This window comes from Enhygromyxa salina, assembly GCF_002994615.1.
GTDB classification, from domain to species: domain Bacteria; phylum Myxococcota_A; class Polyangia; order Nannocystales; family Nannocystaceae; genus Plesiocystis; species Plesiocystis salina_A.
In genome coordinates this window covers 1-56,849 of record NZ_PVNK01000257.1, presented here as the reverse complement: position 1 = coordinate 56,849, position 56,849 = coordinate 1, and the positions used below count along the sequence as shown (strand labels likewise).

General features: G+C 68.3%; 52 protein-coding genes and 1 pseudogene (1 of these 53 running past the window's edge). 32 read left to right on the top strand and 21 right to left on the bottom strand.

All coding sequences use genetic code 11. The annotated features are described in order from the left end of the window. The 4 genes from ENSA5_RS29580 to ENSA5_RS29565 form a co-directional block, all read left to right on the top strand. Positions 1-1,289, top strand: the 3' portion of a protein-coding gene (locus ENSA5_RS29580) for a DUF2330 domain-containing protein (RefSeq protein WP_106395067.1). 466 nt of this gene lie to the left of the window's left edge; 1,289 of the gene's 1,755 nt are visible here — the last part of the coding sequence; its start codon lies beyond the left edge, outside the window; the stop codon is at positions 1,287-1,289. A 7-nt stretch (positions 1,290-1,296) separates the two neighbouring features. Further along, complete coding sequence (locus tag ENSA5_RS29575; protein ID WP_106395066.1) at positions 1,297-2,940, top strand: DUF2330 domain-containing protein; 1,644 nt, start codon at positions 1,297-1,299, stop codon at positions 2,938-2,940. Between the two features lie 8 nt (positions 2,941-2,948). Continuing rightward, positions 2,949-5,165: a multiheme c-type cytochrome gene (locus tag ENSA5_RS29570; protein ID WP_181198283.1), complete on the top strand. Its 2,217-nt coding sequence runs from the start codon at positions 2,949-2,951 to the stop codon at positions 5,163-5,165. Positions 5,166-5,316: 151 nt separating this feature from the next. Next, positions 5,317-5,766 carry a hypothetical protein gene (locus ENSA5_RS29565; RefSeq protein WP_106395064.1) on the top strand — a complete coding sequence of 150 codons (450 nt, stop codon included), beginning with the start codon at positions 5,317-5,319 and terminating at the stop codon, positions 5,764-5,766. Positions 5,767-6,079: 313 nt separating this feature from the next. Here ENSA5_RS29565 and ENSA5_RS29560 read toward each other — a convergent pair whose 3' ends face one another. Together ENSA5_RS29560 and ENSA5_RS29555 are read right to left on the bottom strand one after the other, a co-directional pair. Continuing rightward, complete coding sequence (locus ENSA5_RS29560; RefSeq protein WP_106395063.1) at positions 6,080-6,328, bottom strand: hypothetical protein; 249 nt, start codon at positions 6,326-6,328, stop codon at positions 6,080-6,082. Continuing rightward, entirely contained in the window at positions 6,318-6,632 is a 315-nt protein-coding gene (locus tag ENSA5_RS29555; protein ID WP_106395062.1) for a hypothetical protein, read from the bottom strand. The genes ENSA5_RS29560 and ENSA5_RS29555 overlap by 11 nt, the downstream gene beginning before the upstream one ends. A gap of 75 nt (positions 6,633-6,707) precedes the next feature. Between ENSA5_RS29555 and ENSA5_RS39425 the strand changes: the two genes are divergently transcribed. The 3 genes from ENSA5_RS39425 (at position 6,708) to ENSA5_RS38490 (ending at position 8,728) form a co-directional block, all read left to right on the top strand. Next, positions 6,708-6,839: a hypothetical protein gene (locus ENSA5_RS39425; protein ID WP_258183050.1), complete on the top strand. Its 132-nt coding sequence runs from the start codon at positions 6,708-6,710 to the stop codon at positions 6,837-6,839. A 283-nt stretch (positions 6,840-7,122) separates the two neighbouring features. Beyond that, the gene (locus ENSA5_RS36495) at positions 7,123-7,299 is read left to right on the top strand and encodes a hypothetical protein (protein ID WP_181198282.1); all 177 of its coding nucleotides are present in this window, start codon (positions 7,123-7,125) and stop codon (positions 7,297-7,299) included. A 994-nt stretch (positions 7,300-8,293) separates the two neighbouring features. Continuing rightward, positions 8,294-8,728, top strand: a complete 435-nt coding sequence (locus tag ENSA5_RS38490; protein ID WP_181198281.1) for an AgmX/PglI C-terminal domain-containing protein — start codon at positions 8,294-8,296, stop codon at positions 8,726-8,728. Positions 8,729-9,166: 438 nt separating this feature from the next. On the opposite strand, the gene ENSA5_RS39420 is transcribed toward ENSA5_RS38490, so the two are convergent. From ENSA5_RS39420 to ENSA5_RS29525, 6 genes are all read right to left on the bottom strand, one after another. Continuing rightward, a complete protein-coding gene (locus tag ENSA5_RS39420) occupies positions 9,167-9,292 on the bottom strand; it encodes a hypothetical protein (protein ID WP_258183049.1) in 126 nt (41 codons plus the stop codon). Positions 9,293-9,323: 31 nt separating this feature from the next. Continuing rightward, the gene (locus ENSA5_RS29545; RefSeq protein WP_106395060.1) at positions 9,324-9,584 is read right to left on the bottom strand and encodes a transposase; all 261 of its coding nucleotides are present in this window, start codon (positions 9,582-9,584) and stop codon (positions 9,324-9,326) included. A gap of 123 nt (positions 9,585-9,707) precedes the next feature. Further along, complete coding sequence (locus ENSA5_RS29540) at positions 9,708-11,030, bottom strand: serpin family protein (protein ID WP_106395059.1); 1,323 nt, start codon at positions 11,028-11,030, stop codon at positions 9,708-9,710. Between the two features lie 218 nt (positions 11,031-11,248). After that, positions 11,249-11,806 carry a hypothetical protein gene (locus ENSA5_RS29535; protein ID WP_106395058.1) on the bottom strand — a complete coding sequence of 186 codons (558 nt, stop codon included), beginning with the start codon at positions 11,804-11,806 and terminating at the stop codon, positions 11,249-11,251. Positions 11,807-13,188: 1,382 nt separating this feature from the next. Continuing rightward, positions 13,189-15,024: a sulfatase-like hydrolase/transferase gene (locus ENSA5_RS29530; RefSeq protein WP_106395057.1), complete on the bottom strand. Its 1,836-nt coding sequence runs from the start codon at positions 15,022-15,024 to the stop codon at positions 13,189-13,191. Then, positions 15,021-16,649, bottom strand: coding sequence for a hypothetical protein (locus ENSA5_RS29525; protein ID WP_146156239.1), 1,629 nt, complete (start codon positions 16,647-16,649; stop codon positions 15,021-15,023). Before ENSA5_RS29525 ends, ENSA5_RS29530 begins: the two co-directional genes overlap by 4 nt. Positions 16,650-16,774: 125 nt before the next feature. On the opposite strand from ENSA5_RS29525, the gene ENSA5_RS38485 reads away from it, so the two are divergent. Next, positions 16,775-16,978: a hypothetical protein gene (locus tag ENSA5_RS38485; RefSeq protein WP_106395055.1), complete on the top strand. Its 204-nt coding sequence runs from the start codon at positions 16,775-16,777 to the stop codon at positions 16,976-16,978. 68 nt (positions 16,979-17,046) lie between these two features. Further along, positions 17,047-17,307: a hypothetical protein gene (locus ENSA5_RS29515; RefSeq protein WP_106395054.1), complete on the top strand. Its 261-nt coding sequence runs from the start codon at positions 17,047-17,049 to the stop codon at positions 17,305-17,307. Between the two features lie 24 nt (positions 17,308-17,331). Here ENSA5_RS29515 and ENSA5_RS29510 read toward each other — a convergent pair whose 3' ends face one another. Continuing rightward, on the bottom strand, positions 17,332-18,246 hold the full coding sequence (locus tag ENSA5_RS29510; protein WP_106395053.1) for an SPM autocatalytic domain-containing protein: 915 nt from the start codon (positions 18,244-18,246) through the stop codon (positions 17,332-17,334). A 520-nt stretch (positions 18,247-18,766) separates the two neighbouring features. Between ENSA5_RS29510 and ENSA5_RS29505 the strand changes: the two genes are divergently transcribed. Genes ENSA5_RS29505 through ENSA5_RS29485 form a run of 5 tightly spaced genes read left to right on the top strand, consistent with a single transcriptional unit; the run spans position 18,767 to position 23,516 of the window. Further along, positions 18,767-19,363 carry a translocation/assembly module TamB domain-containing protein gene (locus tag ENSA5_RS29505; RefSeq protein WP_106395052.1) on the top strand — a complete coding sequence of 199 codons (597 nt, stop codon included), beginning with the start codon at positions 18,767-18,769 and terminating at the stop codon, positions 19,361-19,363. A gap of 15 nt (positions 19,364-19,378) precedes the next feature. Beyond that, positions 19,379-20,269, top strand: coding sequence for a protein kinase domain-containing protein (locus ENSA5_RS29500; protein WP_106395051.1), 891 nt, complete (start codon positions 19,379-19,381; stop codon positions 20,267-20,269). 15 nt (positions 20,270-20,284) lie between these two features. After that, the gene (locus ENSA5_RS29495) at positions 20,285-21,376 is read left to right on the top strand and encodes a DUF2169 domain-containing protein (RefSeq protein WP_146156238.1); all 1,092 of its coding nucleotides are present in this window, start codon (positions 20,285-20,287) and stop codon (positions 21,374-21,376) included. Then, on the top strand, positions 21,373-22,305 hold the full coding sequence (locus ENSA5_RS29490) for a hypothetical protein (protein WP_146156237.1): 933 nt from the start codon (positions 21,373-21,375) through the stop codon (positions 22,303-22,305). The genes ENSA5_RS29495 and ENSA5_RS29490 overlap by 4 nt, the downstream gene beginning before the upstream one ends. Continuing rightward, a complete protein-coding gene (locus ENSA5_RS29485; protein ID WP_181198280.1) occupies positions 22,302-23,516 on the top strand; it encodes a DUF2169 domain-containing protein in 1,215 nt (404 codons plus the stop codon). Before ENSA5_RS29490 ends, ENSA5_RS29485 begins: the two co-directional genes overlap by 4 nt. 40 nt (positions 23,517-23,556) lie before the next feature. Here ENSA5_RS29485 and ENSA5_RS29480 read toward each other — a convergent pair whose 3' ends face one another. Further along, a complete protein-coding gene (locus tag ENSA5_RS29480) occupies positions 23,557-24,000 on the bottom strand; it encodes a hypothetical protein (protein ID WP_106395047.1) in 444 nt (147 codons plus the stop codon). Between the two features lie 1,020 nt (positions 24,001-25,020). Between ENSA5_RS29480 and ENSA5_RS38480 the strand changes: the two genes are divergently transcribed. Next, complete coding sequence (locus ENSA5_RS38480; protein WP_181198279.1) at positions 25,021-25,191, top strand: hypothetical protein; 171 nt, start codon at positions 25,021-25,023, stop codon at positions 25,189-25,191. A 9-nt stretch (positions 25,192-25,200) separates the two neighbouring features. Beyond that, positions 25,201-25,821 (top strand): transposase, encoded by a 621-nt coding sequence (locus tag ENSA5_RS29470; protein WP_181198278.1) that lies wholly within the window; start codon positions 25,201-25,203, stop codon positions 25,819-25,821. Between the two features lie 320 nt (positions 25,822-26,141). Here the strand turns inward: ENSA5_RS29470 and ENSA5_RS29465 are convergent, their stop codons facing one another. After that, a complete protein-coding gene (locus ENSA5_RS29465) occupies positions 26,142-27,155 on the bottom strand; it encodes a hypothetical protein (protein WP_146156235.1) in 1,014 nt (337 codons plus the stop codon). A gap of 548 nt (positions 27,156-27,703) precedes the next feature. On the opposite strand from ENSA5_RS29465, the gene ENSA5_RS29460 reads away from it, so the two are divergent. The 3 genes from ENSA5_RS29460 to ENSA5_RS29450 are packed head-to-tail and all read left to right on the top strand — an operon-like array spanning position 27,704 to position 32,377. Beyond that, positions 27,704-28,144 carry an AgmX/PglI C-terminal domain-containing protein gene (locus tag ENSA5_RS29460; RefSeq protein ID WP_106395043.1) on the top strand — a complete coding sequence of 147 codons (441 nt, stop codon included), beginning with the start codon at positions 27,704-27,706 and terminating at the stop codon, positions 28,142-28,144. A gap of 52 nt (positions 28,145-28,196) precedes the next feature. After that, positions 28,197-28,754 (top strand): ECF-type sigma factor, encoded by a 558-nt coding sequence (locus tag ENSA5_RS29455; RefSeq protein ID WP_219906887.1) that lies wholly within the window; start codon positions 28,197-28,199, stop codon positions 28,752-28,754. Next, positions 28,751-32,377: a WD40 repeat domain-containing serine/threonine protein kinase gene (locus ENSA5_RS29450; protein ID WP_106395041.1), complete on the top strand. Its 3,627-nt coding sequence runs from the start codon at positions 28,751-28,753 to the stop codon at positions 32,375-32,377. The genes ENSA5_RS29455 and ENSA5_RS29450 overlap by 4 nt, the downstream gene beginning before the upstream one ends. Before the next feature lie 170 nt (positions 32,378-32,547). Here the strand turns inward: ENSA5_RS29450 and ENSA5_RS29445 are convergent, their stop codons facing one another. The 3 genes from ENSA5_RS29445 to ENSA5_RS29435 all read right to left on the bottom strand — a co-directional run bounded on the left by ENSA5_RS29445 (position 32,548) and on the right by ENSA5_RS29435 (position 34,653). Further along, positions 32,548-33,528: a hypothetical protein gene (locus ENSA5_RS29445; protein ID WP_106395040.1), complete on the bottom strand. Its 981-nt coding sequence runs from the start codon at positions 33,526-33,528 to the stop codon at positions 32,548-32,550. After that, positions 33,525-33,764 (bottom strand): hypothetical protein, encoded by a 240-nt coding sequence (locus tag ENSA5_RS29440; RefSeq protein ID WP_106395039.1) that lies wholly within the window; start codon positions 33,762-33,764, stop codon positions 33,525-33,527. The genes ENSA5_RS29445 and ENSA5_RS29440 overlap by 4 nt, the downstream gene beginning before the upstream one ends. 487 nt (positions 33,765-34,251) lie before the next feature. Further along, a complete protein-coding gene (locus ENSA5_RS29435; RefSeq protein WP_146156234.1) occupies positions 34,252-34,653 on the bottom strand; it encodes a hypothetical protein in 402 nt (133 codons plus the stop codon). Between the two features lie 76 nt (positions 34,654-34,729). On the opposite strand from ENSA5_RS29435, the gene ENSA5_RS29430 reads away from it, so the two are divergent. The 9 genes from ENSA5_RS29430 (at position 34,730) to ENSA5_RS29390 (ending at position 47,108) form a co-directional block, all read left to right on the top strand. Beyond that, on the top strand, positions 34,730-35,161 hold the full coding sequence (locus ENSA5_RS29430) for a hypothetical protein (RefSeq protein ID WP_146156233.1): 432 nt from the start codon (positions 34,730-34,732) through the stop codon (positions 35,159-35,161). A 129-nt stretch (positions 35,162-35,290) separates the two neighbouring features. Then, complete coding sequence (locus ENSA5_RS29425) at positions 35,291-37,522, top strand: nitric-oxide reductase large subunit (RefSeq protein WP_106395036.1); 2,232 nt, start codon at positions 35,291-35,293, stop codon at positions 37,520-37,522. Between the two features lie 438 nt (positions 37,523-37,960). Next, the gene (locus ENSA5_RS29420; RefSeq protein ID WP_106395035.1) at positions 37,961-39,538 is read left to right on the top strand and encodes a right-handed parallel beta-helix repeat-containing protein; all 1,578 of its coding nucleotides are present in this window, start codon (positions 37,961-37,963) and stop codon (positions 39,536-39,538) included. Between the two features lie 5 nt (positions 39,539-39,543). Beyond that, on the top strand, positions 39,544-40,425 hold the full coding sequence (locus tag ENSA5_RS29415) for a formylglycine-generating enzyme family protein (protein ID WP_181198277.1): 882 nt from the start codon (positions 39,544-39,546) through the stop codon (positions 40,423-40,425). Positions 40,426-40,878: 453 nt separating this feature from the next. Continuing rightward, positions 40,879-42,021 carry an imelysin family protein gene (locus ENSA5_RS29410; protein ID WP_106395033.1) on the top strand — a complete coding sequence of 381 codons (1,143 nt, stop codon included), beginning with the start codon at positions 40,879-40,881 and terminating at the stop codon, positions 42,019-42,021. 9 nt (positions 42,022-42,030) lie between these two features. Continuing rightward, entirely contained in the window at positions 42,031-43,443 is a 1,413-nt protein-coding gene (locus tag ENSA5_RS29405; RefSeq protein ID WP_258183048.1) for a di-heme oxidoreductase family protein, read from the top strand. Further along, complete coding sequence (locus ENSA5_RS29400; RefSeq protein ID WP_106395032.1) at positions 43,440-44,552, top strand: imelysin family protein; 1,113 nt, start codon at positions 43,440-43,442, stop codon at positions 44,550-44,552. The genes ENSA5_RS29405 and ENSA5_RS29400 overlap by 4 nt, the downstream gene beginning before the upstream one ends. Further along, entirely contained in the window at positions 44,545-45,837 is a 1,293-nt protein-coding gene (locus tag ENSA5_RS29395; protein WP_106395031.1) for an HTTM domain-containing protein, read from the top strand. Before ENSA5_RS29400 ends, ENSA5_RS29395 begins: the two co-directional genes overlap by 8 nt. Continuing rightward, complete coding sequence (locus ENSA5_RS29390) at positions 45,834-47,108, top strand: hypothetical protein (protein WP_106395030.1); 1,275 nt, start codon at positions 45,834-45,836, stop codon at positions 47,106-47,108. The genes ENSA5_RS29395 and ENSA5_RS29390 overlap by 4 nt, the downstream gene beginning before the upstream one ends. Positions 47,109-47,146: 38 nt before the next feature. Here ENSA5_RS29390 and ENSA5_RS38475 read toward each other — a convergent pair whose 3' ends face one another. Further along, a complete protein-coding gene (locus ENSA5_RS38475) occupies positions 47,147-48,058 on the bottom strand; it encodes a hypothetical protein (RefSeq protein ID WP_181198276.1) in 912 nt (303 codons plus the stop codon). Positions 48,059-48,263: 205 nt separating this feature from the next. Between ENSA5_RS38475 and ENSA5_RS29380 the strand changes: the two genes are divergently transcribed. Then, complete coding sequence (locus ENSA5_RS29380) at positions 48,264-48,737, top strand: hypothetical protein (RefSeq protein ID WP_106395029.1); 474 nt, start codon at positions 48,264-48,266, stop codon at positions 48,735-48,737. A gap of 528 nt (positions 48,738-49,265) precedes the next feature. On the opposite strand, the gene ENSA5_RS29375 is transcribed toward ENSA5_RS29380, so the two are convergent. After that, positions 49,266-50,567 (bottom strand): protoporphyrinogen/coproporphyrinogen oxidase, encoded by a 1,302-nt coding sequence (locus tag ENSA5_RS29375; protein ID WP_106395028.1) that lies wholly within the window; start codon positions 50,565-50,567, stop codon positions 49,266-49,268. A 96-nt stretch (positions 50,568-50,663) separates the two neighbouring features. On the opposite strand from ENSA5_RS29375, the gene ENSA5_RS29370 reads away from it, so the two are divergent. Further along, a complete protein-coding gene (locus tag ENSA5_RS29370; protein WP_146156231.1) occupies positions 50,664-51,257 on the top strand; it encodes a hypothetical protein in 594 nt (197 codons plus the stop codon). A 45-nt stretch (positions 51,258-51,302) separates the two neighbouring features. On the opposite strand, the gene ENSA5_RS38470 is transcribed toward ENSA5_RS29370, so the two are convergent. The 3 genes from ENSA5_RS38470 to ENSA5_RS29360 form a co-directional block, all read right to left on the bottom strand. Next, positions 51,303-51,686, bottom strand: coding sequence for a helix-turn-helix domain-containing protein (locus ENSA5_RS38470; RefSeq protein WP_181198275.1), 384 nt, complete (start codon positions 51,684-51,686; stop codon positions 51,303-51,305). Then, positions 51,686-51,856 (bottom strand): hypothetical protein, encoded by a 171-nt coding sequence (locus tag ENSA5_RS38465; protein ID WP_181198274.1) that lies wholly within the window; start codon positions 51,854-51,856, stop codon positions 51,686-51,688. Before ENSA5_RS38465 ends, ENSA5_RS38470 begins: the two co-directional genes overlap by 1 nt. Positions 51,857-51,953: 97 nt before the next feature. Next, positions 51,954-52,634, bottom strand: a complete 681-nt coding sequence (locus ENSA5_RS29360; RefSeq protein ID WP_106395025.1) for an RNA polymerase sigma factor — start codon at positions 52,632-52,634, stop codon at positions 51,954-51,956. Between the two features lie 45 nt (positions 52,635-52,679). Between ENSA5_RS29360 and ENSA5_RS29355 the strand changes: the two genes are divergently transcribed. Together ENSA5_RS29355 and ENSA5_RS29350 are read left to right on the top strand one after the other, a co-directional pair. Next, positions 52,680-54,434: a serine/threonine protein kinase gene (locus ENSA5_RS29355; RefSeq protein ID WP_106395024.1), complete on the top strand. Its 1,755-nt coding sequence runs from the start codon at positions 52,680-52,682 to the stop codon at positions 54,432-54,434. Positions 54,435-54,483: 49 nt separating this feature from the next. Beyond that, positions 54,484-54,999 (top strand): hypothetical protein, encoded by a 516-nt coding sequence (locus ENSA5_RS29350; protein ID WP_106395023.1) that lies wholly within the window; start codon positions 54,484-54,486, stop codon positions 54,997-54,999. A gap of 263 nt (positions 55,000-55,262) precedes the next feature. On the opposite strand, the gene ENSA5_RS29345 is transcribed toward ENSA5_RS29350, so the two are convergent. Then, entirely contained in the window at positions 55,263-56,336 is a 1,074-nt protein-coding gene (locus ENSA5_RS29345) for an amidohydrolase family protein (protein ID WP_106395022.1), read from the bottom strand. After that, positions 56,311-56,849, bottom strand: a pseudogene (locus ENSA5_RS38460) (hypothetical protein); the annotation flags it as partial. The pseudogene ENSA5_RS38460 and the gene ENSA5_RS29345, both read right to left, overlap by 26 nt.

Here is a 56,849-nt window from a genome sequence, read left to right as displayed (position 1 = left end):
TCACCGTCGCCGAGTACGAGATCGTGATCTTGTCGGCCTCGGACTCGACCGGCCTCGACGCGTGGCTGCGCGAGAGCGGCTACCAGATCCCCGCGGGCGCCGAGCCGCTGCTGCGGCCCTACGTCGAGGGCGGCATGAAATTCTTCGTCGCCAAGGTCGACGTCGAGAAGGTCACATTCGAGCGCCAGCCCGACGGCTCCAAGCGCGCGACCTTGTCGCCGCTGCGCTTTCACTACGACAGCGATCAGTTCGCGCTGCCGATCCGCCTCGGCCTGATCAACGCCCCCAGCAAAGGGAAGGGCGAGGGCGACGGCGCCGAGGCTGGAGCCCAGGACTTGCTCGTCCACGTGCTCGCCCGGGGCAAGCGCTACCAGGTCTCGAACTACCCCAACGTCCCGATCCCGACCAACCTCGAGGTCAAGGACGCGGTCCGGGATCGCTTCGGGTCCTTTTACGTCTCGCTCTTCGATCACACCCTCGCGCAGCACCCCAAGGCCGTGGTCACCGAGTACGCGTGGTCGGCCAGCACCTGCGACCCCTGCCCCGAGCCCGCGCTGACCCTCGCCGAGCTCGTGACCCTCGGCGCCGACGTGCTCCCGGCCTACGCCGGCCAGCTCGACGGCGAGCAGATCGACCCGAGCCTGGAGGCTCGCGTGCCCAGCGAGTTCGTGCTCACGCGCCTCCACGCGCGCTACGACCAGCGCTCGCTCGGTGAGGATCTCGTGTTCGAGGAGGCCCCGGGCATCGCGGGCGGGCGCGAATTCATGCAAGAGAATGGTCAGCTCGAGCGCGGGACCCAGCCCTCGTCGCAAAACCAGTTCCAGGCCCGCTACATCATTCGCCACCCGTGGACCGGCGCGATCGAGTGCGAGAAGCCCGAGCGCGGGGTCTGGGGCGGGCCGCCGAAGAACCCCAATCAAAAGCCGCAGCCGAGCGTCGCGCGCAAGCTCGCGACGGTCGACCGCACGGCCTCGCTCGGGAGCTTCGTGACCGCGGAGTCCGGCGCGATCCTGGGCGTCGCCGCGAGCGCGACCCCAGCTTCACCGAGCGCCGACTCCGGCGAGGGCGCAACCAGCCCCGAGGCGCCCGCAGACCCCCAGACCAAGCAGCCAGACCCCCAAGCTGCCGCGCCCGCCAAGGCCGACGAGGCCGACCCCGCGGCCAAGGAGAAAGCTGACGGCGGGAGCTGTCGTTGCGACGTCGACCACGACACGCCGCTCGGCGGCCTCGGCTTCGGCCTCCTCGCGCTCACGATCTTCGCCGGCGTCCGCCGCCGCAACCACGACTGAACACGCCATGACCAAGCTTCACTCGCTCACCGGCTCCCTCGTCGGCCTCGGCCTCGCCGGGCTCGCGCTGCTCGCCGCGCCACCTTCGGCCGAGGCCTTTTGCGGCTTCTACGTCGCGGGCGCCGACGCGGCGCTCTACAACAACGCGACCATGGTCGTGATGATGCGCGACGGCAAGCGCACCGTCTTGGCCATGCAGAACAACTACCAGGGCCCGCCCGAGAATTTTGCGATGGTCGTGCCCGTGCCCGTCGTCCTCGCCGAGGACGACGTCAAGACCCTCGAGCGCGACGTCTTCGAGCGCGTCGATCAGCTCGCGGCCCCGCGCCTGGTCGAGTACTGGGAGCAAGACCCTTGCTACGAGCCGCCGCTCGACAAGGAGAGCAAGCTCAGGTTTCGGCGCAAGACGATGGCGATGGCGCCGAGCGCCGCGGCCGAGGCTGCGACGGACTACGGCGTGACGATCGAGGCCGAGTTCACCGTCGGCGAGTACGAGATCGTCGTGCTCGGGGCCCAGGACTCGACCGGCCTCGACGCGTGGCTGCGCGACAACGGCTACAAGATCCCCGAGGGCGCCGGCCCGGTGCTCGAGCCCTATGTCCAGTCGGGCATGAAATTCTTCGTCGCCAAGGTCGACGTGTCCAAGGTCGCGTTCAACGAGCAGGGCCAGGCCCAGCTCTCGCCGCTGCGCTTTCACTACGACAGCGACGAGTTCAGCCTCCCGGTCCGGCTCGGGCTGATCAACAGCAACGGCGATCAGGACCTGCTCGTCCACATCCTCGGTCAGCACAAGCGCTACGAGGTCGCCAACTACGACAACGTCACGATCCCGACCAACCTCGAGGTCAAGGACGAGACCCGCGAGCGCTTCGGGCCCTTCTACGCCTCGCTCTTCGATCACACCCTCGCCCAGAACCCCCAGGCCGTCGTCACCGAGTACGCCTGGGCCGCGTCGACCTGTGATCCCTGCCCGGTCCCGGCCTTGAGCGGCCAGGAGCTCCGGGTCCTCGGGGCCGACGTGCTCCCGAGCCTGGCCCGCTACTTTGACGATCAAGGCAAGCTGACGGACGAGTGGGGCGTGACCTCGGAGTTCACCCTCACGCGCCTCCACGCGCGCTACGACAAGGCCTCGCTCGGCGAAGATCTGGTCTTCCGCGAGGCCCCGCCGATCGTCGGCGGGCGCGAGTTCATCCGAGAAGACGGGGTCCTCGAGCGCAGCTCACGGCCGGCCGAATACGGCGAGGACAACTTCCAGGCCCGCTACATCATCCGCCACTATTGGGACGGGCCCGTGACCTGCCAAAACCCGCAGTTTGGCCGCTGGGGCGGGCCGCCGGCCAACCACCAAAGCGAGGACGGCGGCGGCATGAAGGTCGCGCGGGACCTCGCCTTCGTCGAGCGCGACGCCAAGCTCGACACCTTCGTGACCGCGGCCACGCACCGAGAGCTCGGGCTCGGCGGCGCCGCCCCTGCCACCGAGATCCCCCACGCTCGAGAGCGCGAGCGAGCGGCCCAGGGCAACGACGGCGGCAACACCAACGAGGGCGGCTGCGCGCACTGCTCGACGGCCGACGACAACCCCTGGGGCGCAGGTGCGCTCGCGGCCTTCGGGCTGCTCGGGCTGGCCGGCCTGATCCGTCGGCGGCGATGAGCATGGCGATGGCGATCGAGCGCCAGCGTTCGGGCCTGGTCCTGGCCCTCGGCCTCGTGACCACGCTCGGGTGTCGGCAGGGCGAGAGCGAGGCGCCGCGCTCGGTGCCCGCGGACGCGGACGCGAGCGCGCTCGCGATCGCGGAGGTCAGCGAAGCCCCGAGCGAGGCTGGCCCCCTCGCCGCGCCCTTCATCCACGCGGCCGCGACCAGCTTCGCCCCGGCCTCGACCGACATCGCCCCGGGCGATCACCCGCCGACCGGGGCTCAGGTCGCCGACTACGACAACTGCGCCAGCTGCCACGAGGAGATCGCCGCGCAGTGGCGGATCAGCGCCCACTCCTTCGCGAGCTTCAACAACCCGATCTACCGCCGCTCGATCGAGCGCTTCCGGGACCAAGATGACGGCCCCGCGCGCAGCCGCTTTTGCGCGGGCTGCCACGACCCCGCGCTGCTCGTCGACCGGGCCATGGACGCCGAGATCCCCGCCGCCGAGCCCCGCGCTCACGTCGGCGTCGGCTGTGTCAGCTGCCACGGCGTGGCCGAGTCGACGCCCGACGGCAACGGCAGCTACACCCTCGCGGCGTCGCCGATCCCGATCCCCGAGCTCGACGACGAGGCCAGCATCGAGCGCCACCGCGACGCCATGGGCCCCGCCCGCGAGCAGTGCGGCTCGTGCCACCGGGCCTTCCTCGGGGTCGAGACCGGCCACCCGCACCACCTCGGCGGGACCGACGAGCTCGGGCCCTGGCGCGACTCGAGCTACGCGGGCAGCAAGCTGCGCCTCGACACGCCCGTGCGAGAGCGCCACTGCGCCGACTGTCACATGCCGCGCGAGGCCGCGCCGGGCGCGACGGACCCCGCGATCGGAGCCGACGGCAAGCTCCGCTCGCACCGCTTCATCGGCGGGCACACCTGGCTCGCGGCCATGCGCGGCGACGGCGAGACCCTCGCGCGGGTCCAGGAGTTCCTGCGCGGGGTAGCGAGCGTCGACGTCGCCGCGGTCGAGCTCGACGGCGCCCGGCACCTGCTCGGGGCCGGGCTCGACCCCGCCGCCCGCGGGCGCATGGTCGTGGATCTGGTCGTCCGCAACCTCGCCGTCGGCCACCGCTTCCCCGGGGGCACCCGCGACGCCCAGGACACCTGGATCGCCCTGCGGGTGCTCGATGATCAGGGCCGCGTCGTCGCCAGCCTCGAACAAGACAGCGGCGAGGTCCATCGCCTCCGCGCGGGCGTCGTCGATGAGCACGGCCAGCTGCGCAGCGCTCGCGAGATCGAGCGCTTCCGCGCCGTGGCCTTCGATCATACGGTCGGCCCGCGCGACGCCGTGGTCGTGCGCTACGCCGTCGAGCTCCCGAGCGACGCCGTCGGTCCCCTGCACGTCGAGGCCCGGCTCCTGCACCGCAGCCGCGCCCTCGAGCTTGCCGACGAGACCTGCCGTCAGTCCAAGACCAAGCAGGGCCGCGCGTTCCTGGCCGCGACCTCGAGCCTGATCGGCCAAGACCTCGACCCTTGCGTCGAGCTGCCGGTCACCGAGATCTCTCGGGCCGCGCTGAGCTTGACCGGCGGGGGTCGAGGTCAGCCGGGCCGCCTCGATCACGAGCGCCTGTGGGAGCTCGGCGTGGCCCTCTCGCACCAGGTTCAAGAGCGGCTGCCCGAGGCCCGCGAGGCCCTCGCCGCCGCCGAGCTCGCCCTCGAGCGAGCGGAGCTCCCCGAGGCCGAGCGCGACGCCGCCAGGGCCCGGATCCTCGCCGCGCTCGGGGCCATCGCCGCGCGCCAGGGTCGAGCCGACGAGGCCCTCGAGATCGCCGATCGGATCGCCAAGCTCGCGCCCGAGCACCCCTACCCCCACCTCCTGCGTGGGCGCGCGCTGGCCAAGGTCTGGCGCTGGGAGCAGGCCGTGCCCCACCTCGAGCGAGCCCTGGCCGCGAGCCCCGGCTCGCCCAAGCTCGCGGCCGAGCTCGCGACCGCGTGCGGCAGCGCGGGCATGCACCGCCGCGCGCTCGAGGTCTCGGCCGCCGCCTTGGCCCTGCGACCGCGCGACCCGGCCTTGCTGCGTACGCAGGCCCTCGCGCTCCAGGCCCTCGAGGATCCCCGCGCAGACGCGGCGCTCGAAGCCTATTTTGTCCATCGCAAACCCGACGACCAGCCTCACCTCGCCTCAGCCTGTGGCGAGCGGGACCCCGCGTGTGCCCGCGAGCGCGTGCCTGTCCACGTCCACGAGTGAGCGTTCGCGTCGCAAGCTCACGTGGTCGTGCCGCCAGGCCGTCACTTGGTGACAGGTGCCGTCCTGCGCTCAATGGACGCGGTGCGCCCCGCCGAATGTATGACCTGAGGATGACTTGGAGTCTGGATCCCCTTTTGCTATCTCGTGCGCGATGAGCACAACCAACTCAGCTCGAGTCTTCCTTCGGTCCACCGCGCTGGGCCTGAGCCTCGCCGCCCTGTCGATGTCGCTGAGCGCGTGCAAGGCCAGCCCGTGCAGCGACAGCAACGCCGAGCTCCCGCCGAACCTCGCCAAGCTCCCCATCCTCGACGAGACGGTGTCGGTCTGCCAGGGGTCGCCGACCGAACCTGGCGTCGAGAAGGCCATGGTCATGCGCTGGGGCGACGACATCTCCTCTGTCCAAACCAAGCTCATCCTCGAGATGGACAACGCGGGCTGGGCCCAAACGAATGGATGTGGGCTCGAGAACCAGCTCTGCTTCGATAAGGGCGAGGAGTCGCTCTCGGCGCTCTTCCAGGCCGGAAAATCGAAGCAGCTCGGGCTGGACAAGCCCGCGATCATCACGAACCTGACCTGGTACGGTCCCAAGACGAACCCCTAGCAGCCCGGGGTGCTAGCAGCCCACCATCGACGCTGCGCGCCCTGGTGGGTCCGAATCGCGCGGACGACGTCGGAGTTCTGCGCGAGCGCGGGCGCCGGCGCCAGCGTGCAGGCGGCGAGGAGCGCCGAGACGAGCCTGAGCTCCCTGCGTCTTCGACTCGCGGTCCCGAGGCAGCGGCTCGTCGTCCTCCGCCTGAGACGAGTCGCTCGACATCGCGCTCGGAGCCGCATCAGGTCGCTCTCCGCAGCGATATGCGAGCGGGTGGTCGGCCGTTCGTCGAGCACCGAGCGTGGTCCTCCACCCACACGTGTGCCTACGTTGGCGTGCCCGAGCGCAGCGAGGTCGGGTCGCTCTTGAAGCGCTGCCTCAACGCCTCGCTGTATCCGTCGGTCGCGCCAGGAGCGAGCTGGGGTAGGTGGGCCAGGGCCTGAGGGGCCTTGTTGGGGTGAGGCAGCGGAAGCTTGTGGAGCTTGCCCGCGTCGGTGCCGAGTCGCTCGTGGGTCCACCTCGCAACGTCGGCGATCTCCTCGTGAGTCGGAGCACCGAACTCGTCATCTCTCACGTACACGCCATCGCCGGATCTCCGCCAGCGGGACGGCGAACACCCCTTCGAGGACCTCGTCGCGGTTCGGGATGATCACCGACTGCGGGTCCGCCTCGTACTCGACGATGCACCAGTCGTCGAGCGCAGCCGCGGCGTCCGCGTCGGTCACGAGCTCCAGCAGCACGTCGTCCTGGAGCAGGCCCGCGACGGTCGCGTGTGCGTAGGCGGCGTCGTCCGGGAGTCGACGGTCGTTGACGTACTTCGCGTCACGGGTTTCGGAGGGCTGTCCATCTTGGCGGGTTCGCGAGAAGTCTCGAGCCATCGAGTATCCTCCAGGGTAGAATGATGAGGTCGACAGTATCGCGAATGCCACTCGGCCAAGCGAGCCTACCGACCCATGCGGACCCCTGCGCCCCACCCCCCGATCACCCTGGTCAAGGGCGGGGGAGCCTTGTTCTTCTCCGCTCATTGCGTGGGCCTGCTCGCGAAGTGCGGCTACGAGCCCGAGGACTTCGGCACCTGCGAGTAGGTCCAGCGCTGCAAGGAGGACAAGAAGCATTAGGGCATCCCACGGCCTGACACCGAGGGTGCTGCGAGCGTGGCTTCGGGATTTCGTCTGGTGACGGCGCCCCTGGACCGTCAGGGTCCAACTCGAAGTTCCCACGCGGAATCCGCCGTGTGACCTGGTACGCTTGGCCCCTCGGTTCGTTCGACGGGGGCATGAAGTACGACTACGCGGTACTGACTCTCGCAAACGAGTCGCGTTCCCCCGGGTGGGTTCGCTCGACGGCAATGGTGAATGCGGCGGCTACATGTACCATATATTCGGCGAGACTCGAGGTGCGTACTCGAACTACGTCGAACATTGGCTCGACACCCAAACCGGTCACAGCGGCGCACCGATGTACATCAGCAACAACGGGGATCGCGTCATCCACCTCGTCCACGTCAAGAGCTGCGATGACCCTCGGGATTGCGGCGCCGCCTAGCAGCCCGGGGTGCAATGCATCGTGTCGCCTCGCGCCGGAATTTTCGCCGAGGGCGCGAAGCCAAAACGCCGCTGTACCGGGCGTACTGCAAGTTTTGGCGACAAAGCCATCGGCGAAAAGGCCAAGCGAGGCGGCGCGAGGCGTTGCACCCCGGGCTGCTAGCGCCTCAAGTCGGGGAGCACGAGCTCGTTTACTCGTCTTCAGGATTTGGAGAGTTACTCGTATCGCCCATGCCCGGACCAAAACGGCATGCTCGCGGCCCACGCCAAGGACGGTGCTCGTGTGGTGCCGGGACCCGTACCCGAGCCCTCCGAGCCTGCGCATCTGGGGTTGGCCTTCGACGGCAAGGTGAAGAAGCTCGTGGTTGATGCAGCGAGTGTTCGCGCATGACTCGCCGAAACGGGAGTCGGGCCAAGGCCATCCCGGGACTGGGGTTTCTTGCGAGCGTCAACACCGCGCTTGCCATGGCGACTGTTGCCCGGTCCGTCGGCGCTTGGCCTGGCCTGGCAGGACCCTCGATCCGAATGCTCCTGGCTGCCGGGTTCGTGCGCGAGGGGTGTGCGCGCGAGTGTGTGCGCAAAAACGAGGGCTACGTGGACGAGCACGTCTTCGGCCTGCTGAGGCGAGAGTGGGAGGCGAACAGGCCCGAGCAAATTTCCTGAGCCCGTTGTGGTTCTCGCCGCGAGTTTACGCTTCACAGGGGTGACGCGCTGCGGCGCCAAATCGGAGACAAAAAATGCGCAACCCATCACGAACCCCCCTCATCCTCGGAACGAGTCTGCTGGCAGTCGGAATTTGCGCGGCGTGGCTGATCGCCCGAAGCAGCGCCACACCGCCGACGGCGAGCGCCAAGTCGGCGGTCGAGCCAAAGCCCTCCTCGAAGGTCGAAGCAACCCGCTCGTTGGCCGATTCCGCGCCGAAAGTCGCCGAGCCGGCGGTCGAGCCGACCCGAGCTGTCAAGAGGCCTGTCCCCGATCGCGAGGCCAGCGCGCGGATGCGTGCCGACATCCAGCGAGCGCTCGCCCAGCGCGAGATCGCTACTTCGAGCCCGTCCAACTCCTCTGCTGCGCGCCGCGAAGGTCCCGTCGACGTCACGGAGCTGTCTGAGCAGAACCGCAAGTACCTGCGCGAGCGGGTTCAGGAGGACCTTCTGCCGCCGATGGTCGACTGCTACAACACGGCCCTCAGCGCCGATCCCCAGCTCAGCGGTACGCTGGCCCTACAATTCGCGGTGATCGGCGACCCCGAGATTGGCGGGCTCGTCGAATACGCCGAGGTCGTCTCTGAGGAGAGCACGCTGATCAGCGAGTTCATGAGCGAGTGCGTGCGCGAGTCAACGTTGGCGATGACCTTCGAAGCGCCGCCCGAAGGCGGACGATTCGAGCTCAACTATCCAATCGTGTTCGAGCCCGACGACGAAAGCGAGTGAGGACGTTATCTTTGCGCGGCCGGCATCCAACCCAGGTCATCCTCAGACCGCGACCTTGCGGACGCCCGGGACGGTTACGAGCGCCATCGGCCCGAGGAGACTCTGCTCCACCAGACCGTCGAGCCGCGACCGTCGATGCGCCACGTGGGGAGCGCGCCGATGCGCTGGCACGGCTCAGCCGTCGCGTGCTCGAGTACCTGCTCGAGCACCCGGCGCCCAAGACACATGAGCGGTGGGTGGTCGGGAGATCGTTCGCACGACTAGCAGCCCGGGGTCGACGCGGCGTCCGGTGTGGTGCCCCGAGGTGCTCAACCCCTCGCCTGGGCCAACAAACCCAACCCTGTGTGGCCGTGAAAGCCGGCCTGGCCGTGAACTCGGGCGCTGTGGTGCCGGCCAACCACGACTGCCCCCACGGCGGACGCGGGGCTCGCGGGTCGGTCAGGCGACGAGCTCGAGCTCGAGCTGGCCAGGCAGCGTCGGTCGTGGGCGCGGTGGAGCCCTCGGCCCGAGCCCGAGCTCCGCGAGGGCGCGCTCGACCTCGTCGGGGCTGTTGGCGATCTTCACGAGTCGCATGTCGCCGCGGCAGCGTTGGAGGTCATGACGTCGACGGCGAACACGCGCTGGAGCAGCCACACCCACGGGTGCTACGGACCTTGGCTCGGGCCGCGAACACGCCGAAGTAGCGCAGCATGTTGAAGTGCGGCGGAGGGATCAGCGCGACGAGGCGCGCGATGAAGTCGAGAGGATCGAGCACGACGCCGTGGGCACCGCTTCGCCACGCGCGCTTGAAGCGGTGCACGACTTGGCCCGCCCCTGCGACCTCGAGGCGCTCCTGGCAGACGGGCGGGCGCGCCATGTACCGACACAAGCCCGACGGCGCATCCAACCAGGCAGATAATAAGTGCCGTCTTCGCGGCCCGCCCCGATCTTCGGTGGCGCGGGCTCGGGCCGGTACGCCTCATGGCCGGCGTCGAGTGACCTACAGCGATGGGTCCGCCACGCTGCCGAAGAACAGCAGCGCACCGCTGCTCGGATCGGTGATCGCCATCAGGTACGGCCGGTCCAGACGCAGCTCGAGCGGGTCCCCGAACCCGCCGGTGTCGCCGACGACGATGCCCGTGGCCGCGGCGGCCTCCGTGCCCTTCTCGTCCATCTTGACCACGACCTCGTGGATCACGTCGGTGATCGAGCCGGCGGCGCCGGTTCCGGTGAAGTCACCACTAGCGATGAGCCCCAACGTCTCGAGCTGCGGGAGGATGTTCGCCTTGAAGCGCGTATCGAGCTTGGGGACGACGAGGTCGACCATCCGCGACTCCGGGGTCACGAGCGCCTCGCCGAGCGTCGTAGCGTCGAGACCCCCGACGAACGCGTTGAAATCCGTGGGCAGGATGAACGTAGCCGCGAGGCCCGTGTGAAACGGGACGGTCACGGAGACGTAGTCGGCGTTCTCGTTGGCGGACAGATCGAGCCCGTAGGCGTGCATGGCGGGGACCTCGACGGCCGGGCCATCGAGCGTCGTGAACGAGATCGGCGAGGTCAACGACTCCTCGAAGGGCTCGAGCCACGGGGTCTTGAGGTAGATGGTGTTGACCAGGACCATCGCCGTCGTGTCGCGGATCTGGCCGGAGAACAGGTCGGGGATCAGCTCGTTCGTCTTCCACCCGACCCAGTCGTTGATCAGGTCCTCGGCCCCCATGGGGTCGCCGAAGAAGTCGATGGCGTACACGCCGGTGTCGTAGTGCAGCGCGAGCCGGTCCAAGAACGAAGGCTCGGGCGTGATGCCCTCGGCCATCCACACGGAATGACCGGGGATGATGATCGTCGGATCGTGTTCTTCGCTGCCCTCGTCCTCGCGCGCGACGAGCCTCTGGAACATCCAGTTGAACATCTCCGCGTTCACGTCGAGATCGGCGTCGAAGCCGAACACGCTGGCGAAGTTGTCCAGGGTCGAGTCCACCGCGCCGAGGTAGAGCAACGAAAACGCAGAGCGGACGGAGGTCGGTGAGAAGATCACGTTCCCCGGGCCCGAAGCCGCAGTGCGCAGCTCCCCGTAGAGCGAGACGCCGACGTCGAGCTCGGCCGCGCGCCAGGCGTCGCGTACCTCGGTGGAGGGAGCCGGATCGAGGTCCGGCTCGACGTCGGAGCGGATCAGCAAGTCCGCGGCCGGGTCACCGCCCTCGCCACCGGTCTCACCGCTGCCGGCCTCGGATCCGTCCGTGTCCATCGGCATGGGGTTTCCGCTGCCGCATGCGGGCAGCGCGAGGGCAGAGGCGAGGACGAGGGCGATGCAAGAGAGGCGCATGTCCTGAATGTGCCGCGGCGAGCCGAATCGATCACGCTGGGCGGGGAGGGGGCGCGTTTGGCGTGTGGGCGCGGATAAGGCAGACAGCCGCCACAGCCCCGCGGCGGGCTCCCATTGGAAGGAGACCGTCCCGTGTCGTACTCGCTCCCAAGCTGACGGTTGGTCTCGAGGATGTGGCGCCCGCCGGATGCGGGATCGGTACGGCACGGATCGCCAGATCACCTCTCGGGCCTCGGGGGCTCCAACAGTTCAAACAGGTCCTCGAATAGCGCGAGCCTGACCGTCGGCCGGCACGTCACCGTGTGCCAGCGCGTGCCCCGCAGCTCGTCGATCGATTCGTCGAGATCCCATGCCGTCAGCTCGGTCAATCCGCCACCTTCGAGCACCGCGGAGATCTCCTCGTGTACCGCCTGCTGTTCGGCGATGAATCCGAATCCATCCGACCCGCTCAGACTCGGCTCAGTGGCGTGCGGGTGGCGATTCTGCACAGCGAAGCGATGCTGCACGGTGAACAACGGTCCAAGGCGGCTGATGCGGACGGTCGTCCCATAATCAGCGATAAAGCCTCCGTCGATCCATCGTTGGACATCCACCGTGACCCGCGCGCTCGGGGCAATGCCCTCGGCGAAGACCCGGACCGATACGAGGTCATATGACGCGAGCCGCTCGACGAGCTGCTCCACGACGGGGAGCCTGCGGCGACAGGCTTCGAGATAGGCCGCCCTGTCCGGCTCGGGCAGCAGCACATCCAGCGCCGATTTCACCGCCATGTCCATGATGGCCCCCTCCGATCGAATATCATCTCACCCGCAGGTCATGTGACCGATCAGTATACGTCTTCCCGGTCCCGCGGTTGGGGCACATCAGCGGGGCGGTTAGGGCACATCAGCGGGGGTCAGCGGGGGTCGGTGGGGTCCGAGGAGGAGCGCGATGCCCTCAAGTGGTTGAGTGCGTGTTGCTGTGCAGGTCTGGGGCGGGGGCAGAGCGCCAAGCGACGCTTCCGCATGCGCGAAGTCATGCTCGACTAGCCGTCGCTGGCCGTCGCTGCGGCTATCGCTGCGCGAGCGCACGCGAGTTCCCGTCACGCCCTTGTGGCTTCGGATCGCGTCGGGCGTCGACGACGACTTCAACGCCGACACGGAACCGTGGGATGCTTTGCAGCCGGGCGCGGCCGCCGACAACAGCGTGCAGAGGGCCATGCTGGGACTCGGAGACCCCTGACGCTGAGACCCAAGACCCTGGACGGTGTGGCCGCCAAGATGAACTTCTTGACCCCTCGGCCCGCTGGCGATACGTTGAGACCTAGCAGCCCGGGGTGCAATGCATCGTGTCGCCTCACGCCGGAATTTTTGCCGAGGGCGCGAAGCCAAAACGCCGCTGTACCGGGCGTACTGCAAGTTTTGGCGACAAAGCCCTCGGCGAAAAGGCCAAGCGAGGCGGCGCGAGGCATTGCACCCCGGGCTGCTAGTGAGCCCAATGAGCAGCATGCCCACAAAGGACGACTGGGACGCGGTTGTGTCGGCTCTTGAGGTGGGTCTGGCAGCCTTCGGTATTCCGGCTCCGCTTACTGCGGCGAGGAAGGTCGTCGGCATGATCCAACGCCACGCGACCCAAAATGGTCGAACTGAGAACGAGCACTCCGAAATAGCGAGGCTTGATCTCATGGAGGAAGCTATCGAGCCCTTGGCTGGTGCCGCACTCGAGGAACTCGATAGACTCAGGGAGTTGGAGGATGGGCAGGAAAAGATTAGGCTTGGACAAGACCAGATGGTCGAACTTCTTCGCCGAGCTCTTCCCGATCTGGGCAAGCGTGCACGCGTCGAGACAGTAGCGTCTTTGGCTCCCCCGGGCGCCGCAGAGGACGACCTGCCGGAATTCGCCTTGTGGTTCCTCGTCCAACTCTACCGAACTTGGGTCACCGACCCAGCCATTAACACCTCCATCGGACACGGCAGCCTTCGAGCGTTCATGGAGCTTGAGGACCGAGGTTTGGCTCGACACGGTGGACGCCGACAGAGCGCGTTCGTCACCCGCGAGGGGAGGCGAGTCGTCGAAGCAATGCGCGACCATATGGAGCCACGAGTCGTTCGAGTGGAGTGGGTTCCCGGCGTGCCCGGAGGTGCAAATGTCCGTGAGGCCATCGGGGGCGCCCGATCACCTACACGCTGTAGGTCGAGACCGGCGTGGTCTGCCACCCACTGGGCGTCGTGTCCGTGCTGCCGCTGGCCATCAGCGCGCTCAGATCGTCATGCACGTCCTGCCAGGTCCAGCCCTGGCTCGCGACCAACACCGTGCTGGCCGTCGGCGCCTGCACGGTGGTGTTGCCCTTGACGGTCCCGGCGAGCAGGTTGTCGGTCTCGGCCACGCCCGCGCTCGTCGAGTAGTCGTAGAATTCGAACTCCGGCTTGCTGTACCCCGGCCCGTAGTAGACCGCGTACTTGTACTGCGGCGTGACGATGCAGCGAATGTGATTGACCGGGTTCATGTTGGTCACGAACCCATCGTCAAAAGTAAACAACACGGCGGGTAGCCCGCCGGTCTTGGTCGTGGTGTAGGGCGACCACGCGTCGGGATTCCCGAGCAGCAGATCCGAATAATCGCGACCTTGAAACGCCGGCTGCGCGGTCGATGGGACGCCGGTGATCGTCGCGAGCGTCGGCAACAGATCGACGTGTCCGACGAGCTGGTCGAGGACGACGCCGCCCGAGCCGCCCCGCCGCTGCTGGTAGTAGGCGAGCAGCTGCGGGTTGCTGAACACGACCGGGACGTTGAGGGTCTCGCGGTACGCGGTGTTCTCTTTCTCGCGCAGGCCGCCGTGGGCCTGGCTCATCTCGCCGTGATCGGAGATGCGAATGATGATCGTGTTGGCGAGCAAGTCCGACGACATTGCCCCGATGATGTCGCCAGTCAGGCTGTCAGCGAGGGTCTGGAGGTAGGCGTAGAACTGAACGTACTGCGTGTCGTAAGGCGAGGTCAGCGGTCCGCCCTGAAAATTGTCGAGCAGCGTGGCCTGGGTCGAGGGCTTGGTCGTCGAGATGTCCTCGGTCTCGGTCGAGGGCGGCGAGAAGCCCGTGAACGGGGCGCTGTTGATGACCTTTGGATCGTAGTTGGCGTCGTTCTTCTTGTCGTAACCGGGGAAGCTGGGATCGACGTTGGAGGGGTAGACGAAGATGTCGTGGGGGTTGGTCAGCGCGACGACGAGGCAAAAGGGCCCGCTCGGGTTGGTGCTTTGCTGGGTCAGAAAGTCGATCGCGCTTTGCTGGGTGGCCTGGAGGCCGTCGCCATGAACCACGCGCCAGTCGTTGGCGGGCAGGGGCGCGGGTTTGGTTCCGACGGCCGGGAGACCGCCGAGGGTGTTGAGGCTCGAGGTGTCGCTCGCGGTCGGGGTCGGGCCCGAGCTGAGCTCGGTGCCCGAGTCGGGCGAGGTCCAGGCCGACCAGCTCTGGGGCCCGGCGGCGGGGTTGTTGGGGTCGTAGCTGGGGTTAGGGGTCGTGTTCCAGCCCCAGCTCTGCATCATCAGGTTGTCTTCGTTTGCCGCGTCGGACGACGCGATCGGGCGGACCGTGGCGCTGGTGATGAAAGAGGGCTGCGACTCGCCGCCGACGTCGTAGCTGTCTTTGTGGAGGTGCCACTTGCCCTTGTAGACAACCTGGTAGTTCGCGGCCGCGAGCATCGACGCGATGTTGAGGGTGCCGGACGCGACGGTCGGGAGCTGGCCGTCGGTCTGCGGCACGCCGTTGGTCTGGGGGTAGGTGCCCGTCCACAGCGTCGCGCGGCTCGGCGAGCACGCGCAGGTGCTGGTGATCGCGTTGCTGAACGCGATCCCGCCGGCCTGGAGGCTGGTCAGCGTGGGCAGGTTCACGCTGGCCCAGGGCACCGAGCCGCCCGAGCCATCGCTGACCAGCGGGAAGTGCTGGACCGCGCTTTGCTGATCCGTGATCAGGATCAGGATGTTCGGTGGGCTCGTGAACGGACCCCAGCCCGGGTAGCTCATGGCTTCGCCGCCTCGAAGGGGATCGCCCACGAGAAGTCGGTGCGCGTGACGCTGTTAAAGCACGCGTTGAGCGGGCCCGAGTCGAGCGGGGTGTTGGTCCCAAAGCCGATCGGTTTGGCGTAGGGGACGGGATAGGACAGACCGGGGACGGACCTGGCCGTCGAGTTGACCGTGCCGATCCCGTGGCAGCTCATGCAATTGCTCGACACGCCCGAGGGGGTGCCGTGGGTCTCGAGGAAGGGGTTGTAGCAGACGGTCAGCTCCGAGGGCTTGGTCACGTTGGGCTCGGCGTAGGCGGTACACATCGCGTAGTTCCTCCACTCGTCCACCACGTCCGAGGTCATGTCGCTCTTGCTGCCGGGGCAGCCGGTCGCGCCCGGGGCGTTGACGGTGACGTCGCCCTGGTCGTAGCTGCAGTCGCTCGCTGGCACGCTGTCGTCGGGCTGCCACCAAAAGGTCTGCCAGGTCCAGTTGATCGTCTCTTTGGTGTTGACGTGCATCGCGACGAGGACGGCGAAGTCCCCGGCCGCGGCCTGCTTGTTGCGCTGGGCACTGGCGAACGCGGCCGCCTCGGCCGCCGACATTGCAAAGTTGTAGATGACCGAGAGCGGGGCGTAGGAGTAGGTCGAGCAGCTCTGGGTCCCGTTGACGGCGGCGTTTTGCTGGGCCTGCTTGATCTGCTCGGGGGTCGCGGGGACCAAGGCGGTGTCCGAGGGCCCGGTGTTGGCGGGATCCAGGATCACGCAGTTGGTCCAGGTGCTCGGCGCGGGGCCGTCAGTCTGCTGAGTGCTGGCCGGGGCACCCGTGCACGCGAGGTGGGCGCTCGTGGTCTGTTTCTGGGTGATCGCGCCGCTGGTGACGGCGGTGCCGCTGTAGCCGCGCCACAGCGGAACCGCGGTCAGGCCGGTGGCCTTGACCAGGTTGAAGACCGGCTTGGTCTCCATCGCCGCCTCACCCTGGCCGCCCGAGCTCGGCGGAACATAGGGCGCCTGGACGACCGTTCGATCGATCGGCTTGGCGCTCTCGTTGTCGAAGGCCTGATTGAGCGCGGCGAGCGAGGTGGCCTGGGTGTACTCGAAGCTCGCCCCGCCCGGTCCAGGGTGCGCGGTGCTCAAATAGGTGGCCATCGCCGGGTTGAACTTGTTGAACGAGACCACCTGCGAGGGCGTGGCGCCGCCGTGGTTGGCCTGAGTCGGCGGCTTGAACGCGCGCGCCGGGCTGGTCATCGGGGCGGGCGTCTGCGTGGTGAACAGCTGCTCGTCGCCGAGCCAAGTGTCCCAGATCGGCAGGTTGATGCTGCTGTGCATCTCGCCCGAGTCCGCGGTCATGCCGGCCCAGACGTGCCAGCCGTGCTCGCGGATCTTGGTCAGCTCGCCGCCGGCGATCCAGGCCTCGATGTCCGCGCGCTGGGCCGGGAAGTCAAAGCCCGGTGGGATCGACTTGGGCGTGATCGTCGTCGCGCTCGGCTCGGTCACGCTCGGCTCGGTCGGGGTTGGATCGGTTGAGGGCTCCTCGGTCTTGGCCCCGGTCTTGGCCTTGTCGTCGGGCGGCTTGTTGCCGCCGCAGCTGGCCAGCGAGAGGATCAATGTGCCGAGGAGGGCGTGACGGATTCGAGGGTTGGACATCGAGCTACTCCTACAGTCGCGTCGGAGTCAACCCGACGTGACTTGTCAGGAGCAGAGCGCACAAAGATCGTCGCTGTCAAGCGACCGTCGAAACAGCGTAATGATCCAGTCTGTGGCGTGGAGTGATGTTTCCAGCCGGAGTCGTGGCGCACTACGACGAGCCCATATTGCTCCCCAAGCGGAAGCCGAACCAACGCGACCCCGCAGCCTGGGACGGAGCCGAGCTGGCCAAGCTGGTGCGCGAGCGGACCTCGGCTGATCCTCGTTTGGTGCAGGGCGTGGTCACGGCCGAGGATCACATCACGATGGATGTGGTGCTCACGACCTAACCTGATACAGCCACTCGCGGACCAGCCTGGTCGCCAGGCTCCGCGACACGCCCGAGAGCAACGGCTCGGTGCTCGACAACAGCGCGCTGGTCATGCTCCACGAGGGCGGCCACGGCTACGACCCCGCGTCGGCCTCGGAGAACAGCTCACACTCGACGGAGAACATGATCAGCCTGTGCGCCGGGCGTGCCGGCGGGCTGGTCGCTGGCCACCACATCCCGGCGCTTGGCTATCACCCCGTCAACGTGCTCAACACGGCGATGCGGGCGGTTGGGGTCGAGCAGGACCTCGGTGAGGTCGTGGGCACGATCGCCGGGCTGTTGGTCTGAGCGCTCACTGACGCTCACTGACGCTCACTGACATTGCAGGTGCACGTCGACGACCTCGCCGACGCGCAGCTGGCCGCCGCTGCGAAACTCGAAGCGCGCGCGCTCGCGGCCGCAGTTGGACCGGTCGTCGCAGAACTCCCGCACGAAGTAGTCGAGCGCGATCGACTCGACGCCGACCTCTGCGAGGGTGCTCAGCTCGCCGGGCAGCGAGGTCTTGTCGCCGTCCTCATCGCGCCAGACCAGGATCTCGCCGAACTGGGCGTCGCGGACGTCGATGCTGCCGTCGTGGTTGCTGTCGAGGGTGGCGAGGGCGATGAAGCCATTGTCGGCGCGCCGGCCCGAGCCGAGCACCGAGCCCGAGCCAAACAGCTCGTGGCCGCCGTCGACAAACCCGTTGTGATCGAGGTCGATCGCCAGCCACGGGTTGTCGGTCGCGGGCCAGTCGGTGTTGAGGCACATGCCCGCGCCGTCGATGTCGAACGACGCGGCGTTGCTCGCTAGCGCGACCGGGCCGGCGTCGAAGCTGAGCACGAGCGGCGTGAACGGGCACCCGGGAAAGTAGGGGACCCCGGCGGTGTCGAGCTGGCACGAGATGATGTCCCCGAGCTCACAGTCGCGCTGTTCACCGGGCAGGCACTCGTAGCTGGTCAAGCACTCGCCCCAGTAGTTGCCGAGCTCGGGGTCGAAGGCGCAAAACTGCTTGCCCTCGGCCTGCTCCGCGGTCTCGCAGGTCCGGGCCTCGCCTGCGGTCTCGCACGCTTGGATCTCGTCCTCGAGCGGGACGTCGGGGGGCACCTCGGCGTCGTCCATGTCGGCGTCATCCAGGTCGGCGTCGTCTGCACCGTCGTCGATCACGACGGTCTCGCTGTCACAGGCGGCGGAAAACACTGTGAGCCCGAGTACGAGCGGGAGCTGGATGAATCGTCGAAAATCGGTCATGGCAGCCTCTGTTGGTGATTCTGGCACAAGCTACCAACTCAAACAATAGTTTTGTTGCTTTTTAAATTCGCAGCGACTCGGGGTTGCGCAAACACCGCCCGCGGGCTTGTCGCAGGGCGGGCCGTGATGCCGCGCACGAGTGGGGGAGGACAAACTTCCGAAGCATCATCGGCGCTTCGCGTAACGGGCAACCGACTCCAAGGAGGTCGTCTCGATGCGAACCAAGACAATCGCGCTACTCACGTTTCTACTCATTCCTGCTGTCGGCTGCGAGGGCGCCACGCCGCAACCGGTGGTGAGCGATCAAGTAATCGATGTAGACGTCGGCCCAACTCATCTGTTGGGACGCTCGACTCGCTCGCCACAACGCGAGCGAGTCAAGCACATGTCTATCGTTCTCACCACGAGTCGCGCGCGAGAGCCCGCCCCCCGGTCGAGCTTGTCCCCAGTCCTCCAACCAGCGTCGCGGCGCCCACTCACCGTCGACACGCGCGCCCGTCGACGCTAGGGTGACCCGGCGATGAGCAGCGACGCAGAACACGATGACGAGCCGGAGGCCGGCACCCGCGAAGCCAGCCCCCTCGAGCTCCTCATCGAGTCGACGCCCGCGCGCGGCCCCGAGCCTGGCGTGCACTCGCTCGTGGGCATGTGCACCGACGCTCGGCACCCGACCCTCAGCGGCCGCGTGTGCGTGCGCTGGACCGACGCCAACGGTGAGCACCTGCGCTGGCTGCCGGTCCTGCACAACCTCGCGATCCGCGAGCGCGATCAAGTCTTGCTGCTGATCCCCGCCAACACCGACGGACCGGTCGTGATCGGCGTCGTCGACGGCTTCGCCAAGCGCCCGGAGCCCAGGTCGGAGCCCAAGCACACGGTCACGCTCAAGCCCGACGAGTCGATCCGCGTGGTCAGTGAAGATGGGACCGAGCTCGTTGCGATCACCCCTGGCGAGTCGGGCCCCGAGCTTCGCCTGCTCAGCGCCGACGCCGACCTGCGCCTGCCCGGCAAGCTGCGGCTGCGGGCCAAGGCCGTGACGATCGAGGCCGAAGAGGGCGGCGTCAACATCGAGGCCAACCACGACGTGAACGTGCGCGGCGAGATCGTCCACCTCAACTGAACCGAGCATGGGGTCATGAGCGCCCTCGACGAGTGGCAGCGAGGCGTCGAGAGCCTCGCCAAGCTGCTCGACGCGGCGCTGTGGTCGAGCGAGCGACTCGCGGCGGCGCGGCGCGAGCTCGCGTGCGTGAGCTCGACCAGCTGGCCCGAGCGCCGCGCCGTGGTCCTCGACGAGCAGTTCGCGCTGCTCGAGGTGCTCGCCACGAGTCCTCGCGCGACGGTGTTCGCGGGGCTCGAGCTCACGACCGGAGCCGACATAGCGATCAAGGTCCTGCTCCCGACCCCGGGCTTCGCCATCCACCGCCGCGAGCTCGAGCGCGAGCGCGAGCTGCTCTCGCGGCTGCGCCACGATCACGTCGTCGAGATGCGCGGCCACGGCTGCGCGGGCACCTTGCCCTACCTGGTCACGGGGCGCATGTTGGGCGGCAGCTTGGACGCGTGGCTCGGTCGGGCGCCAAGTAAATCCGAGCGACTCCAAGTCCTGCGAGACGCGAGCTCGGGGCTGGCCGCGGCCGCCTCCCTCGACCTCGCCCACGGTGACGTGAAACCCCAAAATGTGCTCGTCTCCCGCGAGGGTCGGGGCCGCCTGTGCGACTGGGGCAGCGAGCGCTACACGACCGTATTGTTCTCGCCACCCGAGCGGCGGGTGAGCACCCCGCCGAGCCCCGCCGGCGACGTGTTCTCGCTCGGGCTCGTCATCGCCTTCGCGCTGCGAGGCTGGCACGAGACTCCGGCCCCAAACGAGCGCGCCGACCCCAACATCTGGCCGGTGCTCGCAACCCGTGGCGTCGACGAGCCGGGCCTCGTCGAGCTGATCGCCCGCTGCGTCGACCCCAACCCTCGCGCACGACCGTCGGCGCGGCGGGTAGCGCAGATGCTCGCACCGCCACCGAGCGCGCTCGTGTGATATCGTCGCGGCCCCTTGAAGTTGACCAACAGCACACCCTTGGCCGCAGAGGTCGTCATCGGGGAACCCGAGCAGCCGGGCTTTCGAGCCGGGATGGTCGTGGCCAAAGCGACGTATTTGTTTGATCCGCAGGGCCGGACGAAGCTCGACGATCAGGATCCAATTCCGCTGCTGCACAACGACGAGCCCACCGAGGTCGGGCTGCTGCCTCGCGACGACTTCCCTCGCCAGGAGCGTGCCTTCGAGGTGATCTTCCTCGGCTGCGCCCACGCCCCAAACCAGATCCCCGTGCAGAGTCTGCGCGTGGTGCTTGGGCTCGGCGACGCGTGGAGCGAGCTGCTCGTCCACGGTGACCGAAGCTGGCTTCGGCGCGGCCCAGCCACCAGCATCAGCCCCGCACAGCCGTTTGTGCGCATGCCCATGGGCTGGGATCACGCGTTTGGGGGCAGCGCCGAGATCCTCATCGACGAGGGCGCGGTGCTCGAGGTTGGAGACCCGCACAACCGCATCGGCAAGGGCTTCGATCCCGAACCATCGGCCCGAGCCGCGGCCGCCGAGCTCCGGGCCCCCGCCCCCTTCCCGCTGTTCTCCCCCGAGCGCGCCCTGCCCAACATCGAGCGGCCCAATCTACAGATCTCGCGCTGGAGCGACGCGCCACCGCCAGCCTCGTGGGCCACGGTCCCGCTCGACTCCGCCTTGCAGGCCCTGCGCACCTTTGATCTGCCCGCCGATCACACCATGCCCGAGGACATCCAGGCGGCCTTGAGCCCCTCGCGCTGGTTCCGGGCGGTGCCAGAGTGGATCCTTCCAATCCCGCCAGCCGGGGCGATGATCTACATGGAAAACCTGTACCGCTGGGGCGCGCAGGTCCGGGTCCCGCTGCCGCAGCTGCGTGTCTTCGCCGACTACCAGGTTGGTGAGCGCGCCGGCGAGCTCGAGCTCGAGCCGCAAATGTTGGTGCTGATGCCCGAGCAGTCACGGTTTTGCTTGGTCTACCGCAAGATCTTCAACTTCTCGGACGCCGATGACATCGAGCGCTCGATGCGACTGCGCAAAGCCGACGGCTGGTTTAGCGCGAACGACCAAGGACAGGAGTCAAAGCGATGAGGTGCACGATCAATGTGGTCTGGGACGTGTCTGCTGGCGTGTTGACCCACAACGTGCTCGCGCCACCGGCCGTCCCCATGCCGACGCCCATGATCTCCGTCGAGATGATCTGCACACAGATGTGGACGCTTGGCTTCTTGCTTGGTCAAAACAAGCTCACGACCAAGGTCATGCACAGGTCGGTGCCGATCGTGCTCGACGGCCACGACTGCGGGACCATGATCCCCGACATCACGCCGCCGATCATGGCCAACCTCTACTACCTGATCGCGTGGCCCTTCTCGAGCCGCAAGATCGCGTTCGCGTCGAGTACGGTCAAGATGGACGGGACCCCGACCGGCTGCGCGCAGATCGGCCTGCCGCCGCTGCCGATGATGACCTGCGGCGATCCAGTCTCGGCTCCGACCTCGCTGGTGCTCAGCAATCAGTTCAATATGGTGACCGTCGGCATCAGCCTCTTCGATCTGTTCATGGGGATCCTCGGCATCCTGATCTCCATGGCGATCGACTTCGTGTTCGAGATGGCCTCCTTCAGCAGGGCCGGCGCGAAGGACGTCGCGACTTCGATCTTCGGGCGCCAGGTACTCAGCCGCGAGCTCATCGGGGAGTTCGCTGCGACAGCGATGCACTCGGTCACGCGAATCCTCGCCACCGAGTTCGTCAAGAAGCTGATCCCGACCGATGGCAAGGCCGTCCTCAAGCGCCTCGCCGGCGGCCTCGGCGGGCTGTTGACGAGCGGGCTGCAGGGCAACCCAACCTTCTCACTCGGCGTCGGCGGGCCCGGCTTGGGCGGCAAGGTCAGCGTCGGCGCGGCTCCAGATCCGACCGCGGCCGACCCCAACCCCTCGCACTTCTCGGCCGAGGGCCAGCTGGGCGGAGAGATCCGTGACACCCGCGGCGGCGGCTCGAGCTGGGGGCAGCCCCTGTGAGCGAGCGCCAGCCCGCGCGGCCAAACTACGACGCCGAGCTCGGCCTGGGCGGCACCACCGACGAGGGCCCCTTCGCCTACGTGCTCGCCAAGCTGACCTACTCGCTCGAGGACGGGACCCCGCGCCTGAGCGAGCCCAAGCCGCTGTTGCACGACTTTCGCGAGCCCGACAGGGATCCGCTCATCGTCGCCGGGACCGACTTTTGGTCGCGCAAGCTCGCCACCGATTTCGTGGTTCAGGGCAGCGCGTTTGCGTCACGGCCCACCCCCTACTTGTCGGTCACGGCCGCGATCGGTGAGGTCGTCAAGAAGATCAACGTGGTCGGTCGCCGCGTGATCGAGTGGCATCACGGCATCCCGCGCGTGCCCTCGCCCGAGCCCTTCGAGGTCATGCCGCTGACCTATGAAAACGCCTATGGCGGCCTCGATTGGCGCGTGCCCGTCGACAACGCCGAGGCGCCCGAGATGCAGTTCATCTTGCAGAGCGATCACCCCGGCATGTACCCGCGCAACCCCTTCGGCAAGGGTTATATGGCGGTCCAAGGCGAGGTCCCCGAGATGGAGCTGCCCAACCTCGAGGACCCCTCGGACACCTTGACCGACGAGCGCCTGATCGCCAGGGGCCCCGAGGGCTGGTACGCGCAGCCCCTGCCCTGGTGCTTTGACTGGGTCCACCCCTCGACCTTTCCGCGCTACGTCTACCTGGCCTACGACGTCGACGCGTGGTTCCCCGGCCCCGAAGACGCGCACATGCCCGAGGTCCGGCGCGGGTTCGTCCCGCCCAACTACCGCGAGCTGATGTCGCATCGCACGATGGAGCAGGGCCCGGATCCCCGCTATCGCCAGGGCGCCTCCCATGGCTTCGTGCTCCCGGATGTGCGCGGCGGTGAGCCGGTGCGGATCGAGGGCATGCACCCGAGCGGTCGGCCGCTCAACTTCCCGCTGCCGGTCCCGCCGGAGATCGAGCTGTTCATCGAGAACACCAGCAGCACCCCTCGGACCCGCGTGCACTCGATCGTCGTGCGTCCCGAGGAGCTCGAGCTGACCATGACCGTCGGCGCCTGGGCCCCCCTGCACCGCACCTTCCTCCCGGGCTTACACAAAACCATCCCGATCGCCGCGTCGATCGGTGGCGACGCCCCGATCGCCTATGACGCGCCAACGACCATACGAGATCGCATCGCCGAAGCCCGAGCCAACGCGACTTCCTGATCGCCCTGGCTGATCGCCCTGACTGATCGCCAGCGCCAGGCTATTTTTTAGCTCCCAGCGCTCGGGCGTCAGTCACCGCGACTCCCTTCGCCTGCATGGCCGCGAGCACCTTGTTGATCGTCGGCGCACGGAAGCCGATCACCTGTAGCGGCTGGCCCTGGCCGTGGATCATGACGCGCAAGCGCAGCTTCTTGGTCCGGCTCTCGGTGCCGACCATGACCTCGTCGACGTCGACGGACGCGAGCGAGGCCCAGGGGATCACGGCGCGGTCAACAAAGGGCAAGAAGGGCCGCATCAGCAGGCCCTCTCGATCGAGCACCAAGCCGGTCTGGAGCGCGCGCCAGGTCAGGAACAGCGACAGCGCGAGCGCGGGGACTCCGGCCACGTAGCCGTAGAAGATCCACAGCAGCGCGGTGACCAGCCCGCCGAGTTGTACGGTGATCACGGTCGGGGTGATCTGGCGAGCGACGATGCGGTCTTCCACGCCACACAGGGTAGCCGATCGACACGGGACGCCGCACCCCTGCTTGCAGGCCGTGGTCCACGACCTGCGAACGTTCTAGGAGCCCGTGGTGCAATGCATCGCGTCGCCTCACGCCGGATTTTTCGCCGAGGGCGAGGCACCGAAACGCCGCTGTACCGGGCGTACTGCAAGTTTCGCTAACACTGCCCTCGGCGAAAATTCCGGCGCGAGGCATTGCACCACGGGCTCCTCGCTCACGAAGCCCTCCCGACGCCGAGCCACCAGCCAGGCCTCGAGCTCATCGACGTTGGGCGCCGTCTCAGGCAGCGGGCTGCGATCCCTCGCCGCATCCAGGCGGGCCTCGAGCTCGGGCCAGCGCCCCCGCAGCTGCGTGGCCAGACTTCGGCGAGCGCCTCGTCGGGTGAGAAGAGCTCTCGGACCGGATGAACGAGCTTGCGGGTCTGCTCACCAGGCGAGGCCCCCTGTAGCTGGCGGTCGCTGACCGAGGCCCCGTAACAAGACGCCAGCGCTGGCTGCTCGTCGGCGAAGCCGTCGAGCGTGCGGCCATGTCGGGCGAGCACGCGAGCGATGGCCTCGTAGGTCCAGCGCGCGACCTCGGAGACTTGCTCGGGCGTCGGCTTGGGCAGCGCGTGGAAGCGGAGCTGACCGTCAGCCTCGCTAATGTAGACGCCGTCGAGGACGACGGGCAGAATCCCCGGCGCTTGCAGGACCAGGCCACGACCTGCGACTGGCCACAGCGGCGACAGGCGAAGTGGGCGAGACCGCCGGCTTGCTCGGCGCGCTCGCGGAAGGTCGGCCAGTGCTGCTCGACCACCTGGTGGAGCAGGGTCTCCTCGGGCCGACGACGCTCGTAGCCATCCGGACGCGAGGCCGCCGAGCACGCTGCGGACGCGCGAGCCACGACAACGACTGCTCAGCCGTGAGGGCACGGCGATCGGCTTCAACCCCAAGCGCAAGGGTGCGCGCAGCTACTACCCATTGTTTTGCGTGATCTCCCAGCTGGGTATGTTTCTCGACCGCTTGCATCGGCCTGGCAATGTCCACGACTCGAACGGCTCGGTCGACTTCATCGGTGAGTGTGTCGCCGCGGTCCGTGCTCGGTTGCCACGCGCCGTGCTCGAGTCGCGCCTCGACAGCGCGTTCTTCAACGAGCGGGTCCTCCTCGGGCTCGAGGAGCTCGGTGTCGAGTAGGCCGTGGCGGTGCCCTTCGCGACCTACCCGGGCCTGAAGCATCGCGTGCACTCGCGCGAGCGATGGCATCGCATCGACGACCGGTGGTCCTACTTCGAGCTCGGCTGGCGACCGAAGAGCTGGTCGGACAAGCGCCGCCTGGTCTGCATCTGTCAGCGCCGGGCTGGCCGCCCCAAGGGGCCGCTGCAGCTCGACCTGTTCGAGATCGTCGACCCCGAGCTCGAGTTCAAGGTCATCGTCACCAACAAGACGACCACGGCCGGCAACGTGCTGCACTTCTTCAACGGCCGCGGCCTCAACGAAGCGGTCTACGGCGAGGCCAAGTCCTTCGCTGGCCTCGACTACATCCCTTGCCGTCGCCGCGCCGCCAACGAGGTATTCACGCTCTCGACCATGCTCGCCCACAACCTCAGCCGCGAGCTGCAGATGCAGGTCGTCGAGCCCACGCGTCGCACGTCGACGACCCGGGCGCCGCACCACGAGCTCAAGACCCTCGCTACGCTCCGCCACCTCGTCCTTCGCCGGGCCGGGCGGCTCACGCGACCGCAGCGGCGGCTGCACTTGTCGACCGCGGCCAGCGGTATCGCCCGCGAGGAATTCGAGAGCATCCTCGATGCCCTCGCAGCCTGAACCATCACCGCATCACAACACTCGCTCTACGCGTGAATGTCCGCGTGTCTGCGGCGGAGATGTCGATGGCAATACTCTGCACGGCAAGAGGACGGGAAGGGTCCCTCGCGCGCGGAGTCCCACGGCTTGGCGATTCCGTCGAAGTGAAGCTGATCTATCGGCCTACTCGCGCGACGGCGAGGGCAGATCCGATGGGTGAGTGGCCTGTTTGAGCACGGGAGGGACCCTTCCCGGCCGCCGCGCTGCTCGACGTCACCGACGAACTCCAGCAGTCGCCGACATCCACTGGGCCACTCCCCATGCAACATCTGGGTTATGGCTTACAAGGGACGGGACAGGTCACCGATGAAGTCAGCATAGCCCAGGCCACACATGCAGGACATGATCGTGCTCAACTTGAGGCGGCCGGCCTCGACGTGGCTGATGGCAAAAATTACACCGACCCCAGTGGCACTGCTCCACCACAGCACCTCCTCGATGCCGTCACCGTCGATATCGACCACAGCCTCGGGCTCGTAGCTGGCCGCCCATGGAGTCGGTGTCTCGAGAACCTCGATCAGCCGTCCTCGTTCGTCGAGCGCCGCGAGGACCTGCCATCCGCCATCTCCTTCGTCGTCAAAACCAAACTGGAAGACTCCGATGGTGCTCGCAGCGCCAAACTGGCCCGGGAGCTCGGCCACGAGCTCTAAGCTCAGCCCAGGGGAGGCCTCCCCCTGGCGAGCCTCGAAGTCGGCTCGAACCGCCGCCCTGGTTCTCTCGTCTCGTTTTGTTGGACGGCGCATCGGCCGAGGCTCGAGGCGAGCGGCGGGATCGAACTGAAGGTCCTGGCTGATGAGCCACAGCTGGGAGTCGGCCGGCAGCGGGCTCCCCTCGCGGACCAGGGCCGTCGTCATCCATCCCTTCCCTGGCGACTGCGTCGTCGCCGTTGTCAGCCCGTCCCGCCCGAGCAGTTTCAACTGCTGCCCCGGCGCCGTACAGGGCATGGCGTTTGGATCCTCGTCGATCCAGTGAGCATTCGAGTCGCACACGAGGCTCATACCGAACCTGGCATCCTGAGAGAGAAAGACACCAAGGGCGAGATCGCCCTCGATCTTGGTGTTGGCCCCACTTGCGACGGCAGTCGGCTGGTTTCCAGGTTCGGTCGGGAGTGGCTCTAGCTCCGGTGTGGGCTTGGGCGTTCCCGAGGTTTCTGGCCCGGGCTTGGCTTCGACCTCGCCCGGAACCGCCAACTCGGATTTGATGGTCTCCGCTCGCTCCTGCCCACAACAAGATAGCCAGACGAGCAAAAGGCAGGTGCTCGAACGGGTCTTCGAGAGGAACGCTGCGTTGAACATCGCACTGGTCTAGCACGAAGGCCGACGGGCAGCTGGATGAGGACGTGGCCTGGCCTACGCATCGGGCTCGTTGGTGTCGGCGAGACGTGGGCGCCGTCTACGTTTATTGACCCCCCTGGGCAGTTTGGCCGCCCAGCCTCAAAGTCATCGCTGCGCGATGACCCGGCCACGAGGGGCGCCTAAGTCAGATGAGTGAGGGTCGGGCTCGGCAACGGCTCGGCAGCGCACACACGCCGCCCGTCGCCATCGTTCTATCGACGACAGTTCGTACATACTAGCCTCCAAACGCAGCGGCGCCGCTCCACGCCCGACGGCGACCAGTGGAGCGTCCGCGTGTTTCCCCAGACCCTGCTCGACAAGGCGCTGTTCACGGGAGTCTGGGCGTCGCTTCATCGTCTCGTACCAGACCCTCCGCCGCCCCGAGTACCAGATCGACGGCCAGACCGGACCCAAAGCGCTCTCGGATCCCACGCTGCTTGCGCCTCGCCATGGGCCAAAAATTCTCGCGGCCGTTGTGGTTCCCGTCGCTCGATTGCGCCTGAGTGGATATGACCACCAAGAGCCGAATCCTCGAGCACACCCAGACCCACTTTTTCGCGCTGGCCGGCCTGATCGGCCTGAGCCTGGCCACCGCGACGACCGACGCGGCCGCACATCCCTCCGCCGCCGAGCCGCAGCGGATGGGTCAGCAGGCGCAGGTTGACGGCGGGCTCGACAAGGCGACCGTGCGGGAGATCGTGGCCGCACGCATCGACGACGTCCGCGAGTGCTACATCGCCGAATTGATCGAGGATGACACAGTCGTCGGCGGCATCGTCATCGACTTTACGATTGTCGCCGCCGGCAGCGTCCACGACGTGACGATCGCCGAGTCGACGATGCCCGCTCGCTTCGACGCCTGCGTGGCTGCGGCGGTCGAAACCTGGCAGTTTCCCAGCACCTTGAGCTCGACCGAAGTGAGCTACCCGGTCGTGATGGAGCCGGGGTGAGGGTCGGACCCACTCTCGACACCTTGCGCGCTGCTGCGAGACACTGCAACCCGTGACCGACGCACCCGTGACCGTGCTGCTGCGTGCCTGGCAGGCCGGTGAGGCCTCGGCGCTCGATCGGCTGATGCCGGTCGTCTACGCCGAGCTCTATCGCCTTGCCATGGCGCGTATGCACGGCGAGCGGAGCGGGCACACGTGGAGTCCGACCGAGCTGCTGTCCGAGGCGTTCCTGCGCCTGTCCGGCGCGCGCACGGATTTTCAGGATCGCGCGCACTTCTTCGCCGTTGCTGCGCGGATCATGCGACGGATCCTCGTCGATCATGCACGGGCGAGCGCGGCCCAGAAACGCGGCGGGCGGGTGCGGGCCGTGACCCTCGACGAGCAGCTGATCGGCGGCGGTCGGCCCGAGCAGCTCGTCGCGCTCGATGACGCTCTCGCAGCCCTCGCTGACGTCGACGCGCGCAAGGCCGAGGTCGTCGAGTTGCGCTACTTTGCGGGCATGACTCAGCAGGAGATTGCCCAGGCGGTCGGCGTGCACGTCAACACCGTGGCCCGCGACCTCCGCCTCGCCGAAGCGTGGATCCATCGCCAGCTGCTGGAGGCCGATTGACCCCCGAGCGCTTCCGCGACGTCGAGGCGCTGTTCGACGCCGTCGTCGAGCTGCCGGCGGCTGAGCGCGAGGCTCGACTCGCGCAGGCCTGCGCCGACGATGCCGAGCTGCGTGCGGAGGTCGAGTCGCTGCTGGTCGCCGTCGACGGTGCGCCGCGTCACATCGAGGCGTTGATCGCCGCGCAGGCCCAGGCGCTCAGGCGCCCGGCCGAGCTCGGGGCGCGGCTGGGCTCCTATCGGTTGCTCGCCGAACTCGGCGAGGGTGGCATGGGGGTGGTCTATCGCGCTGAGCGCGACGACGGCGAGTACCGAACGCAGGTTGCGATCAAGTTGCTGCGCGTCGGTCTGAGCCCCGAGGTGCAGGCTCGCTTTCGCGACGAGCGGCAGATCCTGGCCACGCTCGAGCACCCCGGCATCGTGCGCTTGCTCGACGGTGGCTCGACGGTGGCCGGCCAGCCCTACCTGGTCATGGAGCATGTCGACGGTCTCCCGATCACGCTCCACGTGGTCGAGCACAGCTTGTCGTTGGCGGCGCGCCTCGAGCTGTTCCTGCGGGTGGCGGCTGCGGTAGCGTTTGCTCATCAGCGGCTGATCGTGCATCGCGATCTCAAGCCCTCGAACATCCTGGTGACCGCCGACGGCACGCCCAAGCTGTTCGACTTTGGCATCGCCAAGCTGCTCGGCGACGACGAGCGACGCGCGGCCCACACGCGCACCGGAGCGCAGCCACTCACGCCCGAGTACGCGAGCCCAGAGCAGCTGCGCGGGGAGCCGATCACGACCGCAACCGACATCTACTCGCTCGGCGCCGTGCTCTACGAGCTGTGCACCGATGCCAAGGCGCGACCGCTGGCCACCGGCGAGGATGCCGATCACGGGCGGCTGCTTCGGGCGATGCTCGACGGTGAGCCGCGGCGGCCAAGCACGGTCGCCCCTGTGGCGCGGCGACGCGCGCTGCGGGGCGACCTCGACAACATCATCCTCAAGGCCCTGCACGCGCGGCCGCAGCAGCGCTACGCCTCGGTCGAGCAGCTGATCGACGACATCGAGCGGCACCTCATCGGGCTGCCGGTCAAGGCCCGCGACGCGACGCTCGGCTACCGCCTCGGCAAGTACCTGCGCCGCAACGCCGCGCTGGTCGGCGCAGGGTTGTTGGTGCTCGGCAGCTTGGTCGGCGCGGTGGTGGTCTCCCTCGCGCAGGCGCGACGCGCCGATCAACAGTCTGCGATCGCCGAGCGAGCGCGCGAGCAGGCCGACGCGCAGGCCGAGGTCGCGCGCGAGCAAGCCGAGGTCGCGCGGGCCCACGCGCGTCGGGTGCGGGATGCCATGCATGTGAACGCGGCCTCGGCCGGTGATCCGACGCTGGCGATCTCGCTGCTGCGCGAGCTCGAGTCGCGGCCGAGCGAGTCGTTTGGGTGGTTTGCCGCGGTCCCGCACTTCTCGACGCCGTCCTTCGTCAGCACGTCGCAGCTGCTTGGCAGCGAATCGGCGGTCGCGGCGGCCTGGAGCGCCGACGGCCGGCACTTGGCGACGTCCGGCAGCGACGCGGTGGCGCTGCTGTGGGCCGCCGATGGCACGCTGCTGCACACGTTAGGAGCCCAGCAGGAACGAGCCGGCGCTCTCGCGTTCTCGCCCGAGGGCGCGCGGCTGGTCACGCTCGCATCCGGTGCCGCGACCATCTGGGCGCTCGACGGCACGCGGCTGGCGACGCTCGTGGGTGTCTCGATGATCAGCCCCACAAGCCTCGTCGCGTGGAGCGGCGACGGCACGCGACTAGCGACGGCCGGCGACGACAAGCGTGCCTATGTGTGGACGGCCGAGGGCGAGCTGGTGAGCACACTGGCCGGCCACACCGCCAGCGTGTCGACGGTCGCGTGGAGTCTCGACGGCGCACACTTGCTCACGGCCTCGCGCTGGGATCCGACGGCGCGCGTGTGGGAGGCCGATGGCACGCTGGTGGCTACGCTCGCGAGTCACGGCGGCGGCATTCAGGCAGCGTCGTTTGGGGGTCCCGACGGCAAGCTGATCGTGACGGCCTCGGACGAGGGCCACGCTCGTGTATGGCGAGTCGACGGCACGCTGGTGCGGATCGTCGGCGACCACCAAGGGCCGATCATGGACGCGGCCTGGAGCGCCGACGGCCGGCTCGCGCTGGCTTCGCGCGATCGGACGGCTTCGATCTGGCAGCTCGACGGTATACACGTGGCCACGCTCGACGGTCACGAGGGACCGATCGTGGACATCGAGTGGAGTCCGGACGCGCAGTGGCTGGCCACGGCCTCCGATGATCGCAGCGCGCGAGTGTGGCGATCGGATGGCGCGCACGTGGCCACGCTCGCCGGCCATCGCAGTCCGGTCACGACGGTCGCCTGGCGGCCGCGGGCCGAACCTGCGAGCGCGAATCTGTTCGACGAGGTGCTGCTGACCACCGCCTACGGTGAGCCAGCGCGCACTTGGGTGGCCGAGCACGCTCTGCCGATCGCGTTCGTCGGTCACGATGCAGAGATCCGCGACCTCGCGTTTAGCCCCACGGGTGAGCGCGTGGCCTCGGCGTCCGAGGATCGCACGGTCCGGGTGTGGGATCGCGGCGGGATCGAACGCGCGAGTCTCGTGCACGACGCGACAGTGCGCTCGGTTGCGTGGATGGGTGAGCGATTGTTGACCGTGTCCGATGATCAGACCGCGAGGGTGTGGGCCAGCGACGGCACGCTGATTTCCATCCTCGGGCAGCCTGGTGACGCCGAGCTACTCGCGGCCAGTTGGGGCCCGAGCATCACGACCTCCCACGCCGACGGAAGCGTCCGGCTGTGGCAAGCCGACGGCCGGCTGCTCGCCACGCTCGATGGCCACACTGACGCCGTGTCCGCGACGATGTGGTCGAGCGACGATCGACTTGTGACGGCCTCGTGGGATGGCACCGCCCGCGTGTGGCGAGCCGACGGCACGCTGCTGACCACGCTCGAAGGCCACGAACAGGCCGTCCAGGCAGCGGCATGGAGCCCCGACGCGACCCGCATCGCAACGACGTCCATGGATCGCAGCGTCAGGATCTGGCGCGACGACGGGACCTTGCTGCGGCGCCTCGACGAGCGCAGCTTGACAGAGGCCGTAGTATGGAGCCCCGACGGCGCGCGCCTGGTCACGACCGGCAGCGATCGCAGGGCCCGAGTCTGGACCGCCGAAGGTGACGCGATCGCTACGCTCACCGGCCACGCCAACGAGATCACGTCCGTCGCCTGGAGCAGCGACGGCACGCGCCTGCTGACCGCCTCGTTGGATGGCCGCGTGCGGCTGTGGCGGAAAGATGGCCTGCTGCTGGCAACGCTCGAGCACCCTCGGGCCGTGCGCGCGGCCGCGTTCGATCCTGCCGGCACTCACGTGCTCACGAGCTTCGGTAATCAAGCGCGACTGTACCTGATCGATCCTGACGCGCTACAGCGTCGCTTTTGGTTGTCGATGCCCCGCTGCCCCGACGCCGACGAGCGCCAACGCGTGCTCGCCCTGCCACGCAGCGACGCCGAGCAGGACGCCGCCGACTGCCTGGCCATGCAGGCCTGCCTCGCCCGCCCGCCGGTGAACGACCGCTACGACGCATGCTTGGCCGAGTTTCAGGCGGCCAAATAGAATGAGCGACTCATCGTCGCTCGACTTGACGGCGCCTCAAAACCGCACGCACTGCGTCCCCGCCACCCCCGTCGAGCCCGTCGAGCCCGTCGCTGGGGTCGCCGACAGGGCCCCATGCCAAAACGTGGGCAGACCCACAGTTGGCGCCCCAGGAACCCCGTGGTCCCAGTTCACGCAGGCCAACGAGCAGGCACCTGGAGGGCCGAGATTGTGGCGCCGTCCTCGAACAGGGCGAATCCAGTCGTGTCGGTGGACGCCTGCAACACTCCGGTCCACACGTATTTTCCGTTTACCGGGCCAGTCTGCTGAACCAAGTAAAAGCACACGAGGTAGGCGCCGGTCGCGGCCGGGTACTTCCAAAGTCCAATGACATCCTCGCCGTGGACGGACTGGTCGACCATGAACCAACTCTGGAAGACCGTCGACTTCTCGACCCCGTTCTCGCTCGCCCAGGTCGTGCCATAGCCGCTCGATGAAAACAAGGTCGTCATGGCGTCCCCCGCTGGGTAGGCGTTGGCATAGTCAAACGCATTGTCAGGGACCGGGGTCAGCCACCACTCGTCGGTGGTCACGTTCCTCCCATCCTGCTGAGTATTCGTGAACCACACGCTGTAGTTCTCCGCGGTGCTCGTGATGTATTGATCGGCTCCGCCCTTGTCGGCGAGGAAGCTCGCGACCGTGGTCGCGTGCCACTTTTGTTCATCCACGACGCTCTCTTCATACGACCTAAACACCCGGCAATAGCCTGATTCAGCCATGTATTGGAGATAGGCGCCGACCCAGCTGTCGCGCAGTTGCTCGCTCCAGACGATCCAGTCGAAGTCCGCTTGGGTCGCCCACTCCGCGGCCAGCTGACCAAGAGTGACCTCAGTCCCGGTGAGCGGGTTGGTGTACGGCTCGCACCAAGCGTCCTCGGCGCCATTGGCCATATCATTGATGAGCCCAACGATAAGCTCTCGGAGCTCGTTCGAGTAGTCCTGCATCGAATCGACACAGCTGATTGAGTTGATCGCTGTACTGCCGTCAGAGTTAGACGACAACGTAGCCTCGATTACGTCGGCGCTGGCACCGACGATGCTCGATAACACACCGCCCAAGACCGGCACGATGTTGAGCGCCGCGTTGATCTCTCCCAACAGCAGGTCGCTCATGATCTCGTATCGTACCCCAAGCCGACGATGTTCGCGTCGAGGTCGGGGCCAAGCCGCAGCAGGTGCCAGCCTCCGCCAGCGACCGGTGTCAGCGTCGACGCGATCGCTCGCGGGTGCGCGCCGCCGACCTCGGTCGCGCACAGGGCCCGACGGCGCGCGGGGCCCTCGCCCTTCAACAGCCGACGCAGGGCCTCGACGTCGGCGAGGGGCGGGGCCCGGGTTGGACCCGAGACCAACGCAAAAGGACTCGCGGCTGGGGACGCTGGCGCCGGGGATCTCGGCGAACGTAGCGCGCACGACCTCGTAGTAGCCGCCGACGTTCTCGGCGTCGATCCCGACGAAGCGGGCCCCGCTGGCCAGCGGCGTGCGCGGCTCGGGCGTGCGCGCGCGGGTCCAGACCATGCGGAGGGTGGCGTAGGCGAAGCGAAAGCCCCGCTGCTCGAGCATCGCCCGGTGGGGAACGACGCTGGGATCGAGCGCGAAGTCGAGGTGGCTGCGCGGGCCTGCGCGCACGTGGGCGAGCGCCCCCGACAGCAGCCGGGCGAGCACCGGGGCCGCGAGCTAGCAGCCCGGGGTGCAATGCCTCGCGCCGCCTCGCTTGGCCTTTTCGCCGAGGGCTTTGTCGCCAAAACTTGCAGTACGCCCGGTACAGCGGCGTTTTGGCTTCGCGCCCTCGGCGAACATTCCGGCGCGAGGCGACACGATGCATTGCACCCCGGGCTGCTAGCCCTCGCGCAGGCCGACCAACACCAAGTCGGCCGCGTCGTCGCCGTTGGCACAGGTGTCGACGACGACCGCGAGCACCACGCGCGCACCGTCGACGCTCAGATCGAAGACCCCCGCCGACCCCGACGCGAGCTCGCCAATGAAGCGCGGGACCATCGACGCCGGGACCCGCGGGCACGGGTGAGCGCGCGCAAACTCGACGAGCTCGCGCGGGTCGCTGTCGTGGTCTCGCTCGATCTTCAACTCGACCGGGCGCCCGGCGTCGTGCCACAGTAACCGGGCGACGGGGTCGGTGCCAATGCCGAGCTCGGGGAACTCGACCCAGCAGTGGCTCAGATCGACCACGCTGCCCACGACCAGGCGCCCGGGCGGCAGGCCGCAGGCGGTGGCCGCCGACACGCCATCGAGCACAGAACGCCACGGCCAGCGACTCGCCACATTGCCGGCAAGCAAAGTGAGAGAGGCGTGCTCGAGCATGCCGCAGCGTAGGTACCCCTCGAACTCTTCGACGATGAAGTCGGGCAAGCCGCCGGACTGGTCGGCGCGCGCACTGGCCAAGGTCTGGCGCTGGGAGCAGGCCGTGCCCCACCTCGAGCGGGCCCTGTCCGCGAGCCCCGGATCGCCCGAGCTCGCGGCCGAGCTCGCGACCGCGTGCGGCAGCGCGGGCATGCACCGCCGCGCGCTCGAGGTCTCGGCCGCCGCCTTGGCCCTGCGACCGCGCGACGCCGCCTTGCTGCGCACGCAGGCCCTCGCGCTCCAGGCCCTCGAAGACCTCCGCGCCGACGCGGCGCTCGAAGCTTACGTTGTCCATCGCAAGCCCGATGACCAGCCTCACCTCGCCTCGGCCTGTGGCGAGCGGGACCCCGCGTGTGCACGCGAGCGCGTGCCTGTCCACGTCCACGAGTGAGCCGGCCCACCCCGGTGGGGTCTCGGCCGACCCCGCGCGTGGCCGGAGCTGAGCTCAGGATCGTCTGGGCGCCAAACCTGCGCGTTCGGTCACCTTGCAAAGGACAACAAAGCTGAGCAAGACGCGAGCGTGCCCTGGAAGACCCCCTGGATCGCGCTCTTGCTCGTTTTCGTGTGCTCGTTTGGCGTGTTGCTGTATGCCGGGCACCGGATCTCGGTCGAGGCGCCCCCAATCCCGACTCGCGTGCTCAGCTCGACGGGCGAGCTCCTCATCGACGAAGGTGAGGTGATGGCCGGCCAGAGCGTGTGGCAGGCCATGGGCGGAATGGAGGTCGGATCGATCTGGGGGCACGGTAGCTACGTCGCGCCCGACTGGACCGCGGACTACCTCCACCGCGAGTCGGTGATGATCCTCGACCGCTTCGCGCAGGCCGAAGGCGCGAGCAGCTACGCCGAGGCTCCAGCCGAGCTCCAGGCGGCCCTGCGCGCGCGGCTGCAAGGGAGCGGTCGCTCGAACCAGGTCGAGGCCGGATCCGGAGATCTGATCATCTCGGCCGAACGCGCCGCGGCCTTTCACGAGCTCGAGGCCTACTACGCCGAGCTGTTCACCAAGGGCCGGTCCGACTACGCGATCCCCAGCGGTGCGCAGAGCGATCCGGACAAGCTCCACACCCTGACCAGCTTCTTCTTCTGGACCGCCTGGGCCGCGAGCACCGATCGGCCCTCGACGCCGGGGGTCTCGTACACCAACAACTGGCCCCACGAGCCTCTGGTCGAGAATCGGGTCACGGGTGACGCGCTGCTGTGGACGGGCGTCAGCATCATCGTGTTGCTCGCTGGCATCACGGGCCTGGTCTGGTGGCGGGTCTCCGGTCCGCCAGGACCGACAATCTCCGAGCCTCCGGCCAACGATCCGCTGCTCGGCACCAAGCTCACGCCCTCACAACGCGTGACGCTGGTCTACTTCGGCGTGGTCTCGGCCCTGTTCCTGGTCCAGATCGCGATGGGCGTGATCACTGCACACTTTGGCGTCGAGGGTGACGGCTTTTACGGTGTGCCGCTCTCGCGCTGGCTGCCCTATGTGATCACGCGGACCTGGCACACCCAGCTGGGCATCTTCTGGATCGCAACGGCGTGGCTGGCCGCGGGCCTGTTCATCGCGCCGAGCATCGGCGACGGCGACCCTCCCTTCCAACGCGCGGGCGTGATCGTGTTGCTCGGCGCGCTGGTCCTCGTGGTCGTCGGCTCGATGGTGGGCCAGTGGCTGTCGGTCATGCACAAATTCTCCAATGACACGATGCGCTTTTACTTTGGCCACAGCGGCTACGAGTACATCGATCTGGCCCGCGTGTTTCAAATTGGCCTGCTGGTTGGCCTGTTCTTGTGGATCGTGCTGGTCACGCGCGCGGTCAAGCCAGCGCTGATGCGCAAGGACGACGACAGCCGCGGGCTGCTGGTGCTGTTCGTGCTCTCGGCCCTTGCGATCGCCGGCTTCTACGGCGCCGCCCTCGGTTATGGTCAAAACACCCACCTGTCGATCGCCGAGTACTGGCGTTGGTGGGTGGTGCACCTGTGGGTCGAGGGCTTCTTCGAGGTCTTCGCTACTGTGGTGTTCGCGTTCTTGTTCGCCCGCCTCGGCTTGCTCGAGCCCAAGTCGACCGAGCGGGCGGTCGTCGCCGCGGCGGCGATCTTCTTGGCCGGCGGCATCATCGGCACCCTCCACCACCTCTACTACAGCGGCACCCCGGCGATGGTCGCCGCCTGGGGCTCGGTGTTCAGCGCGCTCGAGGTCGTGCCCTTGGTCCTCATTGGCCACGAGGCGTGGGATCACTTGCGCTTGTCTCGCGCTCAGAGCTGGGTCAAGAAGTATCGCTATCCCATCTATTTCTTCCTCGCGGTCGCGTTCTGGAACGCGATCGGCGCGGGCCTGTTTGGGTTCATGATCAACCCGCCCATTGCCCTGTATTTCATGCAGGGTCTCAACACCACGCCGGTCCATGGCCACGCCGCGCTCTTTGGCGTGTACGGGATGCTGGGTCTCGCGCTGACCTTGTTCTGCGCCCGGGCGGCCGACGCAAAGCGCGAGTGGAACGAGCGACCGCTGGCGATCTCGTTTTGGCTCCTCAATATCGGGCTGTTCGCGATGGTCGTGATCAGCCTGCTGCCGGTCGGGCTGCTGCAGACCCAGGCCTCCGTCGAGGTCGGGTACTGGTATGCGCGCAGCGCCGAGTTCATGCAGACGCCGACCATGACGACGCTGCGCTGGCTGCGGGTGATTGGGGACACCTTGTTTGGCGTGGGCGCGCTGGCGTTCGTGTACTTCATGACAACGCTGCTGCGGCGCGCGCCTGCACGCGGCTGAGCTGCGTGCATCGTCCGAGCGCGCGGTGGCTGCGGTATTTACCGGCCACTTGAACAATCCCCCGCAGCGGGGGCGCCGCTCAGGATGGGACCGGCGCCCCTGGTTCTTGCTCGACCCGCAAGCCGGTGCCGCGAGCAGGCCAAACCCCAGGCCGAACCAGCTACACGAGAATGCAGCTGCCCGTGGGCTTGCCGACACTTTAATCCCGTGCAACAGCAACATTAGGGGTTACAGCTCGAAAGGTGAACAAAGGACACCTGACCAACCACGCGCCGAGGCAGCTCGGCGGACCATCTGGACCTCGAGACGACCAGGGAGTGTTCTGCGGGCTTCACCGCCCACTGTTTGGATGTCCTCCGCCAGCGCTCGCCAGCGGGAGCTCCAGAGCGCTGCGACCTTCCCCTTGAGCGACGAGGCCTCCACCGGTAGCCTGCGCCGATGCACGATGTCGTACACGAGAAGTCTTGGCGGCTCGGCCTGGAGCGCGCGCTCCTGGCAGCGGCGGTCCTGCTCGGCGGGGCAGGCTGCAAGGGCGAGGGGGATGATGGCGCGGACGCAGGCACAATTGGAGGGACCGACGCAGGCACGGGCGGGGCGACCGACGCAGGCACGGATGAAGGGACCGACGCCGGGACCGACGCAGGCACGGACACCGGACCGGGCCCGGTCGACGGGCCGTGCGGGTGGGAGCAGGGCGAGCGACCGAGCGCGGAGCTCCCTTCGACCCACGACAACGCGTACACGATCAACCTCGCGCAGTGGATGATCGACAACGACGGTGGCGACCCCGTCGAGACCCGTCAGCGCATGAACGAAGCGATCGCGTGGGCGGTTGAAGACGGCTTTGACAAGGTCATCGTCCCGCCCGGTCGCTATGTCGTCGGCGAGCTCACCAACGACATCTACGCCGCCGGCATCGTGCTGCCCGGCGACATGACGCTCGAGCTCTCGGACGGGGCGATCATCGAGATGACGCCCAACGACCGCCACAACTATTGTGTCATCAGCGTCGAGGGAAACGACAACATCACGATCCGCGGCGGGATGATTCGGGGCGACCGAGCAGACCACGACTACAGCGGCGGCGCCAACGACGAGGGCCACGGCGTGTGTGTGTGGACGAGCGCAGACCGCATCCTCATCGAGGACACCGAGCTGACCGAGCTGACCGGCGATGGCGTGCTCATCGTCGGCTCCGCGCCCAAAGATGACGACCCCGACGCGGAGGTCCCGAGCACCAACATCACGATCCGCAACAACGAGATCCACCACAACCGGCGCAACGGCGTCTCGATCGTCGGCGGGCACAACGTGGTGATCGCCAACAACCACATCCACCACATGGAGGGCACCGCGCCCCAGTTCGGAATCGACATCGAGGGCGTCCACCGCCGCGACCAGGACATCCTGATCTTCCAGAACAACTTCCACGACAACGTGGGCGGCGACTTCGTCACCTCGACGGGCCGAAACGTCTGGCTCGAAGAGAACACCATGACGCAGTGCCAGGTCAACGAACAGGGCGAGTACGACGCCGCGCTGCCCTGCGAGAACGACCAGATCGACGGGCCGATCGTGCTGTGGCAGAACACCGACACGATCGTGATCAACAACGAGATCCGAATGACCGCGGGAAGCGTCAACGGTCTGTGGGGGATCATCAATTACCCGAACGTGTCCGAGGCCGTGCGAGACAACCCCGTCGGCAACTACATCGCCGGGAACACCTTCTACGGCTGCGGCATCCACAGCGCGTGGAACCGGCTCCAGCACATCGCGAACAACACCATCCACGAGGGCACCTTGCTCGCGTACTTGCTCGAATGCACCCGGCTCGAGAACAACCGCATCAATCGGGTCTCGGGCGAGCGCTTCAAGCTGCGCAACGTCGCCGGGCAGGCCGAGGGCAACATTATCAACCGCGACGAGGGGGCGCCCCCCTCGGGCGACGTCCCGGTCCACTTCCCGATGTCCGACGACTCGCCCTACCGCAACTCTTCGCCGGTGTTCTGGTGATCCCCATGACGACCACGACCACGACCACGACCAACATCAAGACCAAGACCAGCACCAAGCTCGCCGTCACCGGCTGTCTCGCGGCGATCCTCGGGGTCTTCGCGCTCGGGGCGACGACGGGGGCGCCAGAGGGGGCGCCAGAGGGGGCGCAGATCAGCCCCGGCCCGGTCGCCGCGGAGGACGACGAATGCCCGCCAGGGGAGGCGAGCGCCGGGATGGGCCCCGAGATGGTGCGCTTGCCGGACGGCTTTTGCATCGACACCACAGAGGTCACGCGCGGCCAGTACAGGGCCTGGCTCGAGACCACGCCGAGCACCGAGGGTCAGCCCAGCGCCTGCGCACAAAACGAGGACTTCGAGCCGAGCTGCGCGTGGCCGCCACCGGATCACGAGGCGAGCTACCCGGTGGTGTGTGTCGACTGGTGCGACGCGCGGGCCTACTGCGAGGCCGCGGGCAAGCGGCTCTGCGGCCAGATCGGTGGCGGCGGCTACGACTTCGACTCGTACGACGACGCTTCGGTCAGCGAGTGGCACGCGGCCTGTACCTCGGGCGGCGAGTACGACTATACCTACGGTGACGCGCTCGACACACAGATCTGCCGGGGCGCCGACGCCGAGGACTACACCACCTGGGGCTTCGTCGAGGTCGGGACCCTCCCGGGCTGCCACTCTCCCGTCGACGCGTACAGCGGGGTCTACGACCTGAGCGGTAACGCTGCAGAATGGGACAACGGCTGCGACGGCGACACCCCGGACTCACCTTGCCGCATCCGCGGTGGGAGCTTCGAGTTCAATGACGTGGGGCTGCGCTGCGCGATGGCGGCAGATCTACGCTGGCCACGCATGCGGCAGGTCGTGTCGGTTGGGTTTCGCTGCTGCGCCGATTAGCCTTAAGAGACCCCCGCGGCCGTTAGCGACTCTGCCACGCACGGCCGCAAGCGGCCGGTCGCTCCTCGCTGCGCTCGTCGCTCGGTGGGCTGGCATGTGCTTCGCTACCGGTTGCGTGGCCCCCTAAAAGGGGGCTCGATTCTCTGGACCGCCACAGCCGTTAGCGACTCTGCCACGCACGGCCGCAAGCGGCGCGACCTTGCCCGTTCACGGGCCGACGCGGGCCCCTTACCGAGTGTGGCTGGGGATGCGAAGCCCGCCGAGGGCGGCTTCCCGCGCAGCGCGCTCCCCTTGGCTCTCGCCTGCCTGGGGCGGCGTGGATTACGCGTATTGAAAATTTATTTCATTTTGAACTGCCCCTGGACGCCCTCAGTTGATGAGAAACAGTCACCTGCGACCTTCCTGGGCATGGCTCACGTTGACATTGAAAGTGGTTTTCAATACTACGCGTGCATGAAGCCTCGCTTGCTCGGCATCCTCGCGGCCCTGACCCTCGCGTGCTCGACGACCGACGACCCCGAAGACGCGTCCCTGAGCGCGGACGAGGTCGCGCCGGTCGCCGAGACCTACGCCCAGATCGTCGCGGCCAGCTACACCGACTCACGGACCGCGGCCGAGGCCCTCGAGCTCGCCCTCGACGCGCTCGTCGCCGACCCGAGCGAGGCCACGCTCGAGGCCGCGCGTCAGGCCTGGCTCGACGCCCGCGAGCCCTACGGCCAGACCGAGGTCTACCGCTTCTACGACGGACCGATCGACAACCCCGACGACGGCCCCGAGGGCCAGCTCAACGCCTGGCCGATGGACGAGGCCTACGTCGACTACGTCGACGGCGCGCCGGACTCGGGCATCATCAACGACGCCACGACCTACCCCACGATCGACGCCGCGCTGCTCGCCTCGCTCAACGAGGCTGGCGGCGAGACCAACATCTCGACGGGCTACCACGCGATCGAGTTTCTGCTCTGGGGCCAAGACATGAACCCCGACGGCCCCGGCGCGCGGGCGGCCAGCGACTACGCGACCGACGGCTCGAGCACCGTGGACAACCCCGAGCGCCGCGGGGCCTACGTGCTCGCGGCCGCGGAGCTGCTCATCAGCGATCTCAGCGGGCTCGAGGCCGCCTGGGCCAGCGGCTACGTCGACGAGTTCAACTCGGCTGACCCGCAGGAGGTCGTCCGCCGGATCCTCCTGGGCATGGGCAGCCTCAGCGGCGCCGAGCTGGCCGGCGAGCGCATGAACGTCGCGCTCGAGACCATGGATCAGGAGGACGAGCACTCCTGCTTCAGCGACAACACCCACCGCGACATCATCAACAACGCGCGCGGGATCGAGAACGTGTACCTCGGTCGCTACGGCGAGGTCGACGGGCCCGGGATCTACGATCTCGTCGCCGCCCGCGACCCCTCGCTCGCCGACCGCCTCCGCGACGAGCTCGCGGCCAGCGTCGCCGCGGCCGAGGCGATCCCGGCGCCCTTCGACCGCGCGATCGTCGACCACCGCGAGGCCGTCCAGGCCACGATCGACGCCCTGCGGCTCCAAGCCGACACGATCGTCGAGGTCGCCACGCTGTTCGAGATCAACCTGGCCCTGGAGTAGCCTGCCCTCGTGACCCCCTCGGACATCTGCCTCAGGCTCACGGGCCTCGGACTCGCGCTCGCGCTCGGCTGCGTCGCCGAAGCGGAGCTCGAGCTCGAGCCCGAGCCCGGCGAGGAGCTCGCCGGAGGTGGGACGACGGTGTTCGACCAGGGCACCCACGCGTTCTCGCTCTCGGCCCGCAACATCGCCGACGAGCACGAGACCGGCTTCTACGTCGGCAACTCCTTCTTCAACAAGAACTGGGTCACGGCCCCGGCCTCGACGACCGCGCGCGACGGGCTCGGGCCAACCTTCAACGCGCGCTCGTGCTCGGGCTGCCACTTCCGTGACGGCCGCGGGCGCCCGCCGCTGAGCGCCGACGAGCCGATGCTCTCGATGCTCCTGCGCCTGTCGGTCCCCGGCGAGGACGCCCACGGCGGGCCCAAGCCCGAGCCGAGCTACGGCGACCAGCTCCAGCCCTACGCCGTCGAGGGCGTGGCCGCCGAGGGCCGGGTGGTCGTCGAGTGGGTCGAGCAAGCCGGCGAGTACGCCGACGGCGAGGCCTACTCACTGCGCCGACCGAGCTACGTCTTCATGGATCTGGCCTTCGGCGAGCTCGCTGCCGACGTGCTGATCTCGCCGCGCGTGGCCCCCCAGATGATCGGCCTCGGCCTGCTCGAGGCGATCCCCGAGGCCACGATCCTCGGCCTCGCCGATCCCGACGACGACGACGGCGACGGCGTCTCCGGCCGGCCCAACTACGCCTGGGACCCGATCGGCGGCGAGCTCGGGCTGGGCCGCTTCGGCTGGAAGGCCAACCAGGTCGGGCTGCGCCAGCAAAACGCGGGCGCGTTCTTCGGCGACATCGGCATCACCTCGAGCCTCAACCCCGACGAGAACTGCCCGCCGCCCCAGGCCGAGTGCGCCGCGGCCCCGACCGGCTCCGAAGCGAGCGCCCCCGAGCTCGACGACGAGCTCCTCGATCACGTCACGACCTACACCCGCCTCCTCGCGGTCCCGGCCCGGCGCGAGGTCGACGATCCCGAGGTCCTCGCCGGCCGTGAGCTGTTCCGCCAGCTCGGCTGCGATCGCTGCCACGTGCCGCGCGTCCAGACCGGTGAGCTCGCCGGCTTCCCCGAGCTCTCGAACCAAGTGATCTGGCCCTACACCGACTTGCTCGTCCACGACATGGGCCCGGAGCTCGCCGACGGGCGGCCCGACTTCGAGGCCGACGGCCGCGAGTGGCGGACCCCGCCGCTGTGGGGCATCGGGCTGTTCGAGGTCGTCAACGATCACAACCTCTACCTCCACGACGGCCGGGCGCGGAGCCTGGCCGAGGCGATCCTGTGGCACGGCGGCGAGGCCGAGGCGGCGCGCGACGCCTTCGTCGAGCTCTCGGCCGAGCAGCGCCAGGCCTTGCTCCGCTTCTTGGGGTCACTATGACGCGCTCACGTCCATGGCTGCTCACCGGGTTGGGGCTCCTCGGCCTCGGCCTCGGCGCGATCGCCCAGCTCGGCTGTCCCGAGGTCGAGGACGACCGCCGCGGCGAGGTCGCGCAGACCACCGCCGAGCTCCTGCTCCAACCCGACCTCGCCGAGGCTCGCGCCCGGGCGCTGACCCTGCGCGAGGCCGCGACCTCGCTCTGCGCCGGCCCCGGCCCGACGAGCCTCGACGCCGCCCAGGAGGCGTGGTGGGAGCTGCGCGAGCCGTGGAAGCGGCTGCGCGCGCTCCCGCTCGGGCCGATCGTCGACGAGGGCTTCGACAGCGCGATCGATTTTTGGCCCGCGCGGCCAACCAGCGTCGAGGGCGGGGTCGAGCTCGGCGTGAGCAACCAGACCGAGCTCGACACCCTCGGGGTCGCGAGCAAGGGCCTGCCGGCGATCGAGTACCTGCTGTGGGATCCCGTGAACGGCGACGAGGCGATCCTCGCCAGCTTGACCGACCCGGAGCTCGGCGCGGCCCGCTGCGACTACGTCGTCGTCCTCGCCGCCGACCTCGAGCTGCGCTTCGAGCTGCTCGACAGCGCGACGGCCGAGTTCGCCGACGCGCTCGCTACGGCCGGGAGCTCCGAGCGCTTCCCGACCCTGGCGGTGGCGATCGACGAGCTGCTCAACGCGGCGATCGCCGGGCTCCACGACATCAGCGAGCGCGAGTTCGGCAAGCCCCTCGGGCTGTCGACGGGGACCGAGCCCCAGCCCGATCAGCTCGAGTCGCGCTTCTCCGATCGGTCCCGAACCGACGTCCGCGCCGCGGTCGAGGGCTTTCGCCGCTTCTACCTCGGCGCCGAGGCCGGGGTCGGCGAGGCGCCCGGGTTGACGGCCCTGGTCAGCCAGGCCAACGCCGAGATCGACGCGCGGGTCCGCGAGCAGCTCGCAACCACCGTCGCCGCCGTCGAGGCCATGCCCGAGCCCATGCGCACGATCATGGAGGTCGACCCCGACGCCGCCGCGGCGGCTCGAGACGCGGTCCTCGCCCTGCGTCAGCTGCTCGCCGCCGACGTCGCCGGGCTCTTGGGCGTCACGGTCTCGCTCTCGGACAACGACGGTGACTGACCCTCCAACGCGCCGCGTCGACGCGGCCTCGCTGGTGATCCTGCGCGTGATCGTGGGCCTGCTGGTGTTCGTGTCGGCGGTGCGCTTCGTGGCCAAGGGCTGGGTCGAAGAGCTGCTCCTGGCCCCGGAATTTCACTTTCGCTACTGGGGCTTCACCTGGGTCCCAGAGCCCTCGCCGGCCCTGGCCTACGCCCTGTTCGCGATCGTCGCCGCGAGCGGGCTGGCGCTCGCGGCCGGGTGGGCGGTCCGGGCCAGCGCCGCGCTCGCGTGCCTGGCCTTCACCTGGCTCGAGCTCGTCGATCTGAGCTACTACCTCAACCACTATTATTTCCTGAGCTGCCTGCTGCTGTGCTTCGCCCTGGTCCCGCCGCGGCCCGAGCACGACGGCGCGGTCCCGGCCTGGAAGCTGGGGCTGGTCCGCGCGCAGATCGGCCTGGTCTACGTCTACGCTGGGATCGCCAAGCTCGACGGCGACTGGCTCGTCCACGCCCAGCCCCTGCGGATCTGGCTGGCGCGCCACGCCGATCTCCCCCTCGTGGGCCCGTGGATGAACGAGGCGTGGCTGGCCTACGCGGCGTCGTGGTCCGGGGCGGCCTTCGACCTGTTCGTGGTCCCGGCCTTGCTGTCCAAGCGCACGCGGATCCCGGCCTACCTCGCGCTGATCGGGTTTCACACGATCACGGGGGCGCTGTTTCCGATCGGGATGTTTCCGTGGGTGATGATCGGCTGCGCGACGATCATGTTCGAGCCCGACTGGCCGCGAAGGTGGCTGGCCCCGGGCTCGCGCCTCGATCGACCGGTCCCGGTCGAGCCCCGCCGCGAGGCCCTGGCCGGGGCCCTCGCGGCGCTGCTGCTGCTGGTCCAGATCGCGCTGCCGTGGCGCCACCTGGCCTACCCCGGGTCGGTGCTGTGGCACGAGCAGGGCGCGCGCTTCTCCTATCGCGTGATGGTCGTCGAGAAGGGCGGGGCCGTGGTGTTTCGTCTCCACGATCGGAGCTCGGGTCGGACCTGGCAGGTCGACCCCCAAGACACGGAGCTAAGCATGCTGCAAGCCAAGATGATGAGCACTCAGCCAGACATGATCGCCGCCTACGCCCGCCACCTCGCCCGCGAGGTCGAGCGCGAGCAGCCGGGTTCACGGGTCGAGGTTCGCGTCGACGCCTTCGTCGCGGTCAACGGCAGGCCGAGCGCGCGGCTGATCGACCCGACCGTCGATCTCGCCGCCGTCGAGGATCGCCTCGCCAACAAGGCGTGGGTGCTCGCGGGGCCGGAGGGCTTGCGATGAGCAGGCTGCTGGCGGTGACGGTGGCGGCGACGCTGAGCCTCGCGCTCGTGGGCTGCGTCGGTGACGAGGACGAGGCCGGCGCCGAAGCGGGCGAGACCGGCGGCGAGGCCGACGTGGCCCTCGGCGACACCCCGCTCCCGGCCTGCGACGCCGCGATGTTCATCTACGAGCAGATCGTGGCCGAGCTGGTCTTGCCGAGCCCGGATCCGGCCTACGTCGCCGAGCTCTACCGGGGCGACCCGCCCGACATCTCGGGCGAGTCCCCGACCCCGGGCGGCAGCGCCCTGCAGCGCTGGGTCCGGGAGGTCGACGCTGGCCTCGGTCGGGTCGAGGCTGGCGTGCTGCTCGACGACGCCGCGATCGAGGCGGCCCTCGAGCTCGCGCTGAGCGAGGCGGACCCCCAGCAGGTTCGCCTCGCGCTGGTCGACCTGGTCCAGACCCTGCGCCTGGTCGCGAGCCTCGACGTCCGGGCCCGGCTCGCGGCGGTGTCCGACGTGCTCCCGGACCCGGCCCGAGATCCCGCCCTGCTCCAGGCCGAGTGGGACCACGCCTGGTGCACCTGGTCGGGCGTGCTCTCGCCGCTGGCCGTCGAGGCCGACGCCGTCGCGGGCGAGGGCTGGGAGGCGCAGATCGTCGCCGGCTTCGAAGACGGCCACGCCGGGCTCACCGGTGGCGAGCAGGTCTGGGCGCCGGATGAATTCGCGACCAAGCCCGCCAAGCAGATCATCGAGAAGAGCATCTTCGGCGTGATCGCGCGGGTCTTGCTGGTCCGGGCCGAGGCCGCCCGCGCCGGCGCCGACCCGGCCCTGGCCCGCGAGGCCCTCGGCTTGTTCACGATCCTCGAGGACCGGGTCCGCGAGCGCAACACCCCCGCGGTCGAGCTGATCACGACCATGCTCGGCGGCGACCCGGCCGACATCGACGCGGCCCAGATCGAGACCGAGCTCGCGATCGCCTTCGTCAAGCGCGCGCGCAAGTACTGTGACGAGGCGGTCCAGGCCGGGGTCCTCGGGACCCCCGACGGGATCAAGGGCGCGTGGGAGGGGATCATCTACACGCAGGTGGTGCTCCCGGTCATGAGCGATCGCCTGGCCGACCAGGGCTTCGACGCCGAGGCCCACCTCGCCGACTGGGACGCATATTTGACGGCGATCGCGACCGATGACCCCGCCGCCGCCCTCGAGCTCAGCGTCGGGCTGGTCGAGTGGAACTGCGCGCTTCAGGCGGCCCTGGGCATCGAGACCTGCACCTCGAGCGACGACGAGAGCTGAGCCCACGCGCGCCTCGGTCTGCGGCGCGGTGACGGGGCTCAGCCGACCGGGGCCGGGAAGCAGTCGAACTCGATGTTGCCGTCGACGTTGCCCCAGGCGAGGCTGACCATCAGGGCCTCGACGCCCATCGGCTGCATCACGCGGTTGATGCTGTCGAGGTCGTCTTGGTTGAGGTAGGCCGAGCCGTTGGAGAACTCGGACACCATGTACAGCCCGCCGCCATGGATCGACACGTAGTCGAGCAGGGTCTGCATCTCTGCGTCGCTGGGCTCGTCGCCTTGATCGAACTGGCCCGAGGCCTCCATGTACATGACGATGTCGAACTCGGCGGCGAGCTGAGCGGGGTTGCCGATGTACTGGGCTGGCATGTGAACGCCGGCCACGGTCGCGTCGATGTCGAAGTTGACCGGACCGTCGGACGGCGTCCAGCCGAACCAGAAGATCGAGGGCTCGGCCTCGGTCGCGCCGAGCCACGCGTGGAGCGGGCAGTCGGTGATCTCGTTGAAGGGCAGGCTGCTGTCGGCCGAGGCGATGAAGCGGCCGTTGCCGTAGGTCCCGAGCGCGTAGACGATCTCGTTCATCAAGGTCGCGGTCGCGAACACGTCGTCACCGCTGATGTTGAACACGCCGGACTGCATCGAGTCGATCGTGAGGGCGCAGTCGATGCACTCCATCATGGAGACGTCCGCCTCGACGATCGTGTCGAACTTGGGCCCCTCGGTGTCACCGTCGCCCGAGTCGCCGTCGCCGGTCTCGGAGTCGCCCGCATCACCGTCGCCCGCGTCGCCGTCTCCGGTGTTTCCGTCTCCGGTGTCTCCGTCTCCGTCACCGCCGGTCGTCGGACCCGAGTCGGCTGTAGACACGAAGGTCGTGCTGGTCTCCTCGCCGGTCTTGGGCCCGCACGCGGCGAGCAGGGCGACGCCAAAGAGGACATGAAAGGGGCGCGGCATGGCCGCCAAGCTACCATCTACGCGCTCGCCCTGACCGCGCCCACGCTCGTACGAGGAGTATCTGGGTCTCGATGGGTGCCCCGCCGCCTTCGCGCTGAAGCCGCGTGTCGGGTCCCGCGATGGCGCGCCGGGTCAATCTTTGGGGCGGCCCCGGTCAGGCACGACGGGACCCACGCTCCATCATGAGCGTCACGGAGCTTCACCCATGGACGTCACCCGCAGCGCCTATCAAGACCAGGACTCGCCGCTGACCCTGCGCGAGGGCCTCGACGAGTACTACCGCGACAACCCCAAGGTCACGCCGCCGGACGAGGCGAGCGACGAGGGCGCGCGCTTCTTCGCCTCGCACGACGTCGCCCATGTCGTGTTTGGGACCAACACGCAGATCCTCGACGAGACGATCACGGATCTGTGGCAGATCTTCGGCCTCGACATCTCGGCCTGGGAGTACGCCAGGCAAGGCGCCGCCGCGCCCGAGGTCCGCGAGGTCTTCCGCGAGCTGGGGCTGCGCGGGTTGGCGAAGGGCCTCGCGCTGCTGCCCAGGTATGTCGGGGAGATCTGGCGGCGTACGCGTCGGATGCACAAGCCCTGGCCGTGGACGGAGTTCGGTGAGTATCTCGACCGGCCGCTCGCGGAGATCCGCGCAGAGTTCGGCATCGAGGTCCTGCCCGCGAGCTGAGCTGTGTAAAGAGGCCGCGGGTCAAGTCGACCCCCCGAAATCGCACCCCCAAACTGATGCCGAGCCTTCTGAATCTACACACCACCCGCCTCGGCGATGGGCCGGAGCCTCGCGGACCCGGGCGGCTGGACCTCGGGAGCGCTCGCCAGCCCTGAAGATCCGCGAGCTCGGGGTCGCAGAAGGCTCGCGTGTCCCGCTCGAGCCCGGCGGCGGGCACAACGCAGCCCCAGAGGCCACCTTTGGGGTACGCATTGGGTGCCTCGTGTATGCAATCGAGGACCCGCCACCTACAAAGTCGCGCTTCGAGCATGCTCGGGACCATGAATCGAGCACACTGACCGTGGCCCGAGCAAGAGTCGGAGGGTCGGCGGGCCCCGAGCCTGGGGCCGGATGACGTCCTCATCGACTCGGGCGACGGCCAGGCGGAGGCGGCTCGGGCCCGGATGCTTGGGGGGTCGTTGACGACAGCGAGCCCGGGTCGGCGCTGGGCTCCCAGCGAGGCGACGCGAGGCATTGCACCACGGGCTGCTAGCGAATGAGGCCGCCTGCGATGAAGCCGGGGTGGCTCCCCGCGATCGCCCGGGCCGCGTCGAGGCCGGTCGCGACGGCGACCTCCATCGAGGGGCAGCCAAGGTAGTCGCCGGCGAAGTAGCACCCGCCCACCCCTTGCAGCGCCCGCACGGCTTCGACGAAGAGCTCGTCGCTGACCGGCATCGACTGGGCCCAGACCTCGTGGGTCACGACCTCCTCCACGCCACCCCCCTCCGGGCACAGGGCGTTGACCGCCGCCTCGATCCCGCGAAGGTCGATCGCCTCGTCGTGGTCGAGGCGGATGTTGAGGGTGTAGTGGTGGCGCAGGGCCTCGCTGGCGTAGAGCCGCTCGAGGTCGATCATCGACAGCGCCTGCGCGCCCGGCTCCTCGCGGGGGGTGAAGAAGATCGCCCCCCAGTCCGGGGTCTGGGGCTGGTAGCGCTCGCGCAGGCGCACGACGGCGGTCACGAAGCGGGTGTAGGGGACCGAGCGCTTGGACCGAGGGATGAGGTCACGCATCAGCGGGTGGTCGGCGTTTTGGGCGAACACGAAGCGGTCCGCGCCCAGCCAGCCTTCGCTGGTCTCGAGGCCGTCGCCGTCGAAGCCCTTCACCTCGCAGCCGAGCCGGAGCTGGCCGCCCAGCGCCAGGAACTCGGACAGCAGGGCGTCGGGCAAGGACCGGCTGCCGTGCCGGAACATGTCGCTCTTGGTCGAGCTGCCCCCGAACACGGTCCGCGGGTAGATCGGCATCGCAAAGGCCGCCTTGTACTCCGCGATGGGCGGGTAGCAGTAGCCCTGGCAGAGCGTGTCGATGAGCCGCTTGTACTTCGCGCTCTCGACGGGGTCGCCGACCCAGTCGTCGACGCAGGCCTCGATCGTGCGCTGCTGGTAGTGGTCGAGGTTCGGGCGGTCGAGCGGCCCCGCAGTCAAGGCGCTCGCGATCGACTTGGTAGCGACCGCGATCAGCTTGATCAGATGCAGCTTGAACTGGTCCTCGCGGAGCGGGTGGCGGTCGCCGAGGTCGTAGTAGATGTCGACCGAGGGGACGCGGTGAAGCTCCGAGTCGACGTCGAGCTCCGCGCAGAGCGTTCGGTAGTCGTGGTACCAGGGGAAGACCAAGAACCCGCCGAGGTCGACGTCACATCCCTCGATCTTCCGGGAGAGCACCCGGCCGCCGATCCGGTCGCGGGCCTCGAGCACCGTCACCTCGAAGCGTCCCTCTTTTACGAGCTTGTAAGCCGCGGTCAGCCCCGCGAGCCCTGCGCCGACGACGGCGACCTTCATCTTGGGTTGGGTCATTCGAACTCCTCGCAGGGCAACGATATCCGAGCATCGATGTAAATAAAGCGGCCCGCACAGATGCTTTCTTCGAGCCGCAGGTGGTAGCGTCACCCTGTGCATGCCTTTTTGCGCGCCAGCGTCTTCGCGCTCTTGTCCTGGAGCATGGTGGGCTGCCACGCGCCGAGCGTGGGCTCGGAGCCGAGCCAGGAGCCGAGCCAGGAGGTCGAGGTGGACGACGTGAACGAGAGCGAGCTCGACACCCCCGAGGGGCAGACGCGTGTGTTCCTGTTCGGGGCTCAACTCGACCTGCCGGAGGGATGCGACGCCCAGCCGGCCCAGCCCATGCGCGTCCGGGGCTACCAGCTCGGCTTCGTCGCCGAGCACGACGGCGCCCACCTCGTCACCCTCCAGCCGATCCGCGGCGACGGGACCGTCCCGGGCCTCAGCTACGTCGTGAGCGCGCCTTGCTTGCAGCGCCTCCAAGCGGCGTTCGCCTCTGCGGGCCTCGAGCCGACCGAGCTCCAGGTCGAGCCGCCGAGCGCGGGACGGAGCGCGCCGACGACCCCCGCCACCGCGTGGTTGGCCCCGTCCGACCGGCCGCCGGCCGCGGCCAGCCCGGACGAGGTCTCCGCGCTCCGCGAGGCGTGGACCGCCGCAGGGCTCGACACCCGCGCGATCGACGACGCCGTCGGCGTCGGTGCGCCGTGAAGACCTCTGGCGACCGGCAGCTGAAGACGACCCACCGACGCAAGATCATTCGCCGCGGTCGCAGAGCGTCCGCAACAACCGAATGAGCGCCTGATACTGATCCTCAGACAGCGCACCGACGAGCTCGAGCAGCTCGCGGTTGAACTCGCGCTCGCGGAGATCGAAGCCTTCGAACAGCGCCGACAACGGGAGCTCGAACCCGGCGCACAGTCGCCGCAGCGTGTCGAGCGACGCCGAGCAGGCACCCGCTTCGATCTCATGGATGGTCTCGAGATCGAGCTCGGAGCGCTCCGCGAGAGCCTCGGGGCTCAGCTCGCGCTCGTCCCGACACCAGCGGACGTAGCCGCCGAAGCGGCGAGCTTTCGTAACCGTCAGCTGCTGTGCCAGGTCGCTATCAGAGGCTGCAGGTTGAGTCTCGTCATCATCCATCAGTTGTCTCCTCGGGCCCAGATCGGTGCGGCAAGGCTGCGGAGCGCGTCGACCGAAGACAGCTGCGCATGTTTGCCGAAGTCGCGCACGAGTTGCACGAGTTGCTTCTCGAGGGTCCAGTCCGGGTGGGCCCGGATGACCTGCGCGAGCGCGCGACGCTCGACCCACATCCCGAGAGGCGTGCACCCAGCGAAGCGTTACCAACTGATCGCCAAGCCGCGTCGGACCCGGCAGGCGCATGGTCGGGGAAGCGTTACCGCCCCTTCGTCACGTCTGCTCACGCGGAGGACTCTTGAGCTTGTCGAGCTCCGCCTCCACGGCGGTCAGGGCTCGCCAGACGCGAACTCGCACGGTGCCGATCTTGATGCCTTCACGTCGCGCGAACTCGCGCGGATGCTCACCCTTCCATCGGCTCATGAACGCTCGGCGCAGGGTCGTGGCCACGGCGGCGAGTGCGACTCGCAGAAGATCGACGCGCTCCGACCAGAGAACCGGCTCGGAGGGCAACGTGGGATCGGCGGTCCATTGGGCCGGGGCCGCGTGGTTGCGCGCGCGCTGGCCCTCCTTGCGCGCGTGGGTCCGCAGGCGGTTGCGGGCCACCGTGAACACGTGAGAGCGAAACGCGCGAGGATGCTCAGGCTCGAAGGTATCGAGCCCTCGAGCGATGATCTCCAACGACGCCTGAGCCAGATCCTCGGCGTCGACCGCACCCACGCGCGATCGAAAGAAGCTCACGAGCACGACCCGGATCTCTCGCAGGAGGATCGTCTTGGCTCGCGCACGCCCAGCGCGACTACGGCAAGCTTGGTAGGCGAGAAGCAAGGCGTCGAGCGACATCGGTGCCAAGGGTATACACAAACCCGCACGGCTCGCACCGATCTGCCTCGGCCGAGACCGACCCACCCGGATCTCCCCACCGATCTGATCGCCGTCGACCTGCAGATCCATCGCGTGAGTGATGTAGGATCCTGACGCCCCCCTCGGAGCGAGCGAGTGTCCCGCGACCCTGAAGAGTCCAGCGATCGTCGTCGCGTTCCCTCGGCGCGTTGGCACGAGCTGATCGAGGCCGTCACGGCATCCCCGGGGATCGAGCTCGGTCGTTTCAAGCTGCTCGCCTGGATCGGGGGCGGGGGCATGGGGGTCGTCTTTCGGGCTCACGACACCGAGCTCGACCGCGAGGTCGCGCTCAAGCTGTGGAAGCTCCCGCCCGGCGAGGCCAAGGAAGCGGTCGTCCACGAGGCCAAGTGCCTGGCCAAGCTCTCACACCCCAACGTCGTCGCTGTCTACGGGACCGGCGAAGTCGACGACGACGTGTTCCTGGTCATGGAGCTCGTCGACGGCATGGATGGACGCCTGTGGATCAGCTCGTTCCAGCCCAGCTGGAGGCAGATCGTGGATCTGTACGTTCTCGCGGGCCACGGCCTCGCGGCGGCGCACGCTGCTGGCCTCGAGCACGGCGACTTCAAGCCCGAGAATGTCCTGCTCGGCCGTGACCATCGCGTCCACGTCGCAGACTTCGGCGTCGCACGAGCGCTGCGCGAGCACATCTGTGTCGACGACGATCCACTCGCAGCCGAGGGCAACGCGGGGCTGGGAACGCTCGCCTACATGGCACCAGAGCGCCTCCACGGGCGACGCGGCGACGCGCGATCGGATCAGTTCTCGTTTTGCGTGACGGTGTGGGAGTGCCTCTACGGCAAGCGGCCCTTCGACGGGCCCACCGAGCTCGCAATGCTCGAGGCCATGGAACGCGGCGGGCTACAGACGAACCCCGCCGCGACCGCGTATGGGATCCCTCGGCGCCTCCGGCAGGCGATCACGCGCGGGCTGGCGATGGACCCGGCGGAACGCTGGCCAGACATGGCGAGCCTGCTCGCCGCGCTCGATGAGATCCGACGCAGGCCCGACGAGCGAAAGCGCTGGCGGTGGATCGCGGTGTCGGCGGTGGGATTGATGCTCGGAAGCTCCGCGGTCACGGCGTGGCTCGTGACATCACGCACCCAGGCCCACACCGAATCTGGGATCAATTCCGAGCTCAAGACGACGCTCTTGCACGCCGAGCAAAGTCCAGCCAGCGCTGACGAGGCCGAACTCCTCGCGGACGAGCTGATCAGTTTGATCGAAGCCGGCAAGCTGGACGAAGCTCAACGCCGCTGGGTGGAAGTCGAAGACTCCGCCACCCAGAAGGACAAGACCATCGAGCACGAGGCGCTCGTGATCACGCGCGCCCTGATTTCTCGCGCGCAGCTCCTCGCGCGCAAAGAACCCACCACGTCGACGGCGCTTGCGTTCCACGCGTTCGCGCCGCTCTCCTACAGCACCTCGCGCTATCCGCTGGATCATCCGGCCCAGACCGAACTCGACTCCTTGCGTGACGTCTCCATGCGGTTGACCTCTCGCGCGACCCGGCTCGTGGGCAGGTACACCGAGTCATTGCGCGCCGAACTCGGGCACACGTGCTCCTGCGATCCGCCGATGAACGCAGACGACTGCGATGCCATCGACAGCGACAGCGTCGCCCTCCATGCATGCCTCACCGAGCTGCTGGTGAACCACGAGGACGAGCTCGCGGGCTACCTCTCGTGCCTCGCTCCTGCGACAGAGAGCCACACGACATGTGTCATGGCAGTCACCGACTGCAACGTGGCCGGGATCGAGAGTTGCGACGCGACCCGAGCGCGTGCGGAGGGAGAGTGCTCGCCCTTGACGCCGAGCCTCCGGCGGGCGTTCGCCGCCTGCGCTCGCTGATATTGTCGACACAACTCGCTACGGAGAAAGGTGACGGTACGCTTCGCGGATGACAACCGCGATCATTCTGTTCACGACCTTGCTGCTCGATCCGCTCGGCACCGCCCCGGATCTGTGCGCAGACGTCTACCTCGACACGGACAGCGAACCAATCACAGACGCAGAGGGGACCACGCTGTCTCGCTTTTGTGAATGGACGGGACCAGAGGTCCCGGTCTGGAACGACGACGTGTGCTGCACGATCGGGGCCGCTGGGGCCGAGTGCAGGCTCGCTCCTATCGATCAAGCCTGCGACGAGGGCAGGCGCATGTACTGCGAATACGGCGAGCTCTTCACGGACATGAGTGTCGTTTGCTACCAGCCCTTCCGCTCGGCCTGCGAGCTGTCGAGCTGTAGCCGCGGGACCGTGCAGTCACCCGACGACATCCAAGAAGACATTTTGTGCTGCTACAACGGCAGCTGCTACGAGTTCACGAGCATCTACCTCGAGGACTGTGACGGCCTGCTCGGCTGGTGCTCCTACGGGTACTCGAAGGAGGACGGGACCGTGGACTGCTACGACTGAGCTTCACCCGGGGCGGCTCGGCGGTTCGATCGCCTGGCCGCCTGGGCTCCTACGATCTGCATCGACCCGCGCCGGTCACCTCGAAAACACCGGCCGAGGCTCCGTCTGTCAAGATGGTGGCGACCTGTGGGTCCCCCAACGACGTAGGCGCGAGCGGAGCCCAGACTTTTCCCCACCCCGGGCCGGCGTACTGCAAGTTTTGGCGACAAAGCCCTCGGCGAAAAGGCCAAGCGAGGCGGCGCGAGGGATTGCACCCCGGGCTGCTAGTCCTCTCCACATCCCGCCAACCAGCTCCGCGCGTTATCACCCATCACCGCATCGAGCACCGCAGGCTCGAGCGCCAGGCCCCGATATTCACCCATCACCGCCGCCCCTACCCCCTCGCCCCCGCGCCAAAACTCAAAGCGCTCGAGCTCGAGCAGCCCAACATTCGCCGCGATCTGCCGATCCCACTCGTGCCGCGTCGCGTCCATGTTCCCGGCCGCGATCGTCGTGACCACGTCCGACCCAAACAAAAAGCGCCCAGGCTCGGCGGCGATCAAGGCCCGCAGCCGCGCCCGCTCCCCCTCGATGTTCGTGAACCCGTCGATCCCCGGCTGCCCGCCCCCGTGGCTCGTGTCGACGCGCAGGGTCGGGTGCGCCCGAAGGATCCGCTCGAGTCGATCGAGGTCCGTCCGGCTGCCACACAGATGGGCGCAGACCAGCTCGAGCTTCGGGTGCGCGGCCAGGAGCGCGTCGAGCTCGGCCTCGTAGCGGAAGCTGTTGACGTGCAGCAAGACCGGAACCCCGCGGCGCTCGAGCTCGGCGAAGACCGCGTCGTGCCGCGCGTCATCGAGCGGCCGCCGCCGCAAGCTGCGGTGACCAAGGTAGAGCTTGACCCCGCACGCCCCCCGCTCGAGCCAGGCGCCGAGCTCGGCGATCTCGACCTCGGCCGGCTCGACGGTCACGAAGGGCAACAGGCGGTCGCGGTGGTCCGCGGTCTGCCGCAGCAGACGATCGTTGGCCGCCCGCCAGTCTGCGAAGGGGTCGTCGCGGGAGCTCGGCGGGTGGTCGGGGTCGAGGTGCGGCGACGCGAGGACCACGGCCTGGGCGATGCCGTTGCGGTCGAGGGTCGCGAGCAGATCATCGACGACCTCACCGACGAGGTGCACGTGGACGTCGACCCGCGCGCGGCTCGGCACCTCGACAGACTCGCGGGCCGGGGCCTGGGCCTGGGCCTGGGCCTGCTCCTGGGCCTGGGCCTGCTCGGGCTGCGGCGGTCGAGCGTTGCAGGCCGCGAGCAAGATCAGCGCGAGCGCGCCGGCCCGGCCCTCAGCACTCGCACTCGTCTTCGCCATCGTAGCCGCGAATCTCGACGGAGAGCTCGTAGGGATAGGTCGCCGCGGGCGTCGGCCCGTAGACGTGAATCAGGACATCCCTGGAGTAGGCGTCGCCAAAGCCGCCGATGTCGATCCGACCGTCCTGAGCGAGGTCCTGGGTCAACGGCATCATCGACTCCGCGTCGAACACCTCGACCGCGATCGCGTTCTCGGGCGCGGCCGGCAAGAAGGGTTCATCGCACCACTGCCCGCACCAACTGCTGCCCATCACGATGGCGTCGACGTACAGCGCGTAGACTTCGTAGTCGAGATCGTTGACCGAAAACAGGTACCAGTCGTCCTCGTTGGAGCACAAGAAGGCGTCGATCGTGACATAGGCCGACCAGGCAGAGACGTTGCTCCAGGCGACCGGCGCGGCGTCTTCGGGCAGCTCGTTGGGCTCCCAGTCGTCGTTGTCCGGACACAGGTTGGCGTCTCCGTCTCCGTCCCCGTCGCCGTCGCCGTCGCCGTCGCCGTCGCCGTCCCCGTCCC

What these genes read in the sequence shown, in the direction of transcription:
- ENSA5_RS29575 (WP_106395066.1), top strand. Translation starts at nt 1,297, where the DNA reads ATGACCAAGCTTCACTCGCTCACCGGCTCCCTCGTCGGCCTCGGCCTC.
- ENSA5_RS29570 (WP_181198283.1), top strand. Translation starts at nt 2,949, where the DNA reads ATGGCGATCGAGCGCCAGCGTTCGGGCCTGGTCCTGGCCCTCGGCCTC.
- ENSA5_RS29565 (WP_106395064.1), top strand. Translation starts at nt 5,317, where the DNA reads ATGAGCACAACCAACTCAGCTCGAGTCTTCCTTCGGTCCACCGCGCTG.
- ENSA5_RS29555 (WP_106395062.1), bottom strand. Translation starts at nt 6,632, where the DNA reads ATGGCTCGAGACTTCTCGCGAACCCGCCAAGATGGACAGCCCTCCGAA.
- ENSA5_RS39425 (WP_258183050.1), top strand. Translation starts at nt 6,708, where the DNA reads ATGCGGACCCCTGCGCCCCACCCCCCGATCACCCTGGTCAAGGGCGGG.
- ENSA5_RS36495 (WP_181198282.1), top strand. Translation starts at nt 7,123, where the DNA reads ATGTACCATATATTCGGCGAGACTCGAGGTGCGTACTCGAACTACGTC.
- ENSA5_RS38490 (WP_181198281.1), top strand. Translation starts at nt 8,294, where the DNA reads ATGCGTGCCGACATCCAGCGAGCGCTCGCCCAGCGCGAGATCGCTACT.
- ENSA5_RS29545 (WP_106395060.1), bottom strand. Translation starts at nt 9,584, where the DNA reads ATGGCGCGCCCGCCCGTCTGCCAGGAGCGCCTCGAGGTCGCAGGGGCG.
- ENSA5_RS29540 (WP_106395059.1), bottom strand. Translation starts at nt 11,030, where the DNA reads ATGCGCCTCTCTTGCATCGCCCTCGTCCTCGCCTCTGCCCTCGCGCTG.
- ENSA5_RS29535 (WP_106395058.1), bottom strand. Translation starts at nt 11,806, where the DNA reads ATGGACATGGCGGTGAAATCGGCGCTGGATGTGCTGCTGCCCGAGCCG.
- ENSA5_RS29530 (WP_106395057.1), bottom strand. Translation starts at nt 15,024, where the DNA reads ATGAGCTACCCGGGCTGGGGTCCGTTCACGAGCCCACCGAACATCCTG.
- ENSA5_RS29525 (WP_146156239.1), bottom strand. Translation starts at nt 16,649, where the DNA reads ATGTCCAACCCTCGAATCCGTCACGCCCTCCTCGGCACATTGATCCTC.
- ENSA5_RS38485 (WP_106395055.1), top strand. Translation starts at nt 16,775, where the DNA reads ATGTTTCCAGCCGGAGTCGTGGCGCACTACGACGAGCCCATATTGCTC.
- ENSA5_RS29510 (WP_106395053.1), bottom strand. Translation starts at nt 18,246, where the DNA reads ATGACCGATTTTCGACGATTCATCCAGCTCCCGCTCGTACTCGGGCTC.
- ENSA5_RS29505 (WP_106395052.1), top strand. Translation starts at nt 18,767, where the DNA reads ATGAGCAGCGACGCAGAACACGATGACGAGCCGGAGGCCGGCACCCGC.
- ENSA5_RS29500 (WP_106395051.1), top strand. Translation starts at nt 19,379, where the DNA reads ATGAGCGCCCTCGACGAGTGGCAGCGAGGCGTCGAGAGCCTCGCCAAG.
- ENSA5_RS29490 (WP_146156237.1), top strand. Translation starts at nt 21,373, where the DNA reads ATGAGGTGCACGATCAATGTGGTCTGGGACGTGTCTGCTGGCGTGTTG.
- ENSA5_RS29465 (WP_146156235.1), bottom strand. Translation starts at nt 27,155, where the DNA reads ATGTTCAACGCAGCGTTCCTCTCGAAGACCCGTTCGAGCACCTGCCTT.
- ENSA5_RS29460 (WP_106395043.1), top strand. Translation starts at nt 27,704, where the DNA reads ATGACCACCAAGAGCCGAATCCTCGAGCACACCCAGACCCACTTTTTC.
- ENSA5_RS29445 (WP_106395040.1), bottom strand. Translation starts at nt 33,528, where the DNA reads ATGAGCGACCTGCTGTTGGGAGAGATCAACGCGGCGCTCAACATCGTG.
- ENSA5_RS29430 (WP_146156233.1), top strand. Translation starts at nt 34,730, where the DNA reads ATGCCGCAGCGTAGGTACCCCTCGAACTCTTCGACGATGAAGTCGGGC.
- ENSA5_RS29420 (WP_106395035.1), top strand. Translation starts at nt 37,961, where the DNA reads ATGCACGATGTCGTACACGAGAAGTCTTGGCGGCTCGGCCTGGAGCGC.
- ENSA5_RS29415 (WP_181198277.1), top strand. Translation starts at nt 39,544, where the DNA reads ATGACGACCACGACCACGACCACGACCAACATCAAGACCAAGACCAGC.
- ENSA5_RS29410 (WP_106395033.1), top strand. Translation starts at nt 40,879, where the DNA reads ATGAAGCCTCGCTTGCTCGGCATCCTCGCGGCCCTGACCCTCGCGTGC.
- ENSA5_RS29400 (WP_106395032.1), top strand. Translation starts at nt 43,440, where the DNA reads ATGACGCGCTCACGTCCATGGCTGCTCACCGGGTTGGGGCTCCTCGGC.
- ENSA5_RS29390 (WP_106395030.1), top strand. Translation starts at nt 45,834, where the DNA reads ATGAGCAGGCTGCTGGCGGTGACGGTGGCGGCGACGCTGAGCCTCGCG.
- ENSA5_RS38475 (WP_181198276.1), bottom strand. Translation starts at nt 48,058, where the DNA reads ATGCCGCGCCCCTTTCATGTCCTCTTTGGCGTCGCCCTGCTCGCCGCG.
- ENSA5_RS29380 (WP_106395029.1), top strand. Translation starts at nt 48,264, where the DNA reads ATGGACGTCACCCGCAGCGCCTATCAAGACCAGGACTCGCCGCTGACC.
- ENSA5_RS29375 (WP_106395028.1), bottom strand. Translation starts at nt 50,567, where the DNA reads ATGACCCAACCCAAGATGAAGGTCGCCGTCGTCGGCGCAGGGCTCGCG.
- ENSA5_RS38470 (WP_181198275.1), bottom strand. Translation starts at nt 51,686, where the DNA reads ATGGATGATGACGAGACTCAACCTGCAGCCTCTGATAGCGACCTGGCA.
- ENSA5_RS38465 (WP_181198274.1), bottom strand. Translation starts at nt 51,856, where the DNA reads ATGTGGGTCGAGCGTCGCGCGCTCGCGCAGGTCATCCGGGCCCACCCG.
- ENSA5_RS29360 (WP_106395025.1), bottom strand. Translation starts at nt 52,634, where the DNA reads ATGGATCTGCAGGTCGACGGCGATCAGATCGGTGGGGAGATCCGGGTG.
- ENSA5_RS29350 (WP_106395023.1), top strand. Translation starts at nt 54,484, where the DNA reads ATGACAACCGCGATCATTCTGTTCACGACCTTGCTGCTCGATCCGCTC.
- ENSA5_RS29345 (WP_106395022.1), bottom strand. Translation starts at nt 56,336, where the DNA reads ATGGCGAAGACGAGTGCGAGTGCTGAGGGCCGGGCCGGCGCGCTCGCG.